Annotated in this window: 50 protein-coding genes and 2 riboswitches (1 of these 52 running past the window's edge); of the genes, 8 read left to right on the top strand and 42 right to left on the bottom strand. The window is 47.1% G+C overall.

Annotated elements, in window-relative coordinates:
- Positions 1 to 93 precede the first annotated feature (93 nt).
- A complete protein-coding gene (locus ABGU93_RS03095; RefSeq protein ID WP_347412047.1) occupies positions 94 to 882 on the top strand; it encodes a family 1 encapsulin nanocompartment shell protein in 789 nt (262 codons plus the stop codon).
- Positions 883 to 990: 108 nt separating this feature from the next.
- Here ABGU93_RS03095 and sdaAA read toward each other — a convergent pair whose 3' ends face one another.
- The 6 genes from sdaAA to gcvH form a co-directional block, all read right to left on the bottom strand.
- Complete coding sequence (sdaAA, locus tag ABGU93_RS03100) at positions 991 to 1,866, bottom strand: L-serine ammonia-lyase, iron-sulfur-dependent, subunit alpha (RefSeq protein ID WP_347412048.1); 876 nt, start codon at positions 1,864 to 1,866, stop codon at positions 991 to 993.
- Between the two features lie 8 nt (positions 1,867 to 1,874).
- Entirely contained in the window at positions 1,875 to 2,537 is a 663-nt protein-coding gene (gene sdaAB, locus ABGU93_RS03105) for an L-serine ammonia-lyase, iron-sulfur-dependent subunit beta (RefSeq protein WP_347412049.1), read from the bottom strand.
- A gap of 113 nt (positions 2,538 to 2,650) precedes the next feature.
- A complete protein-coding gene (gene gcvPB / locus ABGU93_RS03110; RefSeq protein WP_347412050.1) occupies positions 2,651 to 4,111 on the bottom strand; it encodes an aminomethyl-transferring glycine dehydrogenase subunit GcvPB in 1,461 nt (486 codons plus the stop codon).
- Positions 4,104 to 5,450, bottom strand: a complete 1,347-nt coding sequence (gene gcvPA, locus ABGU93_RS03115; protein ID WP_347412051.1) for an aminomethyl-transferring glycine dehydrogenase subunit GcvPA — start codon at positions 5,448 to 5,450, stop codon at positions 4,104 to 4,106. The genes gcvPB and gcvPA overlap by 8 nt, the downstream gene beginning before the upstream one ends.
- Before the next feature lie 13 nt (positions 5,451 to 5,463).
- Positions 5,464 to 8,106, bottom strand: a complete 2,643-nt coding sequence (gcvT, locus tag ABGU93_RS03120) for a glycine cleavage system aminomethyltransferase GcvT (protein WP_347412052.1) — start codon at positions 8,104 to 8,106, stop codon at positions 5,464 to 5,466.
- Between the two features lie 23 nt (positions 8,107 to 8,129).
- Positions 8,130 to 8,507 carry a glycine cleavage system protein GcvH gene (gcvH, locus tag ABGU93_RS03125; RefSeq protein WP_347412053.1) on the bottom strand — a complete coding sequence of 126 codons (378 nt, stop codon included), beginning with the start codon at positions 8,505 to 8,507 and terminating at the stop codon, positions 8,130 to 8,132.
- 177 nt (positions 8,508 to 8,684) lie between these two features.
- A riboswitch (glycine riboswitch) is annotated at positions 8,685 to 8,788 on the bottom strand.
- A gap of 333 nt (positions 8,789 to 9,121) precedes the next feature.
- On the opposite strand from gcvH, the gene ABGU93_RS03130 reads away from it, so the two are divergent.
- Positions 9,122 to 13,303: a YDG domain-containing protein gene (locus ABGU93_RS03130; RefSeq protein WP_347412054.1), complete on the top strand. Its 4,182-nt coding sequence runs from the start codon at positions 9,122 to 9,124 to the stop codon at positions 13,301 to 13,303.
- A gap of 139 nt (positions 13,304 to 13,442) precedes the next feature.
- On the opposite strand, the gene ABGU93_RS03135 is transcribed toward ABGU93_RS03130, so the two are convergent.
- The 10 genes from ABGU93_RS03135 to ABGU93_RS03180 all read right to left on the bottom strand — a co-directional run bounded on the left by ABGU93_RS03135 (position 13,443) and on the right by ABGU93_RS03180 (position 22,289).
- Positions 13,443 to 14,063 carry a GyrI-like domain-containing protein gene (locus ABGU93_RS03135; RefSeq protein ID WP_347412055.1) on the bottom strand — a complete coding sequence of 207 codons (621 nt, stop codon included), beginning with the start codon at positions 14,061 to 14,063 and terminating at the stop codon, positions 13,443 to 13,445.
- Positions 14,064 to 14,089: 26 nt separating this feature from the next.
- A complete protein-coding gene (locus ABGU93_RS03140) occupies positions 14,090 to 14,548 on the bottom strand; it encodes a GyrI-like domain-containing protein (protein WP_347412056.1) in 459 nt (152 codons plus the stop codon).
- A 92-nt stretch (positions 14,549 to 14,640) separates the two neighbouring features.
- Complete coding sequence (locus ABGU93_RS03145; protein ID WP_347412057.1) at positions 14,641 to 15,543, bottom strand: YafY family protein; 903 nt, start codon at positions 15,541 to 15,543, stop codon at positions 14,641 to 14,643.
- A 50-nt stretch (positions 15,544 to 15,593) separates the two neighbouring features.
- The gene (locus ABGU93_RS03150) at positions 15,594 to 16,982 is read right to left on the bottom strand and encodes an ATP-binding protein (RefSeq protein ID WP_347412058.1); all 1,389 of its coding nucleotides are present in this window, start codon (positions 16,980 to 16,982) and stop codon (positions 15,594 to 15,596) included.
- Between the two features lie 178 nt (positions 16,983 to 17,160).
- Positions 17,161 to 18,927 carry a nitric oxide reductase activation-like protein gene (locus ABGU93_RS03155; protein ID WP_347412059.1) on the bottom strand — a complete coding sequence of 589 codons (1,767 nt, stop codon included), beginning with the start codon at positions 18,925 to 18,927 and terminating at the stop codon, positions 17,161 to 17,163.
- Positions 18,928 to 18,960: 33 nt separating this feature from the next.
- The gene (locus tag ABGU93_RS03160) at positions 18,961 to 19,884 is read right to left on the bottom strand and encodes a MoxR family ATPase (RefSeq protein WP_347412060.1); all 924 of its coding nucleotides are present in this window, start codon (positions 19,882 to 19,884) and stop codon (positions 18,961 to 18,963) included.
- Between the two features lie 423 nt (positions 19,885 to 20,307).
- A complete protein-coding gene (locus ABGU93_RS03165) occupies positions 20,308 to 21,075 on the bottom strand; it encodes an AAA family ATPase (RefSeq protein ID WP_347412061.1) in 768 nt (255 codons plus the stop codon).
- A gap of 1 nt (position 21,076) precedes the next feature.
- Positions 21,077 to 21,316 carry a hypothetical protein gene (locus ABGU93_RS03170; RefSeq protein WP_347412062.1) on the bottom strand — a complete coding sequence of 80 codons (240 nt, stop codon included), beginning with the start codon at positions 21,314 to 21,316 and terminating at the stop codon, positions 21,077 to 21,079.
- Positions 21,306 to 21,506 carry a hypothetical protein gene (locus ABGU93_RS03175; protein ID WP_347412063.1) on the bottom strand — a complete coding sequence of 67 codons (201 nt, stop codon included), beginning with the start codon at positions 21,504 to 21,506 and terminating at the stop codon, positions 21,306 to 21,308. The genes ABGU93_RS03170 and ABGU93_RS03175 overlap by 11 nt, the downstream gene beginning before the upstream one ends.
- Before the next feature lie 12 nt (positions 21,507 to 21,518).
- Positions 21,519 to 22,289 carry an AAA family ATPase gene (locus ABGU93_RS03180; protein WP_347412064.1) on the bottom strand — a complete coding sequence of 257 codons (771 nt, stop codon included), beginning with the start codon at positions 22,287 to 22,289 and terminating at the stop codon, positions 21,519 to 21,521.
- Positions 22,290 to 22,453: 164 nt separating this feature from the next.
- On the opposite strand from ABGU93_RS03180, the gene ABGU93_RS03185 reads away from it, so the two are divergent.
- Positions 22,454 to 23,035 carry a TetR/AcrR family transcriptional regulator gene (locus ABGU93_RS03185; protein ID WP_347412065.1) on the top strand — a complete coding sequence of 194 codons (582 nt, stop codon included), beginning with the start codon at positions 22,454 to 22,456 and terminating at the stop codon, positions 23,033 to 23,035.
- Positions 23,036 to 23,345: 310 nt separating this feature from the next.
- Here ABGU93_RS03185 and ABGU93_RS03190 read toward each other — a convergent pair whose 3' ends face one another.
- From ABGU93_RS03190 to ABGU93_RS03225, 8 genes are all read right to left on the bottom strand, one after another.
- On the bottom strand, positions 23,346 to 23,708 hold the full coding sequence (locus ABGU93_RS03190) for a hypothetical protein (protein ID WP_347412066.1): 363 nt from the start codon (positions 23,706 to 23,708) through the stop codon (positions 23,346 to 23,348).
- Positions 23,701 to 24,270 (bottom strand): UbiX family flavin prenyltransferase, encoded by a 570-nt coding sequence (locus tag ABGU93_RS03195; RefSeq protein WP_347412067.1) that lies wholly within the window; start codon positions 24,268 to 24,270, stop codon positions 23,701 to 23,703. Before ABGU93_RS03195 ends, ABGU93_RS03190 begins: the two co-directional genes overlap by 8 nt.
- Entirely contained in the window at positions 24,270 to 25,997 is a 1,728-nt protein-coding gene (locus tag ABGU93_RS03200; RefSeq protein WP_347412068.1) for a hydantoinase B/oxoprolinase family protein, read from the bottom strand. Before ABGU93_RS03200 ends, ABGU93_RS03195 begins: the two co-directional genes overlap by 1 nt.
- Entirely contained in the window at positions 25,981 to 28,056 is a 2,076-nt protein-coding gene (locus tag ABGU93_RS03205; RefSeq protein ID WP_347412069.1) for a hydantoinase/oxoprolinase family protein, read from the bottom strand. The genes ABGU93_RS03200 and ABGU93_RS03205 overlap by 17 nt, the downstream gene beginning before the upstream one ends.
- A 14-nt stretch (positions 28,057 to 28,070) precedes the next feature.
- Positions 28,071 to 29,432 (bottom strand): UbiD family decarboxylase, encoded by a 1,362-nt coding sequence (locus ABGU93_RS03210; protein WP_347412070.1) that lies wholly within the window; start codon positions 29,430 to 29,432, stop codon positions 28,071 to 28,073.
- Between the two features lie 127 nt (positions 29,433 to 29,559).
- Positions 29,560 to 30,117 (bottom strand): hypothetical protein, encoded by a 558-nt coding sequence (locus ABGU93_RS03215; protein WP_035355423.1) that lies wholly within the window; start codon positions 30,115 to 30,117, stop codon positions 29,560 to 29,562.
- Between the two features lie 54 nt (positions 30,118 to 30,171).
- The gene (locus tag ABGU93_RS03220) at positions 30,172 to 30,903 is read right to left on the bottom strand and encodes an energy-coupling factor transporter transmembrane component T (RefSeq protein ID WP_347412071.1); all 732 of its coding nucleotides are present in this window, start codon (positions 30,901 to 30,903) and stop codon (positions 30,172 to 30,174) included.
- A complete protein-coding gene (locus tag ABGU93_RS03225) occupies positions 30,904 to 32,415 on the bottom strand; it encodes an ATP-binding cassette domain-containing protein (RefSeq protein ID WP_347412072.1) in 1,512 nt (503 codons plus the stop codon).
- 91 nt (positions 32,416 to 32,506) lie between these two features.
- Positions 32,507 to 32,678, bottom strand: a riboswitch (cobalamin riboswitch).
- A 189-nt stretch (positions 32,679 to 32,867) separates the two neighbouring features.
- Between ABGU93_RS03225 and ABGU93_RS03230 the strand changes: the two genes are divergently transcribed.
- A complete protein-coding gene (locus tag ABGU93_RS03230; RefSeq protein ID WP_347412073.1) occupies positions 32,868 to 34,430 on the top strand; it encodes a DUF2284 domain-containing protein in 1,563 nt (520 codons plus the stop codon).
- 53 nt (positions 34,431 to 34,483) lie between these two features.
- On the opposite strand, the gene ABGU93_RS03235 is transcribed toward ABGU93_RS03230, so the two are convergent.
- From ABGU93_RS03235 to ABGU93_RS03310, 16 genes are all read right to left on the bottom strand, one after another.
- On the bottom strand, positions 34,484 to 35,083 hold the full coding sequence (locus ABGU93_RS03235; RefSeq protein ID WP_347412074.1) for a nitroreductase family protein: 600 nt from the start codon (positions 35,081 to 35,083) through the stop codon (positions 34,484 to 34,486).
- 187 nt (positions 35,084 to 35,270) lie between these two features.
- A complete protein-coding gene (locus ABGU93_RS03240) occupies positions 35,271 to 36,209 on the bottom strand; it encodes a transketolase family protein (protein WP_347412075.1) in 939 nt (312 codons plus the stop codon).
- Between the two features lie 2 nt (positions 36,210 to 36,211).
- Positions 36,212 to 37,021 carry a transketolase gene (locus ABGU93_RS03245; protein WP_347412076.1) on the bottom strand — a complete coding sequence of 270 codons (810 nt, stop codon included), beginning with the start codon at positions 37,019 to 37,021 and terminating at the stop codon, positions 36,212 to 36,214.
- A gap of 13 nt (positions 37,022 to 37,034) precedes the next feature.
- The gene (gene alr / locus ABGU93_RS03250) at positions 37,035 to 38,222 is read right to left on the bottom strand and encodes an alanine racemase (RefSeq protein ID WP_347412077.1); all 1,188 of its coding nucleotides are present in this window, start codon (positions 38,220 to 38,222) and stop codon (positions 37,035 to 37,037) included.
- A 2-nt stretch (positions 38,223 to 38,224) separates the two neighbouring features.
- A complete protein-coding gene (locus ABGU93_RS03255; RefSeq protein WP_347412078.1) occupies positions 38,225 to 38,914 on the bottom strand; it encodes a 5'-methylthioadenosine/adenosylhomocysteine nucleosidase in 690 nt (229 codons plus the stop codon).
- Complete coding sequence (gene ispF / locus ABGU93_RS03260; protein WP_347412100.1) at positions 38,911 to 39,396, bottom strand: 2-C-methyl-D-erythritol 2,4-cyclodiphosphate synthase; 486 nt, start codon at positions 39,394 to 39,396, stop codon at positions 38,911 to 38,913. Before ispF ends, ABGU93_RS03255 begins: the two co-directional genes overlap by 4 nt.
- A 181-nt stretch (positions 39,397 to 39,577) precedes the next feature.
- Entirely contained in the window at positions 39,578 to 40,285 is a 708-nt protein-coding gene (locus tag ABGU93_RS03265) for a tRNA threonylcarbamoyladenosine dehydratase (protein ID WP_347412079.1), read from the bottom strand.
- Positions 40,286 to 40,287: 2 nt separating this feature from the next.
- Positions 40,288 to 41,964, bottom strand: a complete 1,677-nt coding sequence (gene argS, locus ABGU93_RS03270; protein WP_347412080.1) for an arginine--tRNA ligase — start codon at positions 41,962 to 41,964, stop codon at positions 40,288 to 40,290.
- A gap of 126 nt (positions 41,965 to 42,090) precedes the next feature.
- Complete coding sequence (locus ABGU93_RS03275) at positions 42,091 to 42,522, bottom strand: DUF1934 domain-containing protein (RefSeq protein WP_026394124.1); 432 nt, start codon at positions 42,520 to 42,522, stop codon at positions 42,091 to 42,093.
- A gap of 120 nt (positions 42,523 to 42,642) precedes the next feature.
- The gene (locus ABGU93_RS03280) at positions 42,643 to 43,695 is read right to left on the bottom strand and encodes a D-alanine--D-alanine ligase family protein (RefSeq protein WP_347412081.1); all 1,053 of its coding nucleotides are present in this window, start codon (positions 43,693 to 43,695) and stop codon (positions 42,643 to 42,645) included.
- Between the two features lie 98 nt (positions 43,696 to 43,793).
- On the bottom strand, positions 43,794 to 44,285 hold the full coding sequence (locus ABGU93_RS03285; RefSeq protein ID WP_347412082.1) for a DUF523 domain-containing protein: 492 nt from the start codon (positions 44,283 to 44,285) through the stop codon (positions 43,794 to 43,796).
- Positions 44,286 to 44,295: 10 nt separating this feature from the next.
- A complete protein-coding gene (locus ABGU93_RS03290; RefSeq protein WP_347412083.1) occupies positions 44,296 to 44,700 on the bottom strand; it encodes a DapH/DapD/GlmU-related protein in 405 nt (134 codons plus the stop codon).
- A gap of 11 nt (positions 44,701 to 44,711) precedes the next feature.
- Complete coding sequence (locus ABGU93_RS03295) at positions 44,712 to 46,112, bottom strand: RsmF rRNA methyltransferase first C-terminal domain-containing protein (protein WP_347412084.1); 1,401 nt, start codon at positions 46,110 to 46,112, stop codon at positions 44,712 to 44,714.
- A 191-nt stretch (positions 46,113 to 46,303) separates the two neighbouring features.
- Entirely contained in the window at positions 46,304 to 47,416 is a 1,113-nt protein-coding gene (locus tag ABGU93_RS03300; RefSeq protein WP_347412085.1) for a PIN domain-containing protein, read from the bottom strand.
- Positions 47,417 to 47,505: 89 nt separating this feature from the next.
- Positions 47,506 to 47,991: a CarD family transcriptional regulator gene (locus ABGU93_RS03305; protein ID WP_347412086.1), complete on the bottom strand. Its 486-nt coding sequence runs from the start codon at positions 47,989 to 47,991 to the stop codon at positions 47,506 to 47,508.
- A 129-nt stretch (positions 47,992 to 48,120) separates the two neighbouring features.
- Positions 48,121 to 50,262, bottom strand: a complete 2,142-nt coding sequence (locus tag ABGU93_RS03310) for a Tex family protein (protein WP_347412087.1) — start codon at positions 50,260 to 50,262, stop codon at positions 48,121 to 48,123.
- Between the two features lie 196 nt (positions 50,263 to 50,458).
- Here ABGU93_RS03310 and ABGU93_RS03315 point away from each other — a divergent pair, with 196 nt between their 5' ends.
- The gene (locus ABGU93_RS03315) at positions 50,459 to 51,346 is read left to right on the top strand and encodes a DegV family protein (RefSeq protein WP_347412088.1); all 888 of its coding nucleotides are present in this window, start codon (positions 50,459 to 50,461) and stop codon (positions 51,344 to 51,346) included.
- A 98-nt stretch (positions 51,347 to 51,444) separates the two neighbouring features.
- Here ABGU93_RS03315 and ABGU93_RS03320 read toward each other — a convergent pair whose 3' ends face one another.
- Together ABGU93_RS03320 and ABGU93_RS03325 are read right to left on the bottom strand one after the other, a co-directional pair.
- Positions 51,445 to 52,125, bottom strand: a complete 681-nt coding sequence (locus ABGU93_RS03320) for a TIGR00266 family protein (RefSeq protein WP_347412089.1) — start codon at positions 52,123 to 52,125, stop codon at positions 51,445 to 51,447.
- 101 nt (positions 52,126 to 52,226) lie between these two features.
- Positions 52,227 to 54,149, bottom strand: coding sequence for an aconitate hydratase (locus tag ABGU93_RS03325; protein ID WP_347412090.1), 1,923 nt, complete (start codon positions 54,147 to 54,149; stop codon positions 52,227 to 52,229).
- Between the two features lie 211 nt (positions 54,150 to 54,360).
- Between ABGU93_RS03325 and ABGU93_RS03330 the strand changes: the two genes are divergently transcribed.
- The 3 genes from ABGU93_RS03330 to glgB form a co-directional block, all read left to right on the top strand.
- A complete protein-coding gene (locus ABGU93_RS03330) occupies positions 54,361 to 55,215 on the top strand; it encodes a YhjD/YihY/BrkB family envelope integrity protein (protein ID WP_347412091.1) in 855 nt (284 codons plus the stop codon).
- Positions 55,208 to 56,062, top strand: coding sequence for a YhjD/YihY/BrkB family envelope integrity protein (locus ABGU93_RS03335; protein ID WP_347412092.1), 855 nt, complete (start codon positions 55,208 to 55,210; stop codon positions 56,060 to 56,062). The genes ABGU93_RS03330 and ABGU93_RS03335 overlap by 8 nt, the downstream gene beginning before the upstream one ends.
- A gap of 136 nt (positions 56,063 to 56,198) precedes the next feature.
- Positions 56,199 to 57,671, top strand: partial view of a 1,4-alpha-glucan branching protein GlgB gene (glgB, locus tag ABGU93_RS03340; RefSeq protein ID WP_347412093.1) — the 5' portion only. It continues 438 nt past the right edge of the window; 1,473 of the gene's 1,911 nt are visible here — the first part of the coding sequence; the start codon lies at positions 56,199 to 56,201; its stop codon lies off the right edge, out of view.

Below are 57,671 nucleotides of genomic sequence, written 5' to 3' on the forward strand. Positions count from 1 at the left end.
CGTAACATCGGAATTACAATGGTTTTAGACGATTATTATGTGCGAAGTTTGAGTTAAGTAATTCTCAAAATAATTATACGAGGAGGACAAATAATGTTAAAAAGAGAAATGGCCCCTTTAACACCACTGGCCTGGAACGAAATTGATGGCAGAGCAGAAGAAGTTCTAAAGAGTCGGTTAACAGCAAGAAAGGCGGTTAGGGTCAACGGACCCAAAGGACTTGATTTTACGAGTCTCTCAGAAGGCCGCCTGGAGCTGATTGATGACCCTGACAGCGCCGTTGCTGCCGGAATCTATCAGGTTCAGCCGCTAATCGAAGCACGGGTTAGCTTTTCCCTGAACCGTTGGGAAATGGATAACCTGACCCGGGGCGCCAAGGACATTGATTTATCGAATCTGGAAGAAGCGGCCAAAAAAATTGCCGAATTTGAAGAAACAGCCGTCTACCGGGGATATGAAGCCGGTAAAATCAAAGGCTTGGACTGTGTTGGTGCCAATAAGAGAATCCCCTTTGGCAAAACGGATGCCAGCATCATGGAAGCCATCTCCAAAGGGATGATCACCCTCCGGGAAAAATTTGAAGCCGGTCCTTTTGTTTTAATTGTTGGCGAAGAAGCCTATAACCGCTTAAACAAAAGCTCCCAGGGCTATCCCCTGATTAAACGGATTGAATCCCTGATTGACGGAAAAATTTTGTTAAGCACCGTTCTTGAAGGCGCTTTTCTAATTCCCTATGATAACAGCAACTTTGAATTAACCATCGGTCAGGATTTTGCCATCGGCTTTGATTCCTATGACCAGGAGAACATTCATTTATTTATCACCGAGAGCTTTACCTTCCGGGTCCTGGATGAAAACATCATTATTTCCTATAGTTTATAAATATAAAATAAAACAGCAGACCATCCCGGCCTGCTGTTTTATTTTGATTGTAACAGCTATTATTGTAAGTAGATTCAGATCTCAAAAAAATCTATTCCAAACTATAACTCAGCGCAAAATCTCCCGGGCGATTTTCTTCGCCGTGAGGGTGTCGGCCAGACCACCTTCCGCCGTTTCTTTTAATGATTTTGGCATGGCATCACCAATCGCTTTCATGGCGCCAATCACCTCATCCACCGGGATGGTGCTCTCAATGCCGGCTAAGGCCATCTCCGCAGCAATCAGAGCATTGGCGGCACCACTGGCATTGCGTTTGACACAGGGCACCTCCACCAGCCCGGCCACCGGATCACAGACCAGTCCCAGTACACTTTTCAGGGCCATCGCACAAGCATGGGCACACATTTGGGGGGAGCCGCCCATTAATTCAACCGCCGCTGCCGCTGCCATTGCTGCGGCACTGCCGCATTCTGCCTGACAGCCGCCTTCCGCTCCAGAAATGCTAGCCTTTCTGGCAATTACCATGCCGAGTCCGGCGGCGGTAAAAAGACTCATCACCACCCGCTCCTCAGACAAATCGTTTTCTTCTTGCAAGGTCAGCAAGACGGCCGGAATAATCCCGCAGGAACCGGCTGTCGGTGCGGCCACAATTCTGCCCATACAGGCGTTCACTTCGGCAATCGCCAGGGCCTTGGCCAGGATTTCACTGAGCACCTTGCCGCTGAGGGATCTGCCCGTATCAGCCGCCCTCTTCATTTTATCGGCATCGCCGCCGCTGAGGCCGCTGGCCGATTTATTCACCGCGGTAAGGCCTTTAGCAGCCGCTTCTGCCATCACCCGAAGGCTTTTCCGCATTTCTTCAATGAGTTCTTCCTGGGATCGTTCCATTTGTCGGGCCTGATCCTCTAACACCAGCTCGGAAATCATTTTCCCCTTTTTTTTCGCCTTTTCTACCAGTTCTTGTATCGAATCATAACTTATCATACTTGCTCCTAATAGATCGGCTTAATTAAGACAGCCTTTTTCACCTTGTTCACCGCTTCGATTAAACTGACCAGTTCACCCTTAACCGCTTGATCGGTTTCGATCACCATCATCGCCTCCCCACCACGATGGGACCGGTACACATTCATCTCGGCAATGTTAATTCCCTGATCCGCCAACAGATTGGTCACCGCCGCAATCATGCCCGGGGTATCGTTATGAGGCACCAGCAAAGTATAGTATTCGCCGTTAAATTTGACATTGATCTCGTTGATCCGGTTGACCACAATTCGCCCGCCACCGACTGACGAGCCCTGGACGATGGTTTTTTTGCCGGTTTGATCAACCGCTGAAATCAGGGCCGTGTTGGGATGAACTTCTTTATTGTGAGACTTCCTGAATTTAAATGCCATGCCCAGCTCCCGGGCCAGCTCAAGACTATCCTTGATCCGCTCATCATCGGGCGCCATCCCGAGCAGCCCGGCAATAATCGCTTTATCGGTGCCGTGGCCCTTATAGGTTTGGGCAAAGGAGCCGTAGAACTCAATGGTCACCGCTGCCGGCTGCCCGCCGGCCACTGCCCGGGCTATTTTTCCGATCCGCACCGCTCCGGCCGTATGGGAAGAGGACGGGCCCACCATAATCGGTCCGATAATATCAAATACATTCATGCCAACCTCAATCTTCAGGCGTCAGCCAGTTTTTAAACACCAATCGCTAGTATTGCGATCCATTTCTCTTATCTTTTTACCCCGGAAATTACTTTTTAAGCGATCACTCCTCTTTATACCTCTTTGGCATATCGTAGTACCGGTTTACGTACCGCCTTGACCTCATCCAACCGTTTCACCATGGTGTCGTGGGGTGCGCTCTTTAATAGCTCCGGACTTGTTTCGGCTTCTCTGGCAATTTGCCGCATCGCTTCAATAAACTCGTCCAGGGTTTCCTTGCTTTCCGTCTCCGTCGGTTCAATCATCAGCGCTTCTTTGACTATCAAGGGGAAATAAATCGTCGGCGGATGATAACCAAAATCAATCAGCCGTTTGGCAATGTCAAGGGCCGAAACCCCAAATTTCATCTGCTTCTGGGCCGAGAAGACGACCTCATGCATACAGGTCTTGCCGAAGGGCAATTCATAATCATCCTGAAGTCTGGCGCGGATATAATTGGCATTGAGCACCGCTGTTTCCGAGGCTTCCCGAAGACCCACAGCCCCCAAGGAGCGGATGTAGGCAAAGGCTTTAACCACTACCCCAAAATTGCCATAGAAAGATTTAACTCGTCCAATTGATAAGGGGCGGTGATGATCCAGAACATACTTATCAGCGGCCTGTTCCACCACCGGTCCCGGCAGGAAGGGCACCAACTCTTTTTTGACCCCCACCGGACCGGAACCCGGGCCGCCGCCGCCATGAGGGGTACTGAAGGTTTTATGCAGATTAAGGTGGACCACATCAAAGCCCATGTCGCCGGGGCGGGTCTTACCCATAATGGCATTCATATTGGCCCCGTCATAATAGAGCAGTCCGCCGGCCTGATGAACAATCTCGGCTATTTCGACAATGTTTTCCTCAAACAAGCCCAGGGTGCTGGGGTTGGTGAGCATCAGCCCGGCAATCTCATCACTCATCGTGGCCTTTAATGACGGGATATCCACGCCGCCAAATTCGTTAGATTTCACTTCGATCACATCAAAACCAACCACTGCCGCCGAAGCCGGATTGGTGCCATGGGATGAATCCGGCACGACGATTTTTTGTCGCTTCGTATCACCGCGGTGCTGATGATAAGCTTTGATAATCATCAGTCCGGCCATTTCGCCATGGGCGCCAGCCGCCGGTTGCAGCGATACCCGCGCCATGCCGGTGATTTCCGCTAGCATATTATCGGTTTGATAAAGGAGTTCCAGCGCGCCCTGAACGGTTTTTTCTGACTGATAGGGGTGAATGCGCGAGAACCCGCTGTATCTGGCCACATCTTCATTGACCTTGGGATTATACTTCATCGTACAGGAACCCAGCGGGTAAAAGCCGGAATCCACGCCGTGATTCATTTTCGACAAAGCAGTAAAGTGCCGAACCGCATCCACCTCGCTGATCTCCGGCAGTTCCGCGGACTGCGCCCGTAAAAATTCGGCCGGAATCACGCTGGTAAGGTCCCTTTCCGGCACATCGCAGGCCGGTAACAGGCTGGTTCTGCGACCTGGAACCGATTTTTCAAAAATCAGTGCTTCGTTCTTAATCACAATGGTTCACCGCCTTTTCTACTAAACTGTCCATTTCTGGTCGGGTCCGTTTTTCGGTCACCGCCAGCAACCAGCCGTTTTTTAGCTCCGGATACGACTGCTCCACAGCATAACCGCCGATAATATGATCCGCGAGCAAAGCATCGTTTAGTACTTCGGTATCACCGGCGCTGGTCACTGTAAACTCCTTGAAAAAGGGAGCTGAAAAAACGGGCGCAAATTTTTCCGATTTGATCAACTGGTCATAAAGGTAATGGGCTTTGTTGAGGCAGAGGGTGGCCACCTCTTTTAACCCCTCCTTGCCGAGCACGGTCATGTAAATGGTCCCCGCCAAAGCATTTAAGGCCTGGTTGGAGCAAATGTTAGAAGTCGCCTTGTCCCGGCGGATATGCTGTTCTCTGGTCTGCAGGGTCAGCACAAAGGCGCGCTTGCCATCGACATCGGTGGTCTGACCAACGACCCGGCCCGGCAACTTCCGCATCAATGCTTTGGAGGTGGCCATGAAACCCAGACCCGGACCGCCAAAACTGATCGGATTACCCAAACACTGGCCATCCCCAACGACAATATCGGCCCCCAGTTCGCCGGGGGATTTAAGGATTGCCAGCGAAATCGGATCGACACTGGCAATCAACAATGCCTTATGCTGGTGCGCTAGTTCGGCAGCCTGGCCGAGATCTTCAATGATGCCGAAAAAATTGGGACTCTGGACAATCACCGCCGCTGTTTGCTCGGAACCCGCCGCCGCCAGCGCGTCCAGATCGATACTGCCATTGTGGTAGCCAATCTCTTTAACCATGATGCCCTTATAGCGGGCATAGGTTTTTAACACTTCCCGGCTCTCGGGATGAACGGTGTTGGCAATCAGCACCTCATTTTTACCGGTATGGCTACAGGCCATGGCGACTGCCTCAGCCAGCGCGGTGGCGCCATCATACATTGAGGCGTTGGCAATGTCCATGCCGGTCAGCTCACAGATCATCGACTGAAACTCGAAGATTGCCTGCAGGTTGCCCTGGCTGATTTCCGGCTGATAGGGGGTATACGCGGTATAAAACTCCTGCCGCGCGATCAGATTCCCCACCGCGCTGGGGATGAAGTGATCATAAGCCCCGGCGCCGAGAAAACAGCTGGTGTCATCAAGATTTATGTTTTTCTGGGATAGCTTTTGCATGTAGCTGGTCAGCTCCAGTTCTGATAAAGCCGGTGGTAATTCCAGATCCCGGCTCAGACGTACCGCTTCCGGAATGTCGGCAAAAAGTTCCTGAATCGAATCGTTACCCATCTCTGAAAGCATGGCTAGTTGTTGCGCTGTGGTATTGGATATGTAGGATGCCACTCTTATTCCCCCTTTATAACGTTGATTTTAGTTTTTCCAGCTGGGCGGCAATCGCTTCGTCGTCAAAACAATAGTTAAGCTTGGTGAAGTTGCCTCTCAGCTTCGTCACCTCTTCTTTGACATCTTTATTTCTTAAGATCACATCGGCCATCAAGCTCGCGGTTTCGGCAAACTCTTGGTCACCAAAACCAAACCGGGTCATTTCCGCCACGCCGATCCGGATGGCCCCCGAAGCGGTAAAGCCCTCTTCTTCCGGGGTGGCCTGATAGTTGATAATGATATTGTTATCTTCCAGTCGATTGGCTACTTCCGGACCACTGCCATAACCAACCCGCACCACCACCTGATGGGTCTCGGTGTAAGAGATCGCCGGATCGCCCGCCACATCCAGGCCGGCATCAGCCAGACATTTGGCAAAATATTTGGCATTATGGATAACATTTTTCTGGTATTCGTCTTTAAAATAGTTCATTTCGTAGCTGGCCATCAGCAGACCCAGCATCGTGCCCAGATGGTGATTGCTGACACTACCGGGGAAAGCCCGGGTTTCGATGGTTTCCCAGAGACCATATTTATAATCATCCTTATCATAATTCCCGGCAATGATGCCCCGCTGCGTCCCAAAGAAGGTTTTGTGGGTGGAACCGGTCACCAGTTCCGCCCCTTCAGCAAAGGGATCCTGGAAATGGTCGCCCACCAGCCCCAGCACATGAGCCATATCATACATAATGATCGAATTCAGTTTCTGATCATCGACGAAGCTTCTGATTTCCCGGACTGGTTCCTTATGCAAAACCATACTCTTGCCAAAGATAATCAGCTCCGGCTGGTATTGGGCGATCACCTTTTTGGTTTCGGCCACATCGATCTTGAAGGGGTTATCCTTTTCCACCGGGAAATTGACCACCGCTGTTTTTTCCGTAATCGGATCAATGGCAATATAGTCGTGAAGGGCCCCCATCGGCTGCGCACTTAAATGGCCGCCTTTGATGATATGATTGTTCATCACATAACCCAGCCGTTTGGCATCGACTTTCCGGTTGACCCGATTTTTATAGTCCATCAGCGCACTGAAGACCGCCACATTGGCCATTTGACCGCTGATCACCCGGGTTTCCACCTCGGCACAATGAAAGTATTTTTTCATTTCTTCCATCAGCAAATATTCAATCTCATCAATAAAGGCCGTCCCCTGATAATAAAACACATCATAATCATAGAAGGATTTTGTTTTTTTATGCTCGGCATAACGAAAAGATGGGTCCATCACCGACAATAATCGCACCGCCGCTGAATGCGACTGTTCCGAAGGAATCAGGTTGATGGTTTGATGCTGTCGCAGAATGGTGTTGTCGAAGCTTCTTTCCAGCAGATTCAGGGCTTTGGTTTGATAGTCCGGAGCGCTGTCAAACTGACGCTCAATTTCGACGCCATAAACGATCGGTCGGGCAAAAGGCGGGGCATCGCTTTTCATATGATAAGGGGCAATCACTGCCGCTACCATCTTGCCGCGGATTTCCACATCGACCAAATCATTTAATTCAACATCCCCATCGATCAGGGCCAGGCCGATGGCCCGCATGGCTTTTTCATCAGTGATTTTGCTGTCCAGCCCGTAGCCCTCGGCCTTTAAATAAGGTACCATGGTTGCACTGGTGATCGTGCCGACTTCCTTGCCAGCTTTAAAGACCTTACAGCCAGCTCGGGCAATGCCCCGGCCGGTAATGGCAATCGGTCTGACAATCCGGGATAATTCCGACAAATCTGAAAGATCCCGTTCCATAATTTTTTTAAACCCCAGATATTGTTGAGCCAGGGCTTCTCGGCCGATATAATCGCCTTTGACCTCAGCAAAACTGACCGCAAACTTGGCCAGCGGGCAAGAAAAAATGGGGATCTCGTTACCGTCATTATCAAGTCCCAGCTCATGGCCATAAAGCGGCAGACCGGCTTCCAGTCTTAAGGTATCCCGGGCTCCCAGGCCGATGGGCATCGCTCCCAGTTCCCGCAGCTTTTCCCAGATTTCATTAGCCTGGGAAACTTTGGCAAACAGTTCAAAGCCCAGCGGTTCGCCGGTATAGCCGGTTCGGGCAATTAATAAGGTCTCACCCTGATAATCAAGAATGCCCAGGGCATTTTTAAGCGGCTCGGTCAGATTCTCGCTGCCGGCAAGTTTTTTAAGCACCGTTTTTGAATCGGGGCCCTGGAGCGAAATCATCGCAATTTCTGCGGATCGGTCAATGATTTTGGCATCAAAAAATTTTATTTCCGTGTTCAGATGATCCCAATCTTTTTCGGCGTTGGCGGCGTTGACCACCAGCAGATATTCATCTTCATAAAAGCGGTATAGATAAGCGTCATCCAATGCCCCGCCGCGACTATTCGGGATCATCGTGTATTGAGCTTGTAGCAGATCAAGGGCCAAGACATTATTGGTTAACACATATTGCAAAAAGGCCGTGGCTTCGGGGCCGGAAACAATAAACCTGCCCATGTGTGATACATCAAAGATTCCCGATTTGATGCGGGTATGGATATGCTCGTCGACGATTCCCGAGGGATACTGGATCGGCATTTCCCAGCCCCCAAAATCCACCAGGGTGGCCCCGGCCTGGACATGATTATCATAAAACAGTGTTCGTTTTAAATCTCCCATATTTTCATCTCCATTTTCTACCCTTAGTCGTTACAGATTGTTTCGTATGCTTTTTCATCCATCAGCTCATCCAGTTCCGCAAGATTGTCCATTTCGACACAAACCATCCAGTTTTCAAAGGCATCGGCATTGACCAGCTCCGGCTCATCAACCAACGCTTCATTTATTTTAACCACTGTCCCGGATACCGGCAAATAAACGTCTGAGGCCGCTTTTACCGATTCGACCACGCCAAAGGTCTCTTCTTTGCCAATTGCATCACCAATCTCCGGCAATTCGATATAAACAATATCGCCCAATGAATGCTGGGCAAAATCGGTTATCCCGATGGTCGCCAGATTGCCTTCAACTTTTACCCACTCATGATCCTTTGAATACTTTAAACCTTCAACAATTTTCATCTCTCTGATCCTCCACTTTTTTAGTTTCTGTAAATTCAATACCTATTCCGAAATTTACCCATTCCGATTTTTAATAAACAAAAAAACAGAAGGCTTACGCCTCCTGCTCTGTTATTAACCTGAGAGATTCTTTCCATTTTGGAAGTTGCCCCTTCGGTGCTACGCTTTCCAGAGTTATGTCCGGTTACGGTCCCCTTTACCTGAGATCATCACTGATATTAGCTAAATATCGGTTTAATCCTTCGGTGCTGCACTTATGCAGACTCTCCCGTATCCATCATCCATTCGCATCTATTTAATTGTGTTTAGTCGACCTGTTTCGTTTCGATATTTCTTAAGTTCATGTGAGTATAACCCTTTTCAGGGGGGCTTGTCAACCACCTTTAGTATTTTCTCGATTTGCGCTATAAATCATCGCGATCAACGATGTTAGCCACCATTAAAAAATCTAATCTGATTTCGCGAATCGTGCTTTTTCTTCGCGAATTTTTCAAACGTCATGTCGCCGTTTTGTTATACTATGAGCGTTATATCTTTAGTAGAATTTTTTCTGCTATGGATCTGACCAAATTCAAGAAATCTGATTCATCACTTAAACATACGAGGAGTAAAAAATGAAAAAAATCTTATCAGTCTTACTGATCTGTTGTGCGCTATTTCCCGTTCATTCGGTTTTGGCAGCATCGGCAGATACCAGTACTTTACCGGTTCTTTCCCGGGGTCATATTCAGGATCTTGGCGATTACCCGGCGGATGGTTCCTGGGTGGAGAGTCCCAAGCTTATTGGCACCGTTGGCCAGAGCAAACGGATTGAAGGCTTTGAATTAAAAGCCGGCGACAATCTGCCAGCGGATCTGGAACTACGCTACAATGTCCATATCCAGAACATCGGCTGGCTCGATGGCGAGGATGATCCCTCAAGCTGGGCTAAAAACGGCGATTATGCCGGAACCCGGGGCGATGGGCTGCGAATTGAAGCGATCAAAATCGTGTTGCTTGATGCCACTGGCAATAAGGCCACCGACTATCATGTGCGCTACCAGGGTCATGTCGAGAATGTGGGCGATCTGCCGACAGACGCATCAAAGTGGTACCTCGACGGCGAACAGCTTGGTACCGTCGGCAGCTCCCTACGCCTGGAAGCATTGAAATTGGAGATTGTCAAAGAGGCAACCGCCACGGTCTATGACAAACCCGGCAGCTATGGCCCCAGCAGCGGCTCGGAGAAAATCAGCCAGGATGTTATCATCACTTCTGATGGTGTGACCCTTCAGAACTTGGTAATTGAGGGCAATCTGACTATTGATGAAGCCGTTGGCGATGGGGATGTTACCCTGAACAACGTCACCGTCACCGGCGCGCTGCAGGTTCGGGGCGGCGGCAAAAACAGTATTCATATCAATGGTGGAAAGTATGCGCAGATTCTGGTTGAACAGGCCCCGGATGGTGGAGTCCGAATTGTGGCCACTGGCATTGACGGGGTTCCGGTTGTTTTAAGTGAAAATGCCGCTGGTGAAACCCTGATTCTGGAAGGTGCTTTCGATTCAGTAACCGTCAATGCGCCGGATGCCGTAATTAAAACCCAGGGCCAGACCAGCATTAAAACCGTTGATGTTGGCGGAGCCGCCGAAAACACGGCGATTGAACTTGGCAGCACCACCACGGTGACAAACCTGACTTTGTCATCCCCAACCAAGGTGACCGGCACCGGTACCGTCAGCAAAGCCGAGATCGCCTCGGACAATGTCAGCTTTGAAAAAGCGCCCCAGGACTATACCGTCGAACCCGATGTGGTCGTTCCACCCGTGATTCCAACCCCAACACCGCAACCGCAACCCGGTGGCGGCAGTGGTGGCTATACGCCACCGGCTAAAATCAACTTGATCGTGGCCACCCCGGCAACTGTGACCACCGCAAAAACCTATGACGGTACAACAACTGCCAATATCACCGGCCAGCCTTCCGTTACCGGCATCGTTGCCAACGATGATGTGCAGGTAGTTGCCACAGCTAGCTATGACAATAAAAATGCCGGCAACAACAAAGACATTACCATCAGCTACAACCTCTCCGGCGCCGCAGCCAGTAAGTACAATCCGCCGGCCGCCACGACCGTAACCGGTGAGATTACGCAAAAACCCCTGAGTAGCGCGACGACAGCGATTACTAAGGAATTTGATGGAACCACAACGCTGAACAGCGACATTACCGAAAACCTTGGGCAGCTTGCCTCAGATACACTGACAATCACCCGGACGGCCACCTATCAGAATAGTAGCGGTAACACCGATGCGATTGAGGTGGGCACTGATAAACCGGTAACCTGCAGCTACACCCTGTCGGGAGCCGATGCCGAAAATTATCTTGCCCCAGCGGACTCCACGGCCACCGGGACGATTACCAAAAAGAACCTGACGGTCTCCGCCGCCAGCCTGAATATCAATAAAAGCAAAACCTATGATGGCACCAACAAGGTGTTTAATACCGAGGGCGACAGTGAAATCACCAAAAAAGTGATCAGTGTGGCAACCGGTGTAGCAGCCGACCCCAATATTAATGTTAAGGCCACCGCAGTCTATGATAATCAAAATGTCGACAGCAACCGGACCATTAGAGTTAGCTATACAATTGACAGTAGCCCTGCTAATAATCGCTACCAGATCGCAGCGACCGAAACAATCGGGGCCAGCATCACCGCACGACAGTTGACGATAACCGCTCCCACCCCAGTGGCTAAAGCTTATGACGGCACCGCCGAAGTCTTTACGGAAGCCAGTAATATCGGGAAAATCTATAATATGCCAATCACACCCGGCAATATTGTCGCTACTGATGCCGGAAAGGTGACGGTCACCGCGACCGCCATCTATGATGGCGGTAAAGACGTCGGCCCCAATAAAAACATTACCATTCACTACACCCTTGCCGGCGAGGCCGCCGGAAATTATCAGCCCCTGTCTGATGATCATAGCAAAACTGCTGATATCACCCCGCTATCGATTGCCACCACTCCCATTGTCAACGATAGTGATAAGATTAAGGAATATGACGGTACCAGCAAGGCCCTCGTAACCGTCAGAGTTACCGATACTAATCAAATACCGATCGTTCAGGACGCACTCACTAACGGGACGCTGGCATTTGATACCACTGCCGTCTATCAAGACAATAACAGCGAAACCAGTAACGTCGGTAGCGGTTATACCATCGCCTATACCTATAAACTCAGCGGCACGACAGCCCACAATTTCAGCTTGTCGGGTGCCGCCTCCGATGGCAGCATTACCGGTACGATCTCCGGCGGCAGTATTACCGCGAAGAAACTAACGGTTTCCGTTGCTGATCTGGGGCTGCAAACCGAGAAAACCTATGATGGCAATGCCAGCACCAATGTGAGCAGCAAAATCATCACGGGCAGCAATGGCCTGACGGGGATCGTTGGCACGGAGAAGGTCACCGCGACGGTATCAAGTTGCTATAGCAGCGTAGATGCCGGCGACCGTAGTATCACCACCAGCTTTACGCTTTCCGGCGATTACAGCGGCGATGACAGCGGCAATTACTGTATCGATTCCCTGAGCAGCAATGGCAAGATCAAGCCAATTCAGTTGACAGTCGACAACACCAAGCTGCCGGCCATTGCGGCGACGCGAAAGTATGACGCCACCACCGATGTTTATCTGACTGACGCAACCAAATTATCAGATTATCCCCTGGCTGCTGATGCCGTCAGCGGCTTAATCAATAGCGAGGCGGTAACGGTCAAAGCCACCGCTAACTATGACAACAAAGATGTCGGTGAAAACATACCGATAACCATCACCTACAGCCTAAGCGAAGAGGCCGCTAAAAACTACCTGGCCCCGGCTCCAGATACCTCAAAAACGGCGGCGATTACAGCCAGAATCTTAGGTTATAGCAATGTCAATCTGGACACAATCAAAAAATATAAGAGCGGTGACAGCAGCGTCACGGTCAATAGAGCTGAAGTTGATCCGACAACTTCTAACGGCATGGACGGTATTGTCCATATTGATGGCAATGCGAATAACTTACTGGAAGATGTGAATCTGGCAACCTACAGCGCTGACTATTACGACGGCGATCAGAAAACTAGTGCCGTGGGCAGCAATTACGACATTAAACTAAGCGGTAGCTTAACCGGCAACCATGCCAGCAATTACCTTATGACCGATCATGCTTATTCAAGTAATGGCCAAATTCTTGATGCCAATGCGATTATTTCCACCCCCTACAATAACACCGCCTGGACTCCGGCCGGCAACCTGACACCACCGGCTGATGTTACCAATTTTAAACTCTTTTATGCCAAACAAAACGGTGCAACGACTTTTTACGGCTATGACGATAATGGAAAAATCTACTCTTCAACGGACTTAAGCAACTGGATAGCCGGTGCTCAGGTTACCTTGGACGACAGCAAACAGTTGATTGGCGTCGATAGTTCCGGTAATCCGATAGCTATTGCCACCACCCCTGACACTGACCAATACACTAACACATCCCACCCGGTTTATTCTTGGAGTGGTAGCAGCTGGTCAAGTAACGATAGCTTAACAAACATCCACCCAAGCAACCCGACTTATTATACCGACGGTACCTCCGAATATCTGATTTATCAGGATGATGGCAATTATGCTTACTCATTAAATCTTATCTCAAATTCCAGCCCAACCCCAATCGATGCTAGCTCAGGCCCAACCCTCCCTGGCGGCTTTACCAACTCCCTGCTGGTCTATAACGGCGGCAGCGACCTGATGCTCTACGCTTACTAAAACTCCTATAGCCTGTTCTGTTGCGGCTTACCCCGACAGCCCCAAAAAACTCAGAGCCCCCTGATTCATCCTGAATCAGGGGGCTCTTTAGCTGCTTTTTTCTGATCATGATGCTTTGTCAGATCACCAATCCACCTTTCTAATCGGCTTTTACCTTAAACCGCAACACCGTTTTTAATTTAGCTGTCTCGGTCCGGCGGGGATCGGACAGATAAATTTCCCGATGGGTTTTATCGCAGCGCACATAGCCATGCTCACTGCAAAAAGCTTCCATCTGGGCAAAACTGGCCGGCTCATCATCATAGCTGCCTAAATGCAGCATCTGACAACAGCTCCCTTCGTCGTAATCCTCAAGGCGGATCTGATCGAGGAAGTCATTGGGCTTTTTCTTTTTGACTTCCGTGATAAAACGGGCGGCCAGTTCAGCGGTCAGAAAATCCGGCTGGCGAATCATCATCGTATAGGAATAATTGCTTTTATCCGCACTGGTTCTGGCCGTGTCGACCAGATCCCAGACCCCTTCCAGCGGAAAAACGGTATAATCGTAATAACCGTCGGGAATGTCCTTACTTTTATAGGACATTTTTACCGCATAACTAAAGCTATACAGCGCTGCCACCACCTCCGCAAACGCTTCGCCATTGGGATCGCCCTGACCATCCAGCATGGCAAAGCGCAGCGGCGGCACCGTAATCAGTGCCGGCTGCTTTTTGGGCAGGTATAAGCTCTTAAACTGCTTTTTATAATCCACTTTCGCCATCGTCTTATTCCCCTTAATTCTTCCCTTTAATTCAATGAAATATAGAGATGGATTTCAGTGTTGGCCATATCCTCTCCCGGTTGATATTCCTCAAAATCACTGCCGAATTTCCGGTCAAGCTTCATCCCCCAAAGCTTCATCCAGAAGTCACCGACGGCCTGCTGAACATCACCATGGACAATAAATTTTGCATACTTGCCCGCGGCAATGGTTGCCATCTCGACCGGCTCTGCTTGTGAAACCCCGGCGGCCACTTCGCAACCCACCATCACATCATAGGCACCATCCATACCATTTTCATAATTGCTGTAAAGACCGATGCACTTATCATTTTCTCGGCCGGCCAGGGCTGCTTCAATCCCATCGCCATAAAAACGCTGCCAAATCGCCCCAATTTTTTCGACCATCTGAGGATCGTCATTACTGGTGCGAATTTTCAGACCTGCCACTTGCTTTTCTGCTAGTTGTACCACTTCATAATTCATTTGTATACCCCTTTTCTCTTATCTTTCTATTATTTTGTTTCTCCATTTGATAAGATCAGTATACGCCTGTTAACCTGACACCTGATGTCATATTAAAGATACTTTTTTAAACTATTCGCCAGTTTTTTCTTAATCGCCTCCCGCAGCCACTGGGGTTCGACTACCTCAACGGTATCCCCATAGGAAAGAATATAGCCTTCCACCCAGCCATCCCCGGGCAAATGGCTCATTACCATAAAAGACCCATCCTGATTTTTGATGATCGCTGCCGGATCAAATTCATCATAAACCCGATAAGCCATGGCCGCATCAATTTTCAGAACCAGCCTGATTGGGGCCGTGCTTATTTCCGGTGCTTCAAAAATAGCCCCCGCAGGCAGGGTGCGGGTAAAGGAATCTGCCTGCAGCTTAAGCTGTCTGATCCGACTGACCTTGAAAAAACGCAGTGCCGCTTTGTCCAGACAAAATCCGTAAACATACCAGGATTGCCCCTTAAACAGCAGCTTTAGCGGTTCAATACAGCGCCCGGTCTTTTTGCCGGCGGCACTGAAGTAGTCAAAAGCGATGCGGTTTTTATTGAGAATGGCACTTTTCAGGTCGTTGAATTTTTCCCGCTCAGCGGCACCGCCACCCCAGTGGGAAAAGTCGACTTCAATCCAGTCGGCATCTTTTTTTTCAAACAGAGTGGCCAGTTTCCGAAGCACCGGATCCAGCTCCGGTCCGTTTAACGCCTGCATCCCCTGGAGCGATGCCAGCAGATTAACCTGTTCCTGCTCGGAAAGCAACGATTTTTTAATCACATAGTTATCCAGCAGCCGGATCCCGCCGCCCTTGCCTTTTTCCGCATAAACGGGAATCCCGGCAGCACTTAAGGCTTCTACATCCCGATAAATGGTGCGCTGAGACACTTCAAAATAGTCGGATAATTCCCGGGCGGTGATCTTTTTCTTTTCAATCAGAAGATAGACCGTTTCCAGCAATCGATTGATCTGCATCTTTACTCACTCACTTTCGTACTTTATAACTTATCTTCGCTTTTTACCTTTTATTCAGATAACCAGACATCATCCCTGGTCTTAACCAACTCTCTCAGTTCATCTGTAAAACCATTGATGGCAAACAAAATAAAGTGGTTATTACGGTTTTCTTTTTTCCAATCAACGACCCGGGCTTTTTCTTCCAGGGCACTTAAAATATTAATGCCCACCTGTCCTTCCCAATATTTACACTCACCAAAGATAATGTCCCGGCCGGTACTATCATAGGCCACGATATCGATTTCCTGATCGTTGTTCCACCACCGACCCACCTGATCAAAAGTGAAAGGCCAGGTTTCTTCGTGATTCATTTTCCACATCGTTTCGATGCAAATATCCTCATAGATGTAACTGACATGTCGATCTTTGAAATTAGCTTTAATTTTTTTCATCGCCAATTCCCGATTTCCCATTTCAATCAAGCTTAAATTGGGATAGATAAAGCGAAACCAGAACAACATAAAATTGTCATTGATCCGATAAAGACCCCGCTTGCTTTTTTCCGGATTCGCTTCAGTAACCGGAACTTCCCGTTTTAAAATATCAAGATCGATTAAGGTTTTCAGGTATTTTGTTAATCCCGTTTGTTTCAGCTCCAGGGCAGCTGCTATTTTAGACAATTTATGATTCCCCGCCGCAATGGCTTTGATGATGGAAAAATAACTGCCCACTTCAGACACTTCATTCTGCAATAAAAAATTGGGTTCGTCATAAAGAAAGCTCTGCTTTGACAAAATATTATGATCGATGGCGGAATAAATATCTCCACTATTATAAAAAAGCTCAATATACTTGGGGACGCCACCGGTTACCGCATAATATTCAATCAGTTCCCTGCGACACTTTTCCGGAAAAAATTTATTATAATACAAAAACGGAATTTGTTTGAGTTTAATTTGTCCGGTTCGTCGTCCATACAACGGGCTGGTATAACTTAAGGTCTGGCTTTCCATCATTGTGATCAATGAGCCGCACAAGATCACCATCACGTCTTCATGCTTTAACAGGGTATCCCAGATTTTTTGAAAAATCGAGGGAAAGGCCGGATTTGATTTACCCAGATATTGAAATTCATCCAGTACCAACAACATTTTGCCGTCACCATTTTTTGACAGCAAAGTCTTAAAGATTATTTCCCAGTTTTCTACGGTTGCCTGCTTCAACAGCTCATTATCGCAAAAATCAGCCACCGCTTCTTTAAATGCGTTACGATTCTGTTGCTCACTTTCTTCCGTCACTAAAAAATAAAGGGCTTTTTTTCTTTTCATAAATTTCGCGGCCAGCTCGGTCTTGCCGATTCGCCGCCGACCATAAAGAATCACCAGCGATGATCCTTCCCGCCGATATTCTTCATCTAAAAATTTCAGTTCATTATCCCGATCAATAAAATCTCTCATAAAAAACACCCCTTTATATTATTATACTTATAATTATAATAATTTCAAGTATAATAATATAAAGGGGTGCTATTTGTCTTAACCTTGTTCTCACGCACTAAAATAAGATCCCTCAAGTGCCAGATCACTAGTAATACATCTACCGTCTCGCAATACTCGCAACCCGGCAGCGGTTTTGTCAATTCATAATAATCTGTTTCAAGTACTTAATAACCATATCCGCAAAGCGGTTGATGTCTTTGATATAGGCAAAGTCCTTGCCGTAGATCAGTTTTTCGGCCATCAGATCCTGTTCTTTGCCGGTAAAAACGCCCAGCACCATAATGCCCTGCTGTCTGGCAAAGCGGACTTCCCGGGCGGTATCGGCAATGGCCACCCGGCCCCGGTAGGCTTCGGTTAAATCATTGACCTGACCTTTACCCACCTTGATATCGTTGGGTCGGCCATCGCTCAGCACGATCAGAATTTTATTATCTTCCCGGCGTTTAATCAAATCTTCGCAGGTGGCCTTGATGGCCAAACCATCACGGTTGTTCCCGGAGCAGTAATATTCAAAGATATTATCATTGGCGGAAAGGGGTGATTCGTAATCCCGGAAGCGTTTGATCACGGTATAATCGAGAAAACTGGAAAAACCCAGAACCCGGTTGGGAATGCCGACCAAAGTCAGGGCATGGGCCAGAATATAGGCCTGAATGGCGACTCTTGACTGATTGCGCCGCTGGGAGCCGCTAGAATCGATCAGGATATCCACTACAAAACTGCCCTTGTTATTATCGATATTCTTGACAAATACCTTATTATTGCTGCTGCGACCAATCCGCCAGAGCTTGCTGGGGATCAGTTGGCCGGCATCAGACGGAATGGCGTCGACAATTTCTTCCTGGACCAGGGTGCGCGAGATGCTTTCTCTGAGTTTATTGATATTACGCTTGAACACCTTGTAGTTGGCCCGAAATACATCAATATTTTTAACCTGATGCCGCTGCACATATTTCTGCTGGAATTCGTTTTTGCTGTCGCTGCGGATCACCCCGTCGGTCATATGAATCCGGCAATTGCCATGTTCTCCTTTACAGACCCGATTCTGGAGTTTTTTGACTTCACTGGTTTCCAGGAAGGAGTTGCCATAATAATAGGCCACTTTTTCATAAATTTTTTCGATGTCTTCTTCCTGGACCCGCAAAACCCGATTATCATTGCTACTGTTGAGATTGGCCATATCACCCTGGGATTCACCCAGCAGGGCTTCGGCAATTTCTTCAATAGAGGCTTCAATATCCTGGTCTTCGGGATCTTCAAATATTTCTTCCAGCATAAAGTCCGAAAAATCACCTCGGATATGGTTTTTGTTGTGACCGGATTCATAGGCATCACCGCATTCACCTTCCACAAACATCGGGAAATACTTGACATAAACATCTTCAATGCCTTTAAGCAATTCGATGGTATCTTCCCGCTTCTGTAAGGCCATTAAGTCATTGGCAATACTCCGGGTTTCGGTGTCCACCATCGGGGTCTTGCCGATTTTTTCAAGAATCATGGCGTGGCGCACCTTTTCCAGCAGATCACTGGTGTGCAGTTTGTAATAATTGCTGAGAATATCGTCGTAGGCATTTTTGCGGATATCATAAACCCCTGGCCGTTCGGCAATAATCTTTTCTTCCACCACCACATCGCTGCCCATGGCAATTAAACTTAATAGAATATCTTTATTAAAACCGGCCCGATGTCGGCTGATGACGTATTTTTTGACCGAGGGCCAGTTGATGTATTTTCGCCGTCCGCCGGCGGTGACGGCGTGATAAAGGGCAACATTTTTAGAAATAAAGCTCTTTTCACCACTGTCCATATTTTCGTCATAATCGCCGGAAATGGTCCACATCAGATTGGCAACCCGATTGTCAAATTCATAGTCTTCATAAATCCATTTGGCATCCTTCAAAGCGTTTTCCTCCCTTCTCTGGATTTTAGAGTTTTAGTTGCTGGTAAAAACATCAGATGCTTCCCAGCTTTCACGGATCCGGGTTTTGATCACATCCAGGACAATTTCCTTTTCAAACTGGTCAAAGGTTTTGCCAATAACGCCCATATCCACGGCCAGCATCGGTTTGAGGCCCCGGCGAATGGTTTTCAGGCTACCGATAATCCCCCGCAGATCCACCGATTTAGTTGAAATTTCAGAGTTCTTGGATTTTTCCTGGAGATCCAGAAAGATTCCGGCAAACTGTGGCAGAATTTCGGGATTGGCATCCGGAAAATATTCTTTTAAAATAATCATCAGGGTGTCTTCTTCAATCTGCGGAATATCAATGGTCATAAAACGGGATACCAGGGCTTCGTTAAGCTCTTTGGTGCCGGCGTATTCATAGTTCATCGTGCCGATAAAACGAGTGGCATCATGGAGCTTGATTTTTTCGTAGCCCGGCACATCGATAACTTTCCGGTAATCCAGCGCCGAGTGGAGCACCACCAGGGCATCATTTTTGGCCATATTGATTTCGTCAAAAACCCCAAAGCCGCCGTTGATGGCGCACTCATACACGGATCCCCGGCGCAGCCGGACCTCATTATCAATAAAGGTATCGGTGCCAATCAGGCTGGAACTGTCGGTGTTGACATGGAAAGAAGTATTCCACTGGGGCCGGTTAAAAAGCTCGCAGATATTATCGGCGAGGACATTTTTCCCGGTGGCCTTGGGACCGGAGAGTAAAATGTTCTCACCCTCTAAAATAGCGGTGATACACATCGACCAGATATCCTTGCCATAAAAAACGGTTTCGGTACTGGGAACCCGATCCTGAAGGCTCGCTTCCAGTTTATAAAAATGTTTGAAATATTTTATATCGTCAAGAAGTTTCTCGCTGATTCCCTGTTTTAATAATTCCTGTGTTAATCTCATAAGTTTTTCCTTTCGCTAATGCTCTGCACTCATTCTGAAACTGTTTATTTAGAATGGTTTGAATATAACACAAAACCCAGCGGAATGGTTAGAAAAAATGCAAAACCACAAAAATTTATCCCTTTTTAAGCCTTCTGGCTTAAATAACAAAATCCTATAAAATATCAGTCTCATCGCAAATTTGACCGAAAAATGCACCCAACATCTGAGATTAATGAAAATCAGACAAGAAAGGTGCACATGACATAAATATGGGCAATCAACCTTATCGCAGATTAACTTGTCATTGCATTAAAATGGAAAAAACCTACAAGCGGAAGAGTAATTACGCTTATGATCAGTGGTGCAACTCTTATATCCTTAAAGTAGTCTTCTTCATGACCATACATCTTCCACAAACTCCTTTTCCAAATAACACAATTTTCACTGTAAGTGCTCAATTCGCTCTTTGATGCTGATAATCTCATCAATCAGATGCTGACTGCAATCAAATGGTGAGATACCATGACGATCTGCATCAATGACTTCCGAATTGAAATGAATCAGACCCAACAGCTCCTCCTCGGCTATTTTTGAACGGATAAACGCTTCATCCTTCTCATCCCGAATTTTATTGGCAATCACGCCGACCCGCGGCACTCCTAAATCTTTAGCCAGTCGCTTGACATTGCGATAGGTCTGAATACTTCGGGCACCCGGCTCAATGACCACAATAAACTGATCCATGCCCTGGGTTGTTCCTCTGCCTAAATGCTCGAGACCGGCTTCCATATCCAAAATAGCTACCTCGTCTCTGTATAAAATCAGGTTGCTGATCAGTTGTTTCAAAATGACATTCTCCGGACAAATGCATCCACCACCGGCTGTTTCAACCGTTCCCAAAACCAGCAATTTAACACCCTCGTGCTCACGACTGTAAATTTCCGGAATATCATCAACCCGGGGATTGATTTTAAAAAACGTGTTCTGCGCGGTTACTCCAGTCCGTTCAGCAATCATTTTTTTCATTGCGGTGATCGGCACAATGGCATCCGCTTCTGCTTCGGTAAAGCCTAATGCCAATGCCAAATTTGCATCGGGATCAGCATCGGCCGCAATCACTCGTTTTCCCTCTTTTGCATACAAACGCGCCAACGTTGCGGCAATCGTTGTTTTTCCTACTCCACCTTTACCGGTTACGGCTATTTTCATGCTATTCTCCCCATTTTTCCATAATCGCAATCAGATCATTCTGGTAATCACCAAGAAATTCTTCAAGTTTTCCAATATTTTTCACATTGCTTTCAACCCCACACTGATCATCCCTAAATTCCCAGACATGGTAGTTGACACCCAGGTATTCAAAATCAATACTCCCCAGTTCAGCAACATCGGTGAAGCGATAGGGCCAGCCTTTTGATTCAATAAACTGTTTTATTCGATCAAGCGCCATGTTGTCCTCTGACAATTTCTGATAGACCTAAGCCTTCACCAATCACATGATCACAGCTGGCACATTTTTCTATTCCGATCGTTTTTCCATCCCGGACAAATAATTCAATATACTCATCGCATTCGGGGCAAGCAATTTCTTTTAAAACAAAATTATTGCGTGCCTCATGGCATCCTGCTAAGATACTCATTTTTCAACTCCTTTATAATTGCAGATTATCGGCAATTTGCTTCAGTGCAGCACGAACTGGTGAATCATCAGGTAATTTAACAATTGGTTTGCCATCACAGTCATACTGATAAACTTGCTGGTCTTGTGGAACAACACCCAAAAGTGGCAATTCCTGAATTTGAACCTCTTCCAGCGTCCCGGGATCAAGTTTTCCTGCTGGTGCCCGATTGATAATCAGACCAATTTTCGTTGGCTGAACCTTTAATTCGCTAATCAGCCGGGAAATTCTTCCGGCTGCCTGTACACCCCGTCGGGAACAGTCACTGACCAGAATCACCGTATCTATTTTTGGCAATAATCCCCGGCTGATATGTTCCATCCCGGCTTCATTATCCACAACAATAAAAGGGTAATTCGTCTGAAGTCGTTGAATCTGTGTTTGAACAATCCCATTGACAAAACAGTAGCATCCTTGCCCCTGTGAACGTCCCATCACCATCAGATCATAATCTTTTTCTTCAGTAATTGCGTCGTTCATCCGCATTTCCATATAAGTGGCCTTGGTGATTCCTTCCGGAATCTCATAGCTTGGATCGACGCCAGCCCGCTCGATGATTTCGCGAAGTTCACCCATCGTTGGACCCGCCTCGATACCAAGCACCTCATTCAAATTTGAATTGGCATCAGCATCCACTGCTAACACCGGCACCTTTCCGGTATCACACAGATACTGAATCAGTAAACCACATAGCGTTGTTTTACCAACCCCACCTTTACCGGCTAATGCGATAATATGTCCCATTTTCTCTCCTCCTCAAATCAACACACTGTAACTTTATGAACATTACGTTGATTTTTCTTTCTGAATTCATTATAATAACGGGAGAGTAATTGTTCAATCATCAGTTTTTTCGATTTGTTTTGTTTATCAACAGATTGATGAATCTGTCTATTTCAGGAGAAAAAATGAGAAATCAAGAAGTAAAAAAGAACGACCGACGCACCCAATACACCCGAAAAGTAATTAAGGAAGCTTTTTTAAATGAACTGACACAAAAAAAATTTGGCAAGATCAGCGTTACCGGGATCTGCCAAATCTGTGAAATTAATCGGGGAACTTTTTACCTCCATTATTATGATTTGGATGATGTGTTAGATGACGTATTAAACGATGCGTTAGCCGATACCTCCGATGTTCTTGATCAGGTCTTGTGTCCGGACAAAATGAACTGTACCTATCCCTTTTGCGAAAAAATGCAATCCAACCAGGAATTCCGGCCACTTTTTTTTGATGAGATCGCAGCCTCGCGACTCATTGGTAAAATGTCGAATTTAGCCAAGGAAGATTTTGTGATCCGACTCATGCAAAGCAGTATTCTAACCTATGAACAGGCCGAAGCCATCTTTTATTTTCAGATCAATGGCTGTCTGACCATCAACCAAATGATGTTTAAAAACCATTGTACCGACTGGAAAAAAATTCAGCAGACCATCGATGGCTTTCTTCGTGCTGGTATCCAGGCTTTTCTTGATACTGAACGGACATGAATTGCGCCCGCCGGTAACGCTTAATTCCAGATAAATAAAAAAGCTCTGAGCACCTTTAAAAAAGGCCGTTTCCTACAAATTATGTTTGTATAGTAACCTTACCCAGCTAAAAATATCTGATGTGATTTCTGTTCGTCAGACCGGGATTTTGCCAACGGCTTCCTTTAGATTCCCCGTCGTCAGTGACACCCTTCCCTTAAGTCGTGCACATGGCACTAGCTATATGTGTTCGATACTCTCACCCGTTAAATTGTGCCCACGCCGGGCTACACCGCCAAATAAAAAACAGGGTTCGACACCCTGTTTTTTGTCATTCTTTCTGATTCATCTTTTCTTTAATGGTTTTTAAAACTTGAACCATCCCTATATCCGCATTAGCAATAACCTCAGCAATTTCTTCCCGGGTAATATCGTCCAGATGGAATCCGGCCACCACGGTGCAGACACAATGAAACGTTTCGGATACCTTTTTAGCCAGCGGTATCGCCAGGGCATCATCCTTATGAGACTGGGGCGTGTAGCTGCTTAGCCGGCCATCATCGCCAATGGCAGTGCAGCCGATATGGGCATCGCCGCCGGTTAAGAGAATCAGCCAATCATTACCGACGGGGATGATCTCATAATGAAGCGCCGTTGGCCCGGTGCCCTGAATCAGTTTGACACGCTCACTCATGACCGTCCTCATGACCCCAGCGGGTAAACAGACTGTGGGGGATCTTGAGCATATCAAAGACCTTACCGACGCTCTGGTTAATCACATCATCGATAGATTGGGGTTTGTGGTAAAAGCCCGGCATCGGCGGCAGAATAATCCCGCCAGCTTCGGTAACGGCAGTCATATTGCGCAGATGAATCAGGGTCAGCGGCGTTTCCCGGACCATCAGAATCAGCGGTTTCCGTTCTTTTAAGGCCACATCGCTAATCCGGACAATCAGGTTATCGCTGAAGCCATTGGCGATACCAGCCAGGGTTTTCATGCTGCAGGGTGCAATGACGGTAGCGTCGATGCCATAGGAACCGCTGGATACAGCCGCTGCCATATCCCGGCTGTCGTAGACCTGGTCGGCCAGTGACAGCACGTAGTCTTCAGTGTAACTGGTTTCCAGGCCAATGGTTTTGCTGCCCCATTCACTTAAGACAAGTGAGACATGGTGTTCAGTCGCTTTTAAGGCTTCCAGCAGCCGGATGCCATAAACAACCCCGGATGCGCCGGTAATTCCCACTGCAATTTTCATCAGTTGTTTCTCCGTTTTTCTGTCTTTTCAAAATCGATACCAGTTTCGTTGATGATGACCCCGTAAACTGCTTCGGCGGTTTCTTTGGAAATAATCTCATCCAACACGTCATCATAAACTTTTTGCGGGGCCCGTTTCATGGGTTCGCCCCAACCGCCGCCGCTGCTGGTGTTCAGATAAATCCGATCACCTTTCACTGCATGGCGGGGGGCTTCCTTGCTTTCCATGATGATTTCCTCACCGTCATGAACAAAAACGCTGCGGTTCAGGCTGCCCTGATGACCGCCCCGGAGTCCGTAGGGGGCAAATTTAATGCCGTCGCCAAAATTGACCACATCGCCCTTTTCAGCAGTGATCTCAAAAGCATATTTCATGCCGCAGCCACCCCGATATTCGCCGGCGCCGGCGGTGTCATTATCCATCTCATGATGCAGGGTAATATGGGGGTACTGCACTTCGTTAGACTCAATATTCGGGGCCTTGACCCCGCCAAAATTCGATAAGGTCGCCATATAGGGTTTACCGTCATGGCCAGCCATGGCCCCGCCGCTACCCAGCGAACAGAAGGAAAAGCCGACATAGTAACGGTCATTCCGGGGATCGACCCCATAAAAAGATGGTCCCAGATAACGATGGTAGCCGGCCGATACCCGGCCTGACTGGGCCTGATCCAGGGCTTTAAAAATCGTTCCGATGATTTCGCTGGCCGGGGTCAGGGTACACAGCGTCATTGGCGCCGGGAGCCGGGGATTGACCAGCGAGCCCTCGGGCAGATTGACCTCAATGCAGCGGAAGGCACCGCTGTTCCGGGGAATGTCTTTGCCCAGAAACCATAAGGCCGCGATACCAGAAGCGCAGGTGGCCGTCACCACCGAGGTGTTGATAAAGCCTTTGACCTGGGCGTCGGTGCCAGTAAAATCGACCAGCATCCGGTCACCGGTGATGGTCACCGCCACGGCGATTTTGACCGGTTCGGTTTGAAAACCGTCATCATCAATATAATCGACGGCGGTGTAGGTGCCGTCTGGCGTGGCAGCAATCCGCTGACGGGTCAGCGTTTCGGTCTGAATCAATGACTCTGTCACCGCTTTCTTAACGGTGGCCACCGAATAGGTGCTTAACATCTCTTTGATCCGTCGAGCCGCCAGCCGGTTGGAACCGATCTGGGCCAGAAAGTCGCTGGTGAGCATCTCCGGATTTCGGGTATTCAGGCGAATCAGTTCCAGCACGTCGGTAATCATTTCGTTGTTTTTCATCAGCCGGGTCGGTGGAATCCGCAGCCCTTCCTGGAAAATCTCCGTCGCCTTGGGGTTGTAACTGCCGGCGGTGGAACCGCCGATGTCGCCGTGATGAGCCCGGCTGACACAGAAGAACAACAGCTCGTCCTGATAAAATACCGGGGTAATGATGCCAATATCCGGCAGATGATTGCCGCCGTCATAGGGATCGTTGATGATAAAAACATCACCGTCGGCGATGGCTCCGCCGAATTTCCGCAGCACCGCTTTAACACTGAAAGACCCGGCAGTGGCCAGGATTGGAATACCGCTTAGTTGGGAGACCAGTTCCCCGTCCTCATCGCAGATACAGCAGGCAAAATCACAGGCTTCAGCAAAAATCGGGGAATGGGCCGAACGCTCCAGGGCGATCCCCATTTCACTGGTGATGCTGTCGAGCCGGTTCATAATGACGGTGCGGTTAATAATATCGTCAGTTCGCTGATTCATGGGTCGCCTCCTTTCTGAGCGCGAAGATGCCTTCATCCTCCTGAATACAATAAAAGCCGTTGGGAACGATCAAAGTCGTATAGGCAAAATCAATCAGCGCCGGCCCAGAAATCGATTCTTTAAAATCGCCATCCCGATAAACTGGGACATCAATCTCGCCCTGGCAGTTAAAAACTTCACCGGCAACCGTTTTGGTTGTCACATTGTTTACTTCTTTGGAAGTCGGGAATAGAATATTCTCCTGATCGAGTTCGGAACATGCCAGATGCAGATCGATAATTTCCCAATCTTTGTCTTCGGCATATTCATAAATTGCTTCATGGGTTTGGTAGAAGGCTTGCTCCACGTCCTTAACACTTTCGGGACTAAATTCGCCCAGCGTCCAGGGTACCGAGATCTCGTGGTGCTGGCTGACATAGCGCATTTCCAGCATCAGATCAAAGTGCTGGCGATTTTTCGCCACCCCCAGCCGTTCCAACTGCGCCGACCCTTCGGCCTTCATAGCCGCAACCATCGTATTCAGCCGTTCTGCGTCCCATTGTCTTTTTTCCATCAGAATACTCTGGTTAATGTCATAACGGCAGGCCGCTCCCAGCATTCCCCAGGAACAGAAGACCGGCCCCTGCACTGGAATCAGGGCTTCCGGCATCTGCAGGGATTCCATAATCCTGGCTGCAAACAGGCCAAAAGCACCACCGGCACTGATGAGACTGTAAATTCGCGGATCATTCCCTTTTTGGGTGGTCACCAACCGCATGGCATCGGCCATCATTTCGGCAGTGATGCTGTAAATGATCCGGGCAGCATCCTGCACCGAAAGATTTAAGGGATCGGCCACCTTTTCTTTTATTGTCTTAATGGCCTGATCCATCGATAGCGGCAGCTTGCCACCGAGGAAATTGTCGCCGTTGATCAGTCCTAATACCAGCAGGGCATCGGTAACCGTCGGTTGCTCGCCGCCCTGATTATAGCAGGCCGGGCCGGGAATCGAACCGGCGGAGTCCGGGCCAATCAGCACCCGTCCGCCAGCTTCCACATGGGCAATACTGCCGCCGCCGGCACCGATGGAGCGAATATCGATCATCGGAATGCTTAAGGGATAGCCATCCAGTTCGGTTTGGGGCACCAATTGATTGACACCGCCACTGACCACATGGAGGTCAAAGCTGGTTCCGCCCATGTCTGCCAATACCGTGTGGGTTCGGCCCAGGTATTTGCCTAAGGATAAATTGCCGACAGCGCCGCCGGCGGGACCGGATAACAGGGTCTTAACCCCAAAGTTCTCCAGAGCTTGCGAATCGCTGAGACCGCCGCTGTTTTTCATAATATGCACCGGCTTATCCCAGCCAAAAACGGCCAGTTCTTTTTTGACGTTCTTCAGATAATCGGCCAGCACCGGGGTACAATAGGCGTTGATCACCGTGGTCGTCGTCCGCTCGTATTCCCGGATCCGGGGGGCGACTTCAGATGATAAGGAAACAAACACATCGGGAAGTTCTTCCCGGATAATCTCCGCCGTCCGCTTTTCATGGTCTGGATTGAGAAATGAAAACAGATAACAAACAGCGATAGCTTTGACCTCCGCTTCCCGACATTTCTGACAGGCGGCCCGAACCGCGGCTTCATTAAGGGGTTTGATGATCTGACCCTGATAATCCATCCGCTGTTCAATCCCCAGTCGCAGCCGTCGCGGCACCAGCACCATCGGGTTTTCAATCGCCAGATCCCATTGATTGGCCAGCTGCGCCCGGCGAATTTCCAGGGCATCCCGAAATCCTTCCGTAGTAAACAGGGCCGTTTTAACGCCTTTTTTCTCCAGCAGGGCATTGAGGGCCAGAGTCGTCCCCAAGGATATTTTCTCAGTCTGAGCCAATAGGGTTTCCAGATCGGTTCCCCAAACCACTGCCAATTCTTTAAGTCCGGCCAGAATACCCTGGGCCGGGTGATCATGATTGGTGGGGTTTTTCAAAGCTATCCGCTGTTCAGCCTGATCCCCAAAACAGCCCACCGATGTATAATCGGTAAAGGTACCGCCGGTGTCAATCGCAATTTTTATCATCTTTTATCCTTCTTTTATTTTACGTATTTAAACAATCGCTTGATATCGTTAATAACATTTTCGTCGATGTCGATTTTTGGTGAGTAACCGCTGAGGGGTTTGGTGGCGTCGATGCCCATTTTGGCCGTAAGACCATCATCACCGGTGGAGGGATCCAGGGTTTCGCCCATCATATTTGGGAAGATCATCACACCCTTGTCAGCCTGAAGCCGGGTGGCCATGGCCCATAGCACTTCCTGTTCGTTGAAGACATCCACATCCTCATCCACGACAATCACCATTTTAATGTGATGATCCATGCCCAGAGCGGTTAAAATAACCTGTTGCGCCTGACCTTCGGCAGTTTTCTTCATCGATACATAACAGTGGAAAATGCCGCAGGAGGATAAGGGCGAATGTACGGCCTTGATGTTGGGCAGATTCTGTTTTAAAAACTTGGTGATATCCCCTTCCCGCTGGATCGACACGATGGTGATGTGCTCGCTGCTCATGGCCGGTGTCAAATCGTGGAAAATCGGTTTTTCCCGGTAACGGATGGCATTGACCTGGAAGACATTTTCGGTGCTGCGGAAGCAGGCGTAATTGGTGTATTCGGCAAAAGGTCCTTCCGGTTCTCTGACATTGCAGAGGACTTCCCCTTCCAGGACAATTTCGGCATATGTCGGCACATTCAGGTCCATAGTTGCACAGGGTGATACTTCCAGGGGTTCCCCGAATAATCCGCCGATGGCACCGTATTTTCCCAGATGATAGGGAACAGAGGCTTGCGATCCCAAAGCAATATTGGGATGAACGCCGATACAGATGGCGGCTTTCATGTTCTCGCCCCGTTCCTCACTCTTTCTGAAAAATTCCCACATCCGCTGACGGGAATGGAAAGAAATCCCCAGCTTATTTTTTCCTTTCAGTTGCAGCCGATGAAAACCTAGCGTTTCACAGCCAGTTTCCGGATCTTTGGCCACCGTCAGGCCGGAGGTAATATATGGGCCGGCATCAATGGGAAAATGGGTAATGATCGGCAGCTTGGTTAAATCAACGTCATCGCCAGTAATCAAATGAGCATTACAGGGTGGATTTTCCACCACCTTAACATCATCAAAGCGATTTTTAATCCGCTCAGCAAACTCAAACGACAGGTCTTCGGTTTTAACGCCCATCGCTTTGGCAAACCGACCCTTGGTGCCGAGAATATTGGTTACCACCGGAATGTCGCCGCCTTCTACCTGATCAAACCACATCACCGGGTATTTCCGCTGTTTTTCCAGCTCCATCATTAAGGTGCTGATTTCATATTCCCGCTTAACGGGTTCCGTCACATGGCAGATTTCCCCATCTTTATCCAATTGTTCTAAAAACACACGTAAATCCTGACTCATATTCGAATTCTCCTTAATTGTGATTGAATAAACTACTTGTAAAACTACAAATTGCTTTGGCACCTGTTTTCATTAAACAGATACCAAAGCACTTGATTTTTCTTTATTTCGTTTTAGACTTTTAGACTTATTTTACCATACCTGATTTCATTAATGCATCATAAACTTTCTTTTGAGCCAGTGTCGCCAATGGCCAGGTTACAGCGATGGTTATCAGGCTGGATACCGCCGCAACACCTACCGGCAGACCAAGAATGAAAACCAGACCCACTCCCACAATGGCATTTCCTAAAACACAAACGCCACCCTGAGCCAGAATGTGATGCGACCATTTGGTCATGTCACATTTTACAGCCACGAAGGATACCCAGATGGACGCAATGCCGTTGGCAAAGATAAAGGTTGGCCAAAGGGGCGTATACATGATTGAAATCAAGGCTTCTACTTCGGCGGCAATCAGTCCGCCGGGCTGTTTATAAAGCAGGGTCAGAATCCCGGTAAAGAATGCCCAGACCGTTCCATTAATCAGTAACATTCCCATTTTTCCCCAGGGCAGCATGTTATCGATCTGACCGGTAATCTGGCAGGCGATAACAAAGACGATCCCCATGACGACGGCACCAATTAAAGATTTGGTGTCAGTTTTAAAAATACTTCTTTTCCCAATTGCTTGTTCGTTTTGCATTTTATGCTCCTTTTTTTGTATAGATTATTTTTTATTTACACAGTTTTTCAACTGTTACAAAATAGTTTTAATCAAGACCCCACCAAACCCGATCATCAGGCAGACAATGGTCATGCCTTCCAATGGATGGAGATTGATTTTTTTCTGAAAATTTCGGGTTGCATGGCGGCCGTAGCCTCTGAGTTCGACCGATAGCGCCGCATCATTGGAAATCCGCATGGCCCGATACATCAGCGGTAAAATTGAGGCCGGCAGGTTCCGGATTTTCTCAACCACGGTATCATTGGGCACCCCCCGGGCTGACTGGCTATCACAAATGGACTGGTATTCACCAAGCATCACCGGAAAAAACCGGGCTACCATTGGCACCAGCATCGCATAGCGATAGGGAATCCGCCAGTAAATGAGCATCTGCGCCATATCCATGGGATCGGTATGAACCCCGAACTGATAGGCCGAAAATGAGATGATGCCAATTCTTAGAAAAGCCAGGACTGAGGTGGCGATAAATCCGCTGTAAATCTGTAGAATTCCCCAGGAATAAAGCAGCTCCCCTTCTCTTCCAAAGATCAGATTGATAATCAATACCTGGGTGCCGATAATCAGCAGGACCACTGACAGCATTTTAAAAGCTTTTAAAGATTTCTCCGAGAGCAGTTCACTGATGAGGATCACCCCCAGTAAAATGCCATTGAGGATCATACTTCGCGACACCAGGGCGGTCAAAACCAGAAACAGACACCAGCTCAGTTTGAGCCGTGGATCCAGTTCATTCAGTTTAAACATTTAAAAATCGCCTCCTTCTATCAGTTCCAGTCGAACTAAATCTTTAAGATAATCGTCCATTTTTTCAGCTTTAAATTCCAGAGCCAGTTGATGGTTGTGCATCACCACAATCCGATTGGCAAATTCTCTGGCCTCTGCCAAATCGTGGGTCACCAACAAGATGGTAACACCCTGAGCGCTGAGCCGGGCCAGTTTTTCCATCACCACTTGACTCTGGGCACCGTTTAAGCCGGAGGTCGGTTCATCAGCTATGATCAGTTCGGGGTCATTAATGACTACCGAACCCAGTGCCAGCAATTGGCGCTGTCCCCGACTCAAGCGCTGAGGATGCATTTCCTCCAGACCATCCAGTCCGATCAGGGCCAGGGTTTCCTGAATCTTTTGCTCTTGTTCTTGCAGACTGAGCTTCTTATTACGATCTTTACTGCTATTTTTATTTTTCAGAACAAAGCTGATCTCATCTTTAACCGAACTGCAAAAGATCTGATCATCGGGATTCTGAAACAGAAAGCCGATCCGGCGCCGCAGTTCGCCGACATTTTTCTTAGTCACCGCGGTTCCAAATAGTTCCACTGCGCCCGAGCTTGGTTTAACCAATCCTTCAATGAGCTTGAGCATGGTCGATTTGCCCGAACCATTCTGCCCGATGACCGCCGTGAAATCGCCCTTTTTGAGACTGAAATCCAGCGGCTGGCAGCCGGTTATCCCGCCTTTATAGCGATGTGAGGCACCGCTTAATTTAATCACGTCGGACCTTTCATCAACCATGAACGGTAGGGGTCGTTGGTACTTTTTTTCATTACCATATTTTTGCTGATATTCGGCAACCGGTAAAAAATCTTTGACCGTACCGGCTTCCATTACCAGCACCCGATCGGCGTCTTTTAAAACCGCGCCGGATTTATCCATGACGACCAGGGTCGTGACTTTTTTCTCCCGGTTCAACTGCCCCAGATGCCGATACAGTTCCGAACTGGTTTTGGGATCCAGTTCAGCAGTGGGTTGATCCAGCAGCAGGATCGGGGTTTTCATCGCCAGGATACTCCCCAGCACGACCTTCTGGGCCTGCCCGCCGGATAGGGCATCCGTCATCCGGTCTGAGAACGTCCAAATCCCGAGAAAGTCCATGATCTCATTGACCCGGCGCTCGATTTCGTCCCCGGTCAGATTAAGATTAGCCACCCCAAACGCCAGCTCATCAGTAACCCGTCGATTGACCATCTGGTTTTGCGGCTCCTGCATCATATACCCCAGATAGTCGGCCATTTGGCAGAGTGGAATGCTTGACACATCCTGATCGGCTACCTTCACCGTCCCGTCCAGCGTACAAGGATAAAACTTCGGTGCCGCTGAGGTAATCGCGTGAAGCAGCACTGATTTCCCCGCAGCCGCGCCGCCGGTAATGGCAATGAATTCGCCCTCATTGATATTCAGTTTGATGTTTTTAAGTGCCGGTTCCCTTTCGTCGGGAAAGGTCAGCGCTTTAATGTCCAGTTGGATGATCGGTTTCATGGAATGGCCTCGTGATTCTATAAAAAAAACGGTAAGGTTTCAGCTATCGATAGGGTAATCCTAAGGATAGCCGAAACTTTACCGTCGTTTCATACTATTATAATTTAATGGCAGGTCTCCTGACTCTGGTTTATCTGTTTTTGCGCCTTCCCGTTTCCAGTGGCATGTGCAAAAACAAAACCATTACAGTGATGGGTTCGTTCAGGATTCTCACCTGATTCCCTATTCTCCTTTTACAAGGCACCATAAATCTTTTAATATTTTATTGACATTATCATAACGAATTTGTTGACATTTGTCAACTATAATATCCCAAATGCCGGTTAATTGATCATTAGAAATAAATTTTGCTTTCAATAATCAATTTTAGACTCTATAATTAATTGAACGATTTATTATAAACCCTGCATGACACTTTGACTGTTTTAATTATAAAGAATAGGAAGTACAAGATGAAAAATTCAGAAAACAACAATCATTTCTCATTAAACAGCTACGACCCCCATACCCATGGCGGCCAGTATCTGGAAAATATATCCTCCGCTAACTGGGTATCCGAGGCCTTATTCACAGCGCTGGACCTGGATCTTTTTGAAACCCTGGAGACCTTTGGAATGGATGGTGCTTCGGCTGACCGGCTTTCCCAAAAGCTCGGAACTGCGGCCGCTGCGCTCTCGCCCTTTCTGGCCCTACTGGAAAGCCTGGGGCTGCTTTTTTGCTTTGAGGAAAACTACAGCAATACCAGCCTGACCAAACGCTATCTGCTCTCATCCAGCCCGGATTATCTGGGGGATGCCATTCGCTTCCGCGAAACCCAGGCGCTCCAGTGGCATCATTTGAAGTCTGCGCTGATGGCAAACAAATCCATTTGTCTAAGCGAACAATCAGATCCGGCTACCAATCCAGAAATGACCGCCCTGAAAAATAAGGCGGTCAATCAACTGACTCGCATAAAAGCCCTTGAGTGTGTGGGTTTTTTCACCGACTTAGCGGGAAAAATCCTGATTATTGGTCCTGGTGCGGAAACAATGGCACAATCTTTTGTTGAAACCTTTCCCGATATTTCGGTGACTCTCTTAGCCGATGAAAGTGCCTTCTCACCGTCGGTGGCATCGATAAATGATGTCGCACGGATTAACCCGGCGACAAAAACGGATCTGAAAACAGCTGCCGAAAATCCCGACAATGACTATACTCTGATTATTCTCACCGGCCTGTTTGTCACTGATGACAATCAGCTTCTTGAGGATCAACTGTCGAGCTATTTGCCGATGCTCAAACCCACTGGCATCCTGATGCTTCACGATGCCTTTGATGAGCATGCCACCCTGCTGGCCAGACTATCCGGGATCAATCGGATGATTCATTTTGGCGGCCAGGTCTGTTCCGGCAAAGAAATCATCCCGCGCTTAGCGGCCGCCGGTCTCAGCACCACGGCACTGATTCCGCTGGAAACCGATACCGCCGTTATTTTTTCTGGAAAATTACCCGACTTTATCGATGCGCTATCACTTACTGCCCTGCAACGCTTAAAACATCCGATCCTTAACATCGGCTTTGACGATGTCATCGAGATCACAACTGATTCGGTCGTCGTAACCGAATTTGCCAAAAATAAATGCGCCTTTGGCTGCTCATCGGCCAATCTCAAACATTGTCAGGCCAATGAGATCCCCTTTGAGGAAACCGGTCGGTTGCTTGCCAGCTACTCCCGGGCCTTTTTGATTAAAGGAACCCCGGGAACCGGGGAATTTCAACGGAAAATCCTTGAGGCTGAACGGTTGGCCTTTACCGGTGGTTTTCATAAGGCTTTTGCCTTCTGGGCCGGGCCCTGTCATATCTGTCCCAGCTGTGATTTGGAGAAACCTTGTCTCAATACTAAAAATCGTCGTCCCTCCATGGAAGGCTCCGGTATTGATGTCTTCTCAACCGTGCGCAATAATGGCGAAACCCTCAAAACCCTGGCAACCAAAGACGAATTTATTAAGTATTATGGCTTATTGCTGCTTGAATAAGCGCCTTTCCGATCAAAAAAAACCATGGATAACCCATGGTTTTGATTTCTTGTCTATTCGATGACAATGACCCGTTTTTCAATTGGCACAAACTCTTTTTGAATCGGTTCCTCGGTTGGGGCTCCAAAAGGCATCTGGGCAATTAAGCGCCAGGCCGAGGGGATATTAAAGGCATTCTTGACTTCCTTATCAATAATTGGGTTGTAATGCTGAATGGTGGCTCCCAGCCCTTCTGCTTCCAGTTGGGACCATATTGCAAACTGTAGCATCCCGTTGGACTGCTCAGCCCAGATTGGAAAACTTTCCTTGTATGGCATAAATCGATCCATCAGACCTTTGGTGACGGACGTATCATCATAAAACAACAGCGTGCCACAACCAGCGGCAAAACCGTTGATCTTCTTTTCAGTTGCTCTAAAATCGTCGGCCAGAATGATTTTTCTGAGGGTCTCCATGACAATTCCCCAGAACTCCAGATGTCGTTCTCCAAATAAAACCGCAACGCGTTGACTTTGACTGTTAAAAGCTGAAGGTACATGTTTAGTTGAATGATCAACAATTTCAAGTATTTCTTCCGCAGAAATCGGGCTTTCATCGCATATGCCATAGATCGAACGACGATCTTCCATTGCCTCTTTATAACCTTTTGCCATTTGGTTAGTCTCCTTTAATATTCTAATGTTTAATCGTTTGCTTCCATTAAACCAGATTATTCGCTAATTATCAATAGCCACTGGTTATAAAAATGACGTTACTTTGTTCTTCTCCAAATTTGTAAAAAAAACAGAGTCCTGAAGACCCTGTTTTTTACCAAGCAATTTATCTTATTATTCTTTGTCGCTATTTTCGGGCGATCGCTTTTTTGGCCGCTGCCACGATATCGTTGGCGGTTAAACCGTATTTTTCCATCAGTGGCGCAACCTTGCCGGATTGGCCAAACAGATCCTTGACGCCAACCCGTTCCAGCGGTACTGGCGCAACATCACATAATACTTCGGCCACGGCACTGCCCAGACCGCCGATGATGCTGTGCTCTTCAGCCGTAACGATGGCACCGGTATTAATGGCCGCATCTTTAATAGCATCCACATCGATGGGTTTAATGGAGCCCATGTTTAATACTCGGGCCGAAACACCATCCGCTTTCAAGAGCTCTGCCGCTTCCAACGCTGGTCCCACCATCAGGCCCGTGGCAATCAGTGTCACGTCACTGCCGTTTTGTAATAAACCGGCTTTTCCGACCTCAAATTTGTAGTCATTATCAAATAGAACCGGCACATCACTGCGGCCCAGACGAATGTAAACCGGCCCGTCAATTGCCATCGCGGCATCCATCATTTTTTCTGTTTCAATGGCATCTGCCGGTGATAAAACCGTCATGTTGGGAATAACCCGCATCAACGCAATATCTTCGATGGACTGGTGTGAACCACCATCTTCACCAACCGAAATACCGGAATGAGTTAAGGCGATTTTTACATTCAATTTCGGATAGCAAATGCTGTTACGGATAATTTCATAGGCGCGCCCGGCGCCAAAAATGGCAAAGGTGCTGGCAAACGGAATTTTTCCTGCGGTTGCCAGACCAGCAGCCATGCCCATCAGGTTTGCTTCGGCAATCCCGACATTGAAATGCCGCTCGGGGCAGGCATTTTTAAAAATATTGGTTTTGGTTGCTCCTGAGAGATCCGCATCCAGAACCACCAGATTCTGGTTTTTTTCCCCCAGTTTCACCAAATATTCGCCGTATGCTTGTCGAGTTGATTTTTTATCTGCCATGATTATGCCTCCAATTCTGCCAATGCTTGTTTCACTTCTTCTGCATTTGGCCCTTTTCCATGCCATCCCGCATTGTTTTCCATAAATGAAACACATTTACCCTTAACCGTTTGACAAATGATCACGGTTGGTTTATCCTCTGATTTTTTGGCCGCTTCCACAGCCGTGCGCAATTCATCAAAATCATGTCCGTCTTCGACGGTAATGACATTCCAACCAAAGGCTTCAAACTTGGCATCGATGGGGAATGGTGACATAACCTCACAGATGGCACCGTCAATCTGAAGATTATTGTTATCCACAAAGGCAATCAGATTATTAAGCTGGTAATGGCTGGCGGCCATGGCGGCTTCCCAAACCAGACCTTCCTGTAATTCGCCGTCACCCAGCAGGGCATAGATCTTATGAGACTTGTTGTCCATTTTTCCGGCCAATGCCATCCCGGCGGCTACCGAAATTCCCTGTCCCAAAGAACCGGTTGACATATCAACCCCGGGCACCTTGTTCATATCTGGATGTCCCTGGAGCATCGAGCCCAGTTGTCTGAGGTTTTCCAGCTCAGCTCTGGGGAAAAAGCCTTTTGCTGCCAAAGTTGCATAAAGCACCGGAGCAGCATGTCCTTTTGACAAGACAAAACGATCCCGATCTTCTTTGCGGGGATTTTTTTCATCCACATTCATTTGTTCAAAATAAAGCAGGGTCAAAATTTCTGCAGAAGACAATGACCCTCCGGGATGCCCTGAAGCTGCTTGACCAATCATCTTTACAATATCTTTGCGAATTCCCCTAACGGTTTCTTCTAAAAATGCCATTTAATTCTCCTCTTTAATAAATATCACTGTTCGTGTTTATCTGTCGATCTAAAATGTCACGTCTGATGGACTGGGGTACCCCGTCTCTAATGAACACCCGGGGTACCCGTTTGTTCACCATACAGGTAATTTCATAATTAATGGTTCCCAAGGCGTCGGCCAGCACATCAGCTGAAATGTTGTTGCCAAAAAGTTCCACCTCGTCATAAAGGGAAACCGCTTCCACCTCGGTCAAATCGATCATGCACTGATCCATGCAGATGCTGCCGACCACCGGTACCAACTGGCCGGAAATAAAGACCCTGGCCAAACCGTTTAGCATCCGGGTGTAGCCATCGGCATAGCCAATCGGCAAGGTGCCAATGATCCGATCATCTTTGGCGACAAAACGGTTGCCGTAGCTCACCGTCTCGCCGGGATGGAGGGTTTTCAGGTGAACAATGGTTGATTTCAGGGTCATTACCGGCTTTAAACCGATTTTTGAGCGATCCACTTCTGCCGAGGGATAAAGCCCATAAAGAATAATCCCCGGCCGCACCATATCAAAATGAACCCCCTCCACATCAAAGATTCCGGCACTGTTGGCCATATGCTTGATGGGAATATGAATGTTCTTTTCGGCCAGTTCCGTAAGAACCTGTTGATAGCGGCGGATCTGCTCCTGGGTATGCGTCTTATCGGCGGCGTCAGCGGTTGAAAAATGCGTAAACAGGCCCTGAAGTTCAATGCCCTCTAATTGGTTCATCACTTCAATCTCTTTTGCCGCCTCCCGCCAGCCAATCCCGATTCGCCCCATGCCGGTATCAATTTTGATATGAATGGGATGACGAATGCCGATTTCCCGACAGTGCGCTGACAAAGCCTGGGCAAAATCCAGCTGATAGACCCCGGGGATCACGTCCCAGCGGATCAGATCAGGGATATGCTCTTTGGCGGTATAACCCAGCAGTAAGATCTGTTCGGTGATGCCGCCCTGCCGCAGAGCAATGGCTTCATCAATAAAAGCCACTGCCAGCATATCCACCCCGGCATCACAAAGAGTTCGGGCGCATTCCAGACTACCATGTCCGTAGGCATCAGCTTTGACAACCCCCAGAACTTTAACGTCGGGCCCGACAATGCGGCGAATTTCTTCATAATTGCTGGTCAGGGCATCCAGGTCTATTTCTGCCCAGGTCGGGCGGAGTGCCAATTCTTTCATGGCTATGCGACTCCCTGAATCATATTCAGCACCATGGCGACTCCATTCTTAATTGATGCTTCGAGGTTTTCCCTGTAATCATCGGTCAGATTGGAATCGGCCTTGTCGGACATCGAACGGATTACCAGATAGGGAACCTGGTTCAGCATGGCCACCTGTCCCACTGCCGCCCCTTCCATTTCCACACAAAGTCCGCCGAATTCTTCCCGCAATTCTTCTTTGAGTTTATTGGAATCGACGCCCAAATCGGCGGTCATGACGCGACCAACACGGTAGTTGACATTGAGCTCTTGTGCGGCTGTTTCGGCCAGCTTAATCAGGGCGGGGTCTGCTTTGAAAAAGGTAATATCCATGTTTGGTATTTCGCCCCGGGGATGGCCAAAAGCCCGGGCATCCATATCATATTGACAGCTGTCTTCTGAAATGACAATGTCGCCAATTTCCAGATCCGGATGAACCGCACCGGCCACACCCACATGGATGAGGATACTAACCTTAAATATATCAATTAAAATCTGGGTACACATGGCGGCATTAACTTTTCCCACACCACTTTTGACGGCAATAACCTCTTTCTGGTGGAGTTTCCCCTTGAAAAAAGTCATCCCTCCATGGTGGATCTTGATTCCATCTTCCATCACCGACTTGATGTCACGAACCTCACTGTCCATGGCTGCAATAATACCGATCATTTGCTTTTTTCTCCTTTCAATAGACTTACCACTGCGTTGGCAGCGATCCCCTGTTCACTCCCGGTAAAGCCCAGACCTTCTTCGGTCGTGGCTTTTACACTCACACAATCCCCGGATAATTCCAGGGTTCTTTTAATGTTTTCCACCATGATTTCAATATAGGGCGCAAGTTTTGGGGCCTGGGCAATAATCGTTGAATCAATGTTATTGACTCTATACCCCTTTTCCGCCACTAGCTGTCCCACTTTTTTAAGCAGCAGCAAACTGTCACAATCTTTATAGGCGCCATCCGTGTCGGGAAAGTGTTTGCCGATATCACCGAGCGCCAAGGCGCCTAACAGCGCATCGATAATGGCATGCACCAGCACATCGGCATCCGAATGTCCCTGTAGTCCCAACGGATGTTTTATTTTCACACCGCCTAAAATGAGTGGTCGTTCTTCCACTAAACGATGGACGTCATAACCGCTTCCTACCCGTATCATCTTACTCCTTCCTGCTACTTCTATAATTTTATTTAACCATATTTAAAGGCTCCGGCTATTCAAATTCCGTAAAGCCCCACTTGACAATAAAATTATAACATAAACATTCAAAAAAATGCCACCAAATAGATAACTTAAAAGGCTATTAAGCTATTTGATCTGGTGGCGGGTATCTGTTTTAATTTTCGTCCATACTTCCAGTTTTCAGAAGATCCCGGACCACTTCCCCGGCGATCAGCAGTCCGGCCACTGAGGGGACAAAGGCAATGCTGCCCGGCGGGGTTTCTCTGATTAATGGTTCTTCAGTTGAATAAAGTACCTTCAGGGATTTTACGCCCCGTTCCCGCAATTCTTTTCGCATCACTTTAGCCAGAGGACAAACTGATGTTTCATAAATATCGGTGATAATAAAACGACTGGCATCCATCTTATTCCCGGTTCCCATACAGCTGATAATCGGAACCTTGTTTTCCTGGCTTTTGATGACCAGATCAATTTTTGCCGTTACCATATCCACCGCATCAATGGCATAGTCATAGTCCTGGAGGTGAAACTCCTGGGAGGTTTCCGGGGTATAGCAGCGATGCATCGGATGAACGATGGAAAGCGGGTTGATGGCAATCAGCCTTCTGGCCATGACATCGACTTTTTTCTTGCCCACGGTTTTGACATTTGCCATAATCTGACGATTCTGATTGCTGGGATCGATGATGTCCTTGTCCACGAGGGTCAAAAAACCGACTCCGCTGCGGATTAAGGCTTCGGCCACAAATGAACCGACGCCGCCCACCCCAAACAGGATTACTCTTGAATTTTTTAGAATCTCCAAACCTGATTGCCCAATGAGTTTCTCCGTTCGATCAAAGATTCCTGATTCTGTTTTCATTTCTACATTCTTTCTGGAGCAGATACTCCCAAAATACCCAAGGCATTTTGAATAACCTGTTGAGTTGCCTCGATCAGCGCAACTCTGGCTTTCATTAAGGCCTTGTCGGAAACCCGCACGTGACAGGCATTATAAAAACTATGGAACGCCGAGGCCAGATCAATCGCATAGCGGGTTATTCGGCTGGGGTCCAGTTTATCTTCAGCGGTCAGAATTTCATCCGGGAAATTAGAAAGAATTTCCATCAGGTTTAATTCTTCTTTTTCGATCAATCGGTTGTAATCCAGAGCGATCGTTTGATCCAATTCTTCGCTCATCTGGCGAATAATGCTACAGATTCGGGCATGGGCATATTGCACATAAAAGACCGGATTATCATTGGACTGTTCAATGGCCAAGTCCAGATCAAAGTCAAAATGACTGTCCGGCGAGCGCAGATTAAAGAAGAAGCGGGTCGCATCGACGCCCACTTCATCGATGAGATCGGTCAGGGCAATCGCTTTTCCCTGACGTTTGGACATTCTTGCCACTTCGCCGTTTCGGAGCAATCGTACCAGTTGCATAATGACCACGTCAAAATTACCGGCGTCAATTCCGACTGCTGTTAACGCGCCTTTAAGGCGGGCCACATGGCCGTGGTGATCGGCACCCCAAACGTTGATGCAACGATTGAAGCCGCGGTTAATGAACTTATCCATGTGGTAGGCAATATCGGCCATAAAATAGGTGGGTAGTCCGTTGGCCCGGATTAGCACATCGTCCTTATCAGAACCGAATTCGGTGGCCTTAAACCATAAGGCGCCTTCCTGTTCATAGGTGAAACCGCCTTTTCCCAGCAGTTCAACAGTCTTTTCAATGGCACCGCTGTCGTAAAGACTTTGTTCCGAAAACCAGACATCATAGCGGATCCCATAGGCTTCGAGATCACTTCGCATTTGGGTGAGGTTTTTATTTAAAGCATAATCAATCAGGATCGGTTTTCGTTCTTCTGGGGTCATCGCGCGGTGGATATCACCATTTGCTGCAATGAAAACCTTCATGTGTTCGGTAATATCTTCGCCCTGATAACCATCCTCAGGAAAGGGGATATCTTCTCCCATTAATTGCCGGTAACGGGCATCCAGCGAATCGCCAAATTTGACAATCTGGTTTCCGGCGTCATTAATATAGAATTCCCGGGTGACGGCGTAGCCGGTCCAGTCGGCCACTGCCGCTAAGATATCGCCGATGGCTCCGCCTCTGGCATTGCCCATGTGCATCGGTCCGGTGGGATTGGCCGAAATAAACTCCAGGTTGAATTTTTTTCCGGCATTTTTCTGGCTCCGGCCATAATCAGCTTTCAGATCTGCCACTTCGGCTAAAACCGCATATTGCCAGTAGGGTTTCAGTTTAAAATTAATAAAGCCCGGTCCCGCTATTTCAATTGACTCAACGTAGGTGTCCGCGGTTTTCATATTGGCGACCAGGGTTTCGGCTATAAAGCGGGGGGCCTTTCTCGTCTGTTTAGGTAGCTGCATGGCGATATTGGTGGAATATGCGCCATGTTCTTTTTCTCTGGGAATTTCCAGAAAAAGATCTGGCATGGTTTCAATGGCCAATGCTCCCGATTCGATTGCTTGATCAAGGGCATCGCCAATTATTTTTCTAATTTGTTCGGTGATCTTTTCGCGTATGTACATCCTTAATTTCCTCTCACTCTTCTATTTATTATCAGCTAATTATCCTGTTTACTCATTCTGAGTCAGGTTAAATTTAAAGGAGAAGCGCGACCGGCGCTTCTCCTGTGATTGACATTGCTGTCATTTTTATTGGGTAATTTTGATATTCAGGATATTCTGAGAATTAGTCACCCCTTCGATTTCGATGTTGTAGTCGATGGACACCTTGGTTGGTTCTTTATCCTCATTATAATTTACAAATACATCCTTGGTTAAAATCCCCATGGTCACATCCCCATAAGGGGTAGAATACCAGGTCAGGTTTCTTTTGCCACGTTCAAATTCCATAATCGAATTGGTTGTTCCCAAACGAATGACTGACACTTTTTGCGCATCAACACAGACGGTCGTGATGGTTCCTTCCATCCCCGAAACTTCCGATTCTTTATACGTTACACAGGATCGATTGGCTTCTTTATATAAATCTCCTTCGGTCAGGAACTCCAGGGTATCCTTTTCATCTTCATCTTTAACGGTTCCCGAAATGGATAACCATACTTTTTTTCTTTCTTCAGTCATTGGTCTCCTCCTAGAGGTATAATTTCTCCCACTATTAAACCATTGATGGGTTTTTTTATCAAGAAAAATTATCCTTTTAAGTTTTTATTAGGATTACGCATCAGAAAGAAATCGGAAAACCTAGTTGGTGGTGGTGCGTTTCCGTTTGGCTGACGCAATAATCAAGTCTACAAGTTCTATATACCCAATTCCGGTGGCTTCCCACATTTTTGGGTACATACTGATATTTGTAAATCCTGGCAGGGTGTTTACTTCATTGATTAAAATGCGTTCATCATCAGTGACGAAGAAATCGACCCGGGTTAAGCCGGAGCCTTCAATGGCTTCAAAGGCCTTAATGGCGTAATCTCTCACTTTTTCGGCGACTTCCGGGGACAGATCCGCGGGAATAACCACCTTGGAGTCTTCAGTGGCAGAATATTTGGCCTCATAATCATAAAATTCTTTTGATGGGATGACCTCTCCGGGGATCGAGGCCCGAATAACGTCTCCAACTTCCAGCACTGCACATTCAATTTCTCTTCCGTTGACAAAGTCTTCCAGAATCAGTTTATTGTCATATACAAATGCTTCGTTGATAGCGGCGACAAGTTCGGTTCGGTCATGGGCTTTGCTGATTCCGACGCTGGAGCCCATGTTCGCCGGTTTAACAAAAATCGGGTAACCCAAATCCGCTTCGATCTCGGCAATTTTGCTGTCGGCATCTCTTTTCCAGTCATTTTCCCGGAAATAGATGTATTTGCCAGTGGGGATTCCCACGCTTTGGAACATGATCTTGGAAAAAACCTTATCCATTCCCACCGCCGAGCTTAACACCCCGCACCCCACATAGGGTTTATTGAGCATTTCAAAAACGCCCTGGATGGTGCCATCTTCTCCCATTGGTCCGTGAAGAACCGGAAAAAAAACGTCGATCTTTGTTATTTCCGGATGAGAGAAGATTGAAAAATCGGCTGTCAGGTTGGCCTGATCCTGTTCCCAGGAACCATCTTTAATTTTTTCGGCAGCGCCTGAATATAAAAACCATTTGCCCTGTTTTGAGATCCCGATGGTGACAATATTATATTTATCCCGATCGATGACGCCCAAAACATTGTATGCAGAAACCCTTGATACCTCATGCTCTCCCGACTGTCCTCCAAAAACCACTCCGATATTGAGTTTATTTTTCATATCTCTTCCTCACTTTTCTTTTGAGATCTCACTGCTATTTTTCTATAAAACCATGCCAAAACTGCCGCTGGCTTAGCGAACCGTTCACAAATGCCTGATTATTTTAAACATTCCAGAAAATCTTCTTCGGTGATGACGCGAATACCGTTTTCTTTCAATAAAGCAACCGTGATGCCGTCCCCCGCAACCAGATTTCCGCTGAAAGTTCCATCATAGATTTTTCCACAACCGCAGGAAGGACTGTTGCTTTTCATGATCGCAATTTTCGCCCCGGATGTCCGGGCGGTATCCAGGGTCCGCTGGGCTCCCAGGCGATATTCTTCGGTCACATCAATTTCTTTATTATTATACACTTTCCGTTCCCCATTGACCACGACTATTTCGGCCGGATCCCGGGGAATCGGCATCGTTGCCAATACTTCAGGACAAATTGGAATAGCCTGACCTTGAAGGAACAGCTGCCGCAATTCATCCACCGGGTGGGCCTTGCCCTCATAGTTAATCTTCATTCCCAGCAAACAGCTGGATACTAAAATCTTTTTTTTCTTTTCCAAAGCTTCTTTTAAACAAGTAAAATCTTTCTGATTCATTTTCTTCCCCTCAATCTTCGTTTTTACAATTTAAACTGTCTTCCCGGTAAATCCAGGCGCCCCGCTTAAAAACCATTTTATAGATCATGTCTTTTAAGACAATTTCACCAATTTTTATCACCGAATCGGGTCCAATCGTTACCCCATTGATAACCCGGGCGCCAATCCCAATTTTGGTATTTTTACCGAGGGTCACTGCTTTGCCGATAATCACCCCAGGCTCCAACACGCAATTATTTTGGATTTTGCTGTTTGCTTCAATGATCACTCCAGTGCCAATCCGACAATGATCTCCGATGAAAACACCTGCTCCGATGATTACCCCGGCCCCGACCGCGGTTTCATTTCCGATCATGACATCTTCGGAAATCACCGCACTGGGGTGAATCCTCTTTTGGTTCGCCTGGTTACTCATCTGTTGTTCTCCTATTTTTTCCTGATTCTCAGACCCTTGGGATAGTGGTTTTTGATTAAACCTTCACTGGCTTTTCCAAACCCCAGTGAATAGCCATCATAGCCAACCAGAACCCAGCCTTTTTTTACTTCCAGATTTAGTGCCTCGCCCTTTAAATACTGATAGGTCTGATCTTCATCCATTAAGTCGCAGACATTTTTGGCCTGGGATAACTTAAGCGCCATTGCCAGAGCATAGCTGGGTTCAAAGCGATTTTTTTTAAAGGTCCCCAAATCAAGGCCGGTGCGCAAGAGTTTTAAATTGGCAATCCGCTCCAGATCCACCCCTGCCGGGATGGCATAGAGATGTTCACCCAAAAGATAAAGTCGGTCTTCAATTTTCTGATAAAACTCAGGCTCCAGATTATTTTTAGCAAAATCAGTATAATCTTGCAACTCTGTTCGGGTTGCCTTTTTTAACCGTGATTTGGCATACCCCTGTTTGATCTCAATGGCTTCGGCGAAGCCTTCCGATTTTATCAGTCTGGCAATAAAATGTCCTTCGCCCTTCACAGTCATCGGCATAATCCGTAGCGTTTTTGCGATAGACTGCTCCTGCTTCTGGGTCCAGTCGACCCGGCCATGATCGGTAATCCCAGGTAACTCGATGGTTTCCAGGGTGTAGGGGTATTTCTCAATAAAGGCTTCAATCATCTGTTCATTTTCTTCCGGCGAGAAAGTACAGGTCGAATAGACCAGCACCCCGCCGGGTTTTAACAGCCGATGGGCAGTTTCCAGTATTTTTTCCTGCTTACCCACACACCGGTCAACCCGTTCCAGACTCCAGTCAGCCAGGGCGCCCGGGTCTTTTCGGAACATGCCCTCGCCGGAGCAGGGGGCATCCACCAGGATCTTATCAAAGCTTTCGTAAAAAGAATCCACCAGTCGCTCTGGAAATTCGTTGGTGACGATGGCATTGGTAATTCCCATCCGTTCGATATTAGTGGATAGGATCCCGGCCCGCGAATTAACCAGCTCATTGGCAACCAGCACCCCCGCACCCTGGAGTTTGGCACCGATTTGGGTCGATTTACCGCCGGGTGCGGCACAAAGATCCAGCACCCAATCTCCGGGTTGCGGGTTAAGGACCTCTACTGCGGCCATAGCCGTCGGTTCCTGGACATAATAGAGCCCGGCGTAATAATGGGGGTTTTTCCCCGGACGCACCTCATGATCAATATAAAACCCTTCACTACACCAGTTCACACTCTGGGTTTTAAACGGTAATTTATTGGCCAGCTGTGCTGGGGACAGCTTCAGGGTATTGGTTCTGATGCCTTTACTTTCCGGCTGATCATAGGAATCCAGCAGGCTCTGATAGGCATCACCCATCAGATTTTTCATTTTTTCCTTAAATGCTACAGGTAATTCCATTATGATCCCCATTTTCACAACATATTTATTTCTGGCCGAGCCATCTCTGGCCCTGCCCTGATTATTAACAATACTCGTTTAATTATACGTAAAGGACCTGTCAATTACAATAAATTTGTCAAAAAACGCCGAAATAAAAACACCAACGCAAGCGTTGGTGTTTTTGTCGAGAACTTATAATTGCTGGTTCATTATTTTTTGGGTTTTGCAAAAATCATTCGTCCGGCTGCTGTTTGCAGAATACTGGTGACAATTACCGCGGTTGTGGTTCCGATATATTTCTTGCCATTTTCGACAACGATCATGGTTCCGTCGTCCAGATAGGCAACGGCCTGGCCGTTTTCTTTTCCGCCTTTGACCAGGAGAACTTTCATCTCTTCCCCGGGTAAAACAATTGGTTTTACGGCATTAGCCAACTCATTAATATTAAGCACGTCCACCCCTTGCACGGTAGCAACCTTGTTAAGATTATAGTCGTTGGTCAGAATCTTGCCTTTGGTTGATTTTCCCAGTTTTACCAATTTTGAGTCAACCTCGTGGGTATCTTCAAAATCTTCTTCGGTAATTTGAACTTCGATTTCCAGATCGGTCTGAATTTTGTTTAAAATATCCAAACCGCGACGGCCCCGATTCCGTTTCAACTCATCGGATGAGTCCGAAATCAGTTGCAGTTCGTTAAGCACAAATACCGGGATCACCAGAGGGCCTTCAATAAAGCCGGTTTTACAAATATCAAAAATCCGTCCGTCAATAATTACGCTGGTATCCAGTAATTTGGGAATGGCCGCACCTTTCTTTTTGGCGGGTCGCTTTTGACCGACTGGCACATTGGCATCTTTTTCCCGCTTGGCAATCTGGAAAGCCTGGAGAATATCTTCCCGTTTTTTGATCGGTAAGGAAAAACCAATATACCCCAGCACAATATAAATGCTGATGGTCAGTAGTCCCCCGATCCAGGGAATAGGAATCTGCGAAAAAGCGAAACTGATCAGCATGGCAATCACCAGACCAATCACCAAACCACCAATACCCAGGCCAACATCAATGAGCCGCACATTTTCCATACTGGTCTCAACGATTTTAGACAGCTTTTTAACGCCTTTAAGCATCAATGGAAATAGAATGAAAAAAATAAGTCCAAATAGAACAATCAGAGCCGCATAAAGAATAACTTCCAATTCCGGAGTCAGGTCAATCTCCAGACTTTTTAAAATCCATGTATTGGTAACCAATACGTTGGCCAGAGCCATTCCAACCAGAATCCCCACAATTCCAAATGACACGCGAAGTATCTTTTGTATCATCATCTTCACCTCCTTTCAAAATATCATCTTAAAATTATAGCACTCAATTCTTAAGATTACACTATTAAATACAACAAAAGGCGTGAAATTCACGCCTCACTGTGTACCGAACTATTGATCAAATCCAGGATTTCTTCTTTATCTTTATCTTGAATCAAGACCATTTCACTGACAATGAAATTTCGGGCATTATTCAACATTTTCTTTTCTCCGGTTGAGAGACCTTTTAATCGATCCAATAAGATAAGATTCTTGACAACCTTTGCTACTTCAAAAATATCGCCGGTTTTTAAACGTTCCAGGTGTTCCCGGTATCGTCGGTTCCAGTTTTTTTCCATCACATCCATTGGTAATTTCAGGGTTTCGATCATCTCATCAATTACTGGCTGGGTCACAATGGTTCTTACCCCAATATCATCAACTTTATCAACGGGAATTAAAATTTGCAAACCTTCAGATACGATCTGCATGATGTAATAAGGTTTTATTTCTTCAAATATTTCTCGTTCTTCGATTGCTTCAATGATACCCGCTCCGTGCATCGGATAAACAATTTTATCCCCAATTTTATACATTTCAACCACTCCTATCATCGATTCTAGTTATATTATAACATATAAAAAAGGAATAAGCCTTTTATTTTATAAAAAACTTATCCCTGTGTCAATATTTATTTATTTAATTATTTATCAAATTATTTATCACTATATAATCATAGTTAAACTGATCCGTTTTCGTTTCAGATCCACAGCCAGCACTTTAACGGTCACCACATCCCCCAGCGATACCGCTTCAGACGGATGCTTAATATAACGATCGGTGATCTGCGAAATATGCACCAGCCCATCCTGATGGACGCCAATATCTACAAAGGCGCCAAAATCAATGACGTTTCGGACTGTGCCGATGAGTTCCATATCCACTTCCAGATCGCTCATCGATAAAACGTCGGATCGCAAATGGGGTTTAGGGGCATTTTCCCGGGGGTCCCTGCCCGGTTTTTTAAGTTCCTTGACAATATCGTAAAGAGTTGGGATCCCGATTTCCAGCTGGGCCGCCATTTCGGAATAGTTCATATCGTTAAACATATCCTGCTGTTCCCGGGTCCCCAGTTTTTCTTTCTGGATGCCTTTTAGCTTCAGGAGTTTTTCCACGCTTTTGTAGGCCTCCGGGTGAACTCCGGTATTATCAAGAATGTTATCCCCGTCATCAATCCGCAAAAAACCGGCGCATTGCTCATAGGCTTTGGCGCCCAGACCTTTGACCTTCATCAGTTCTTTTCGGCTTTTGATCGGCCCCGCACTGTTACGGTAATCCATAATATTGTTGGCAATGGTTTTGTTGACCCCGGCCACGTATTTGAGCAGCGCCACCGAAGCCCGGTTGACGTTAACCCCGACATTATTTACGGCGTCCTCGACCGTTGCTTCCAGGACCCGCTCCAGTTCTTTCTGATTAACGTCATGCTGATACTGACCGACCCCGATGTGTTTGGGATCGATTTTTACCAGTTCCGACAACGGATCCTGAAGCCGCCCACCAATGGAAATGGCGCCCCGGATCGAAACATTGATGTCCGGGTATTCTTCGGTCCCCAGTTCCGATGCCGAATAAACCGACGCCCCGGCCTCATTCACCACAATGTACTGCACCGGTACCTTTGTTTTTTTGATCGTTTCGGCGACAAACTGTTCCGACTCCCGGGAGGCAGTGCCGTTGCCGATGGCAATAATATCGACCTGATGGCGCTCAATCAGTTCCAGAAATTCTTTTTCCGCTTTTTCGGCCTGATCCTTGCCAAAGGTTGGATAGATGGTGGTGTAGTCCAGCACTTTTCCGACCTTGTCGAGAATGGCAATCTTGCAACCGGTCCGAAAAGCCGGGTCAAAGCCCATCGTCACCTTTTCTTTAAAGGGCGGCTGGAGCAGCAGTTTTTTCAGGTTAAGGGCAAACATCTTGATGGCCCCTTCTTCAGCCCGTTCTTTTAAGGCGGTCCGGATTTCCCGCTCAATAGCCGGCGCAATCAACCGGGTGTAACTGTCCCCAATTGATCTTAATAAATAGCTTGAGGGCTGAGCTTTGACCAGTTCTTTTTTTAAATAGGCCTCAATTTCTTCGGTGGGGGCCAATAGTTTAACCGACAGGGCTTTTTTCTTTTCGCCCCGGTTAAGCGCTAGAATCCGGTGATCCTTAATGGTTTTAATGGCTTCGGTATGGTCGAAGTACATTTCCAGTTCCGGGTTTTCCGCTTCTTTGCCCTTAACCACGGTGGACTTGATCTGTCCCTTATCGTAGGTACATTTTCTGATCACGCCCCGATAGCTACCGTTATCGGAAATGATTTCGGCAATAATATCCATCGCCAGTTGCAGCGCTTCTGCGGCGCTAGTGACTTCTTTTTCGGCGTCAATATAGTTAAGTGCCGCTTCATCCAGCTCGGCTTCGGTCATTTTTTGCTCTAAAATTTGCTGCGCCAGCGGCTCCAGACCTTTTTCCCGGGCTACCGATGCCCGGGTTTTCTTTTTCTGTTTATAAGGCAGGTAGAGGTCTTCCACTTCCTGAAGGGTTTGGCTTTTTAAAATGGCGGCTTTAAGTTCCGGGGTCAGTTTACCCTGTTCCTCAATGCTGCCGGTGACCTCTTCTTTTCTTTTTTCCAGTTTTCTTAAATATGTTAAACGCACATCCAGATCCCGTAATAGGGCATCACTTAAATTCCCGGTGACCTCTTTTCGGTAACGGGCAATAAAGGGAATGGTATTCCCGCCATCGATTAAATTGATGGTATCTTCGACCTGCTGGGGGCGTATTGAAAATTCTTTAGCGAGTTGATTGATTATCTGTTCCACAAAATTCTCCATTTCTTCATTTTTAAATTGACCGCTGGGGTTTTAATTTCCAAAGATTAGTTTAACATTTTTTTGATATAATCACAAACCTTCCTCGAAAACCCCTATTATACTTAAGGCTGATGGCTAGAGTAATTGTAATAAGACGCGGTTCATGTTAGAATATTCTGTATAAATGAAAAGGAGCAACACCTTAATGGCTATAAAATTTATTGTGGATTCCATGTGTGATACCAACAGCGACATTCTGAATCGCTATGATTTTGATATATTACCCTTTCCGGTAACCCTTGATGATAAAACCTACTTCGATGGCATCAACATCACCCCCGAAATGGTGGTTGATTTTGTCAATCATAACAGTAAACTCTTTCCCAAAACGGCCCAGATCCAACCCCTGGATATTACCAATACGGTCGAAAAACACCTTAAGAATGGTGATGATGTTATTTACCTGGTGCTTTCCTCAAAACTTTCCGGTACCTACCAGACTGCCCGACTGCTGGCCCGGGATTTACTGGAGAAATATCCGGAACGGAAAGTCGCGATTGTCGATTCCCTTTCGGCCACCACGGGCTCGGCACTGATCCTTTATCAGGGTCTGAAGCTGAATAAGCTCAACCGTCCCTATGAGGAAATTGTTGAAACCATGACCTTTCTGGCCCAGCACGCCCAGATCTTTTTTTTGGTTGGCGATATCAAATGGCTGGCTCAAGGCGGTCGGATCAGCCGAAATGCCGCGATGCTTGGCGATATGTTAAAAATCGTTCCGATCCTGTACTTTAAAGATGGTGAAATTCTGGTTTATGAAAAAATCCGCGGCCAGAAAAAAGCCTTAAAGACCCTGTTCGCCATTGTCGAAGAAAAAATGACGAATAAGGAACAGGTCCTCGGGATGATCCAAAGTACCGCGACCGATCTCCAGGAAAAGGCCAAGAAATATTTCGAAAAAGAATTGGGGATTAGAAACTTCTTGCTCCCTGAAAAAGCCGGTTCCACCCTGACCGTTCATATTGGCACCAATTGTCTGGGCATCATGTTTTTTGACGAACTGCCGGATAATTATGTCAATGTTACTCCCTGAAATCCTGCTTTTTTAATATCTAGATAAATAAAGCGCCTTGCCGAATCCATGATCGGCAAGGCGCTTTATTTATTATGTCCATTGAATTCTAATCTGTTCTACCCTCTTGGCGGTAAGCTCGAAGCCACCAGCTGAACCAGTCGGCTCAACGGCATGGTTTGCAGCCAGACCTTCCCCGGCCCTTTTAAGGTCGCCAGGAATAATCCTTCACCGCTTAAAAAGATATTCTTCATGCCTTTAACAGCCTGAATATCAAAGCTCACCGATTCTTCAAACATGCCGATATGACCCTGATCGATTTTAATCACTTCACCGGGAGCCAGATCGTATTCAATCATGGCGCCATCCATTTCGATAAAGGCGGTTCCCGGTCCCGAAATTTTTTGCAGAATAAAGCCTTCACCACCAAAAAAGCCGACCCCGATATTCTTTTTAAAGTACATATCCACATCCAGACTGGATTCACCCGCCAGAAAACTGCTTTTCTGACAAATGATCGACTGTCCCTGCTGCAGGGTCAGCGCTTTGATTTCGCCCGGATAACTGGAACAGAAAGAAATCTGGCTGTTGTTCTGTTCGGCGGTATAGGTGGTCATAAACAACGAATCCCCGGCCAGGGTCCGTCGTAACCCCTTCATCAGACCGCCTTTGGTGTTGGTTTCCATGCGGATGTTTTCGGTCATCCAGGACATTCCCCCGGACTCGGTAAACATTGATTCACCACTGTTTAAAGTTACTGTTGCCACCGGGAGATTGCCTCCCTTGATTTCAAAATTCATTTTTTCCTCCTCCGTTTTGCGTTAATATACAAAAATCGCCAATTAATGGATATTTACCCGGAAATTGGCGATTTATTTTAATTTGTCAGATTATTTTTAGATTATTTTTTTAATTTGATCAGGTTGATCAGTCCGCCGGCCAGCAGCATTTCTTTTTGCCGTTCGGAAACTTCCAGCAGCATCACATAGGTTAAGCCTTTAGTTTTATTGATCAGCTTGGCCTGGCCTGATTTAACGGCATCGAGCGCATTTTCGATGATCAGTTCATCGTTCAGTTCGATGGTGTCATAATCGGCTTCATTTTCAAATACCAGCGGCAGAATCCCATTATTGATCAGATTGTTTTTATGAATCCGGGCAAAGGATTTAACCGCCACCCCTTTGATGCCCAGGTAAACCGGTGCCAGTGCCGCATGCTCCCGGCTGGAACCCTGACCGTAGTTGGATCCGCCGACAATAAAGCCGCCGCCATTATCCAGGGCCCGTTGTGGGAATTCGGCATCACAAGGAGCCAGGCAGTAGTTTGACAGGTAAGGAATGTTCGAACGGTAGGGCAGTAATTTGGCGTTGGAAGGCATGATATGGTCAGTGGTGATGTTATCTTCAACGACAATCAGGGCTTTACCGGCGACGGTATTTTTAAGTGGCTGGGTGGCTGGGAAAGGTTTGATGTTTGGTCCTTTGATGACTTCGACTGCAGTGCCTTCTGGAGCTGGTGCCATCACCATGGTATCGTTGAGTAAAAAGTTTTCCGGCATCGCGATTTCCGGCAAATTGATCTTCCCTAACGGATTGGTCAGCACCCCTTCCAGAGCAGAAATGGCTGCTGCTTCGGGGCTTAACAGATAGACATCGGCCGAGGGGGTACCGGAACGGCCAAAGAAGTTCCGGTTGAAGGTTCGCAGTGACACCGCATCGGTGGAAGGTGCCTGACCCATCCCGATACAGGGACCACAACCGCATTCCAGCACCCGGGCACCGGCATTGAGCAGATCGGCCAAAGCGCCGTTTTCAGCCAGCATCGTTAACACCTGTTTGGATCCCGGGGCAATCACCAGGGAAACATTTTCAGCCACGGTTTTGCCTTTGACGATGGCGGCAACCTTCATCAGGTCCAACCAGGATGAATTGGTACAGCTGCCAATCGCCACCTGATCAACCTTCAGACCTTCAATTTCAGAAATTTTCACGACCTTGTCAGGACTGTGGGGACAGGCGGTTAATGGTTCCAAACTATCCATATCAACCTTTACCACTTCGTCATAAACGGCGTCTTCATCGGCTGACAGCTCAATATAATCCGCACCACGGCCCTGGGCTTCCAAAAATAACTTGGTCATTTCGTCGGATGGGAAAACCGAGGTGGTTGCCCCCAACTCGGCACCCATATTGGTAATCGTGGCCCGTTCGGGAACGGTCAGAGTTTCAACCCCTGCGCCGGTGTACTCAAAAACCTTATTGACGCCACCTTTGACGGTACATTGACGCAGTACTTCCAGAATGACATCCTTGGAGGAGACACCGGTACGCAGTTTACCAGTTAATTCCACCTGAACCACTTTGGGCATGGTGATATAGTAAGGGTCGCCGGCCATGGCCACTGCCACGTCCAGACCGCCGGCGCCAATGGCCAGCATGCCGATGCCGCCGCCGGTGGGGGTATGACTGTCAGATCCCAGCAGGGTATCGCCCGGCACCCCAAAGCGCTCAATCTGAACCTGGTGGCAAATGCCATTGCCTGGTTTGGAATAAAAAACGCCGTGTTTTTTAGCCACACTTTGGATATAACGATGATCGTCCATGTTTTCCGGACCTTCCTGCAGCATGTTGTGGTCGATATAAGCCAGGGATTTCTTGGTTTTAACCCGTGGTACCTCCATTGCTTCAAACTGCAAATAAGCCATGGTTCCGGTGGAGTCCTGGGTCAGGGTCTGATCGATGCGAATCCCGATTTCTTCGCCTTTGATCATTTCTCCCACTACAAGGTGTGCCGCAATAATTTTCTCTGTTAATGTTTTTCCCATTTTATTTACTATTTCCTTTCCATACTGCTATTTTCCTAATTTTCTCGGTGTGATTTGTTTATACTTATAAATCATGATTGTATTATTATACCATCTTTTTTCCCAACTTTCCATTTTTTTACTTTAACCAGTTCCGCTTCAAATTAAACCGAAACTATGTTATAATGAGGCTCAATCAACTCAATTGTTGCAAGTGGATTTGGAGGGGATCATGACTTTTCTTAAATGCTTCAGCCGCTTTTTATATGTCCAGGGAAGAAAAAACAACATCATCAATCTTTCCGCCCAGATGTCCTACCGGACCCTCTCGGCCTTTATTCCCTTTTTGATGTTGCTTTACAATTTTATCAACTGGTTTTCTGCCGGGGTGAATGAAACCCTGGTTTTTGTGCTTTCAAAAATATTGCCCCAATCGATTATGAATTACGTTAATCTGGCCATGGAAAATGCCAATACCATTTCTTTTTCATTGGGAACCAATCTGATTCTTGGCTTTTTTATTTTGTATGTCTCGGTTTCCGCCATGCATTCGCTGATCACCTCATTAAACCGCATCTTCGGACAGAAAGAAACCAGGGGAATCATCGCGCTCTGGATCCAATCTATTCTATATCTGTTCTTATTTCTGCTGATTATCTTTTTTACAGTTTTCTTCTATCTGTTCGGAGAGAAACTACTCGCTTTTATTTTTAATGCCTTAAATATATCCGAGTTTTTTGCTGTTTTCATCATGCTTTTTACGCTGATTTATATCATTATTGTGCCCACCCTAATTTTTACCCTGATCTATATGTACGCCCCCAAAAACCATCTTGGTTTTTTTGAAGCCCTACCTGGTGGCGCTTTTGTAAGTATCAGCTGGTTTATGATTCTTACTATCTATGCTCTGTTTGCCAACGCAGCCCTCGATTTCAATACCTTTTTCGTTAATCTGCAGGGGCCCTTCTCGCTGTTTTTCGTGGTCTATCTGATCTGTTTTACCCTCACCTTAGGAGGCGTCGTCAATTTGTACGGGGCTAAACAGGCATCAGTGAAACAAGCATCCCGGGAGGCTGAAAATGATTGAGCGGATGATGAATTTAAAAATTGTCAAGCTGATCTTCTTTTTGATGGAAGATTTTGAAGAGACCGATTTTTCCGGAATCTGCACCCAGATGTCTTTTTATCTGTTGCTGGCTTTTTTCCCGTTGCTGCTCTTTCTGATTACCTTTATCGGAAATTTCATCAAACCCTTTGAAACCTACCTCTACGATATTTTAGAAATTTTTTTGCCAAATCTTTCCTATGAATATGTGACAGGCTTATTGGACAGCATGATCAGTCAGGTTTCCGGCTCTCATTACAGTCTGATTCTGCTTGCCTTTTTCTTTTCATCCCTGGCCACCAGAGCTATTATGATTGGTATCAACCAAACCTATGGCCGGAAGGAAACCCGGACCCTAAAGGCAATCTGGCTTTATTCTTTTCTGTTTACCATCCTGTTTACCCTGGCTATTTTGTTAATTGTGGTTGCGTATCTTTTCAGTGCTGATGTGGGAGCTGTTATTTTTCAGAAAATCGGGCTATATACATATTATTATCCCGTTCTAAGCTTTTTTGCCGTTGCTTTTTCATGGATCGTTTCAACCTTTATTTTTAATATGATCTATGTGATGGCACCGGCGCAGCCGTTAAAATTTAAAAACGGTCTTCCCGGTGCGCTATTTGCAACCCTGGGACTTAATATTGCTTTTCGCATTTTTACCTTATTTATTAATCATTCCACTAAATACAGTACCCTCTATGGCAGCTTGGGCGGACTTTTTGCGCTGATGGTGGCAATATACTTTATTTGTGTGATTCTGAATCTGGGCGGAAAAATCAATCTGTACTGGTCTTTATATCAGGACCAGGAATTCTCATTAAAACTGTAGATGTTAGCCCTTGCGTAAAATGTTAAAAAGATTTTACTTTGTTTAAAAAAATGCACTATCAATATTAAGGGATTGTGATAAAATGTTAGTTGTATCAGCACCAGCTTCCAATCAAAATTGAAAGGACACGACCATTATGAATAAAATCGATGAACATGCAGATTTAGCCAGTAACAGGCGTTTTCTCAGTTACCAATATTTTGGTGCCCATATTAATGAAGAAGGAGTCACATTTCGGGTCTGGGCTCCCAATGCCCAGGGCGTTTCCGTAGTAGGCGATTTCAATGGCTGGAACATCAATGATCATCTCATGAAACCCGTTTCCGGCACCCATGGTGTCTGGGAGCTTTTTATCCCGGAACTATCCCAGGGACTGCTTTACAAATATGCTGTTCGCCAACATGATGGCGAGCTCGCCTATAAAGCCGATCCCTTTGGTTTTTACAGTGAGGTTAAGCCTAAAACAGCTTCCATTATCTGGGAACTTGATGGCTATGACTGGCAGGATGACAGCTGGTGCAAAAAAAGAAACGAAACCGATTGGCTGAAAATGCCGATAAATATTTATGAAGCCCATCTGGGTAGCTGGAAACGCAATGAACAAGGGGATTACCTGAGCTACCATGAACTGGCCGATCAACTGGTGCCCTATCTGGTGGAAATGCATTATACCCACATTGAACTGATGCCGATCATGGAACATCCCTTTGACGGTTCCTGGGGTTATCAGCTGACCGGCTATTACGCCGCCACCAGCCGCTACGGCGATCCTCAGGGCTTAATGCATTTCATCGATTGCTGCCATCAGGCCGGTATTGGTGTGATTCTGGATTGGGTGCCCGGTCACTTCTGCAAAGATGATCAGGGCTTACGGCATTTTGACGGCACCAGTCAATACGAGTTTTCCGAACACCAGCAATGGGGCACCATGGTCTTTGATTACGGCAAACCGGAAGTATTGGACTTTCTCATCTCCAATGCCCACTTCTGGTTTGACCGCTACCATGTTGATGGCCTCCGTATCGATGGGGTAGCCAGCATGATTGAGCTGAACCACGGCCTGGACGGTGAACCCTTTCGCAACCACGAGGGCGGCACCGATCGGCTCGAAGCCCTGTCCTTTCTCCGGGAGTTGAATACCATCATTTTCAGAGATTTTCCCTTTGCCATTATGTCAGCCGAAGATTCCACCGCCTATCCGATGGTCACCTGGCCAGTGGATAAGGGCGGCCTCGGCTTTAATCTGAAGTGGGACATGGGCTGGATGCACGATACCCTGGATTATATGAAAACCGATCCGATGTTCAGAAACCGCTTCCACCATCTGTTAACCTTTTCGATGGCCTATGCATTCAACGAGAATTTTATCCTGCCGCTGTCTCATGACGAAGTGGTTCACAGCAAACGAACCATCCTTGACAAGATGTTTGGCGATTATAATATGAAATTCGACCAGTTTCGAATCCTCTTCGGTTACCTAATGACCCATCCCGGCAAAAAACTTTCGTTTATGGGCAATGAATTTGCCCCCTTTCTGGAGTGGCGGGTGGACGAATCGCTGGAATGGTTTTTGCTGGATTATCAGAAACATCGGGAAATTCACACCTAT

It is taken from the genome of Acetobacterium sp., assembly GCF_039830195.1.
Lineage (GTDB): Bacteria > Bacillota > Clostridia > Eubacteriales > Eubacteriaceae > Acetobacterium.

Excerpts from the sequence above, each read along its gene's own strand:
- ABGU93_RS03095 (WP_347412047.1), top strand. The coding sequence starts at position 94 with ATGTTAAAAAGAGAAATGGCCCCTTTAACACCACTGGCCTGGAACGAA.
- sdaAA (WP_347412048.1), bottom strand. The coding sequence starts at position 1,866 with ATGATAAGTTATGATTCGATACAAGAACTGGTAGAAAAGGCGAAAAAA.
- sdaAB (WP_347412049.1), bottom strand. The coding sequence starts at position 2,537 with ATGAATGTATTTGATATTATCGGACCGATTATGGTGGGCCCGTCCTCT.
- gcvT (WP_347412052.1), bottom strand. The coding sequence starts at position 8,106 with ATGGGAGATTTAAAACGAACACTGTTTTATGATAATCATGTCCAGGCC.
- gcvH (WP_347412053.1), bottom strand. The coding sequence starts at position 8,507 with ATGAAAATTGTTGAAGGTTTAAAGTATTCAAAGGATCATGAGTGGGTA.
- ABGU93_RS03130 (WP_347412054.1), top strand. The coding sequence starts at position 9,122 with ATGAAAAAAATCTTATCAGTCTTACTGATCTGTTGTGCGCTATTTCCC.
- ABGU93_RS03135 (WP_347412055.1), bottom strand. The coding sequence starts at position 14,063 with ATGGCGAAAGTGGATTATAAAAAGCAGTTTAAGAGCTTATACCTGCCC.
- ABGU93_RS03140 (WP_347412056.1), bottom strand. The coding sequence starts at position 14,548 with ATGAATTATGAAGTGGTACAACTAGCAGAAAAGCAAGTGGCAGGTCTG.
- ABGU93_RS03145 (WP_347412057.1), bottom strand. The coding sequence starts at position 15,543 with ATGCAGATCAATCGATTGCTGGAAACGGTCTATCTTCTGATTGAAAAG.
- ABGU93_RS03150 (WP_347412058.1), bottom strand. The coding sequence starts at position 16,982 with ATGAGAGATTTTATTGATCGGGATAATGAACTGAAATTTTTAGATGAA.
- ABGU93_RS03160 (WP_347412060.1), bottom strand. The coding sequence starts at position 19,884 with ATGAGATTAACACAGGAATTATTAAAACAGGGAATCAGCGAGAAACTT.
- ABGU93_RS03165 (WP_347412061.1), bottom strand. The coding sequence starts at position 21,075 with ATGAAAATAGCCGTAACCGGTAAAGGTGGAGTAGGAAAAACAACGATT.
- ABGU93_RS03170 (WP_347412062.1), bottom strand. The coding sequence starts at position 21,316 with ATGGCGCTTGATCGAATAAAACAGTTTATTGAATCAAAAGGCTGGCCC.
- ABGU93_RS03175 (WP_347412063.1), bottom strand. The coding sequence starts at position 21,506 with ATGAGTATCTTAGCAGGATGCCATGAGGCACGCAATAATTTTGTTTTA.
- ABGU93_RS03180 (WP_347412064.1), bottom strand. The coding sequence starts at position 22,289 with ATGGGACATATTATCGCATTAGCCGGTAAAGGTGGGGTTGGTAAAACA.
- ABGU93_RS03185 (WP_347412065.1), top strand. The coding sequence starts at position 22,454 with ATGAGAAATCAAGAAGTAAAAAAGAACGACCGACGCACCCAATACACC.
- ABGU93_RS03190 (WP_347412066.1), bottom strand. The coding sequence starts at position 23,708 with ATGAGTGAGCGTGTCAAACTGATTCAGGGCACCGGGCCAACGGCGCTT.
- ABGU93_RS03195 (WP_347412067.1), bottom strand. The coding sequence starts at position 24,270 with ATGAAAATTGCAGTGGGAATTACCGGCGCATCCGGGGTTGTTTATGGC.
- ABGU93_RS03200 (WP_347412068.1), bottom strand. The coding sequence starts at position 25,997 with ATGAATCAGCGAACTGACGATATTATTAACCGCACCGTCATTATGAAC.
- ABGU93_RS03205 (WP_347412069.1), bottom strand. The coding sequence starts at position 28,056 with ATGATAAAAATTGCGATTGACACCGGCGGTACCTTTACCGATTATACA.
- ABGU93_RS03210 (WP_347412070.1), bottom strand. The coding sequence starts at position 29,432 with ATGAGTCAGGATTTACGTGTGTTTTTAGAACAATTGGATAAAGATGGG.
- ABGU93_RS03215 (WP_035355423.1), bottom strand. The coding sequence starts at position 30,117 with ATGCAAAACGAACAAGCAATTGGGAAAAGAAGTATTTTTAAAACTGAC.
- ABGU93_RS03220 (WP_347412071.1), bottom strand. The coding sequence starts at position 30,903 with ATGTTTAAACTGAATGAACTGGATCCACGGCTCAAACTGAGCTGGTGT.
- ABGU93_RS03225 (WP_347412072.1), bottom strand. The coding sequence starts at position 32,415 with ATGAAACCGATCATCCAACTGGACATTAAAGCGCTGACCTTTCCCGAC.
- ABGU93_RS03230 (WP_347412073.1), top strand. The coding sequence starts at position 32,868 with ATGAAAAATTCAGAAAACAACAATCATTTCTCATTAAACAGCTACGAC.
- ABGU93_RS03235 (WP_347412074.1), bottom strand. The coding sequence starts at position 35,083 with ATGGCAAAAGGTTATAAAGAGGCAATGGAAGATCGTCGTTCGATCTAT.
- ABGU93_RS03240 (WP_347412075.1), bottom strand. The coding sequence starts at position 36,209 with ATGGCAGATAAAAAATCAACTCGACAAGCATACGGCGAATATTTGGTG.
- ABGU93_RS03245 (WP_347412076.1), bottom strand. The coding sequence starts at position 37,021 with ATGGCATTTTTAGAAGAAACCGTTAGGGGAATTCGCAAAGATATTGTA.
- alr (WP_347412077.1), bottom strand. The coding sequence starts at position 38,222 with ATGAAAGAATTGGCACTCCGCCCGACCTGGGCAGAAATAGACCTGGAT.
- ABGU93_RS03255 (WP_347412078.1), bottom strand. The coding sequence starts at position 38,914 with ATGATCGGTATTATTGCAGCCATGGACAGTGAGGTTCGTGACATCAAG.
- ABGU93_RS03265 (WP_347412079.1), bottom strand. The coding sequence starts at position 40,285 with ATGAAAACAGAATCAGGAATCTTTGATCGAACGGAGAAACTCATTGGG.
- argS (WP_347412080.1), bottom strand. The coding sequence starts at position 41,964 with ATGTACATACGCGAAAAGATCACCGAACAAATTAGAAAAATAATTGGC.
- ABGU93_RS03275 (WP_026394124.1), bottom strand. The coding sequence starts at position 42,522 with ATGACTGAAGAAAGAAAAAAAGTATGGTTATCCATTTCGGGAACCGTT.
- ABGU93_RS03280 (WP_347412081.1), bottom strand. The coding sequence starts at position 43,695 with ATGAAAAATAAACTCAATATCGGAGTGGTTTTTGGAGGACAGTCGGGA.
- ABGU93_RS03285 (WP_347412082.1), bottom strand. The coding sequence starts at position 44,285 with ATGAATCAGAAAGATTTTACTTGTTTAAAAGAAGCTTTGGAAAAGAAA.
- ABGU93_RS03290 (WP_347412083.1), bottom strand. The coding sequence starts at position 44,700 with ATGAGTAACCAGGCGAACCAAAAGAGGATTCACCCCAGTGCGGTGATT.
- ABGU93_RS03295 (WP_347412084.1), bottom strand. The coding sequence starts at position 46,112 with ATGGAATTACCTGTAGCATTTAAGGAAAAAATGAAAAATCTGATGGGT.
- ABGU93_RS03300 (WP_347412085.1), bottom strand. The coding sequence starts at position 47,416 with ATGATACAAAAGATACTTCGCGTGTCATTTGGAATTGTGGGGATTCTG.
- ABGU93_RS03305 (WP_347412086.1), bottom strand. The coding sequence starts at position 47,991 with ATGTATAAAATTGGGGATAAAATTGTTTATCCGATGCACGGAGCGGGT.
- ABGU93_RS03315 (WP_347412088.1), top strand. The coding sequence starts at position 50,459 with ATGGCTATAAAATTTATTGTGGATTCCATGTGTGATACCAACAGCGAC.
- ABGU93_RS03320 (WP_347412089.1), bottom strand. The coding sequence starts at position 52,125 with ATGAATTTTGAAATCAAGGGAGGCAATCTCCCGGTGGCAACAGTAACT.
- ABGU93_RS03325 (WP_347412090.1), bottom strand. The coding sequence starts at position 54,149 with ATGGGAAAAACATTAACAGAGAAAATTATTGCGGCACACCTTGTAGTG.
- ABGU93_RS03330 (WP_347412091.1), top strand. The coding sequence starts at position 54,361 with ATGACTTTTCTTAAATGCTTCAGCCGCTTTTTATATGTCCAGGGAAGA.
- ABGU93_RS03335 (WP_347412092.1), top strand. The coding sequence starts at position 55,208 with ATGATTGAGCGGATGATGAATTTAAAAATTGTCAAGCTGATCTTCTTT.